This is a genomic window from Pseudomonas sp. KH_024_B2 (genome assembly GCF_057839965.1).
Genome location: NZ_CM174502.1, coordinates 3,555,001 through 3,610,903, shown reverse-complemented (window position 1 = coordinate 3,610,903; position 55,903 = coordinate 3,555,001). Strand labels below are relative to the sequence as shown.

Annotated in this window: 53 protein-coding genes and 5 pseudogenes (1 of these 58 cut by a window edge); 27 read left to right on the top strand and 31 right to left on the bottom strand. The window is 57.0% G+C overall.

Going from position 1 to position 55,903, the window contains the following annotated elements:
• The 3 genes from AC3I0A_RS16735 to AC3I0A_RS16725 all read left to right on the top strand — a co-directional run.
• Window positions 1-895, top strand: the 3' portion of a protein-coding gene (locus AC3I0A_RS16735) for a GlxA family transcriptional regulator (RefSeq protein ID WP_489373211.1). 119 nt of this gene lie to the left of the window's left edge; only the last 895 of its 1,014 coding nucleotides appear in the window; its start codon lies beyond the left edge, outside the window; its stop codon occupies window positions 893-895.
• A gap of 36 nt (window positions 896-931) precedes the next feature.
• The gene (locus tag AC3I0A_RS16730) at window positions 932-1,849 is read left to right on the top strand and encodes a DMT family transporter (protein WP_489373209.1); all 918 of its coding nucleotides are present in this window, start codon (window positions 932-934) and stop codon (window positions 1,847-1,849) included.
• A 94-nt stretch (window positions 1,850-1,943) separates the two neighbouring features.
• Window positions 1,944-2,723, top strand: coding sequence for an SDR family NAD(P)-dependent oxidoreductase (locus AC3I0A_RS16725; RefSeq protein WP_489373207.1), 780 nt, complete (start codon window positions 1,944-1,946; stop codon window positions 2,721-2,723).
• Window positions 2,724-2,833: 110 nt separating this feature from the next.
• Here AC3I0A_RS16725 and AC3I0A_RS16720 read toward each other — a convergent pair whose 3' ends face one another.
• The 3 genes from AC3I0A_RS16720 to AC3I0A_RS16710 form a co-directional block, all read right to left on the bottom strand.
• Window positions 2,834-3,589 carry an SDR family NAD(P)-dependent oxidoreductase gene (locus AC3I0A_RS16720; protein WP_489373205.1) on the bottom strand — a complete coding sequence of 252 codons (756 nt, stop codon included), beginning with the start codon at window positions 3,587-3,589 and terminating at the stop codon, window positions 2,834-2,836.
• Between the two features lie 12 nt (window positions 3,590-3,601).
• Window positions 3,602-4,369 (bottom strand): SDR family NAD(P)-dependent oxidoreductase, encoded by a 768-nt coding sequence (locus tag AC3I0A_RS16715; protein ID WP_019690394.1) that lies wholly within the window; start codon window positions 4,367-4,369, stop codon window positions 3,602-3,604.
• 292 nt (window positions 4,370-4,661) lie between these two features.
• Window positions 4,662-4,859 carry a hypothetical protein gene (locus AC3I0A_RS16710; protein WP_489373203.1) on the bottom strand — a complete coding sequence of 66 codons (198 nt, stop codon included), beginning with the start codon at window positions 4,857-4,859 and terminating at the stop codon, window positions 4,662-4,664.
• Between the two features lie 27 nt (window positions 4,860-4,886).
• Between AC3I0A_RS16710 and AC3I0A_RS16705 the strand changes: the two genes are divergently transcribed.
• The 4 genes from AC3I0A_RS16705 to AC3I0A_RS16690 all read left to right on the top strand — a co-directional run bounded on the left by AC3I0A_RS16705 (window position 4,887) and on the right by AC3I0A_RS16690 (window position 8,809).
• The gene (locus AC3I0A_RS16705) at window positions 4,887-6,005 is read left to right on the top strand and encodes an alcohol dehydrogenase family protein (protein ID WP_489373202.1); all 1,119 of its coding nucleotides are present in this window, start codon (window positions 4,887-4,889) and stop codon (window positions 6,003-6,005) included.
• A complete protein-coding gene (locus AC3I0A_RS16700; RefSeq protein WP_489373200.1) occupies window positions 5,992-7,113 on the top strand; it encodes a mandelate racemase/muconate lactonizing enzyme family protein in 1,122 nt (373 codons plus the stop codon). Before AC3I0A_RS16705 ends, AC3I0A_RS16700 begins: the two co-directional genes overlap by 14 nt.
• A gap of 222 nt (window positions 7,114-7,335) precedes the next feature.
• A complete protein-coding gene (locus tag AC3I0A_RS16695) occupies window positions 7,336-8,043 on the top strand; it encodes a TetR/AcrR family transcriptional regulator (RefSeq protein WP_160386905.1) in 708 nt (235 codons plus the stop codon).
• Window positions 8,033-8,809: a pyrroline-5-carboxylate reductase family protein gene (locus tag AC3I0A_RS16690; protein WP_489373198.1), complete on the top strand. Its 777-nt coding sequence runs from the start codon at window positions 8,033-8,035 to the stop codon at window positions 8,807-8,809. The genes AC3I0A_RS16695 and AC3I0A_RS16690 overlap by 11 nt, the downstream gene beginning before the upstream one ends.
• A 70-nt stretch (window positions 8,810-8,879) precedes the next feature.
• Here the strand turns inward: AC3I0A_RS16690 and AC3I0A_RS16685 are convergent, their stop codons facing one another.
• From AC3I0A_RS16685 to AC3I0A_RS16675, 3 genes are all read right to left on the bottom strand, one after another.
• Complete coding sequence (locus AC3I0A_RS16685) at window positions 8,880-9,263, bottom strand: VOC family protein (protein ID WP_489373196.1); 384 nt, start codon at window positions 9,261-9,263, stop codon at window positions 8,880-8,882.
• Window positions 9,264-9,326: 63 nt separating this feature from the next.
• Window positions 9,327-10,451, bottom strand: coding sequence for an S-(hydroxymethyl)glutathione dehydrogenase/class III alcohol dehydrogenase (locus AC3I0A_RS16680; protein WP_489378524.1), 1,125 nt, complete (start codon window positions 10,449-10,451; stop codon window positions 9,327-9,329).
• A gap of 55 nt (window positions 10,452-10,506) precedes the next feature.
• Entirely contained in the window at window positions 10,507-12,543 is a 2,037-nt protein-coding gene (locus AC3I0A_RS16675; protein WP_489373195.1) for an oxidoreductase, read from the bottom strand.
• A gap of 361 nt (window positions 12,544-12,904) precedes the next feature.
• Here AC3I0A_RS16675 and AC3I0A_RS16670 point away from each other — a divergent pair, with 361 nt between their 5' ends.
• The 4 genes and pseudogenes from AC3I0A_RS16670 to AC3I0A_RS16655 all read left to right on the top strand — a co-directional run bounded on the left by AC3I0A_RS16670 (window position 12,905) and on the right by AC3I0A_RS16655 (window position 17,206).
• Window positions 12,905-13,894: an isopenicillin N synthase family dioxygenase gene (locus AC3I0A_RS16670; RefSeq protein ID WP_489373193.1), complete on the top strand. Its 990-nt coding sequence runs from the start codon at window positions 12,905-12,907 to the stop codon at window positions 13,892-13,894.
• 370 nt (window positions 13,895-14,264) lie between these two features.
• A complete protein-coding gene (locus tag AC3I0A_RS16665; RefSeq protein WP_489373191.1) occupies window positions 14,265-15,206 on the top strand; it encodes an ornithine cyclodeaminase family protein in 942 nt (313 codons plus the stop codon).
• A gap of 417 nt (window positions 15,207-15,623) precedes the next feature.
• A pseudogene (locus AC3I0A_RS16660) lies at window positions 15,624-15,905 on the top strand (cupin domain-containing protein); the annotation flags it as partial.
• A 116-nt stretch (window positions 15,906-16,021) separates the two neighbouring features.
• Window positions 16,022-17,206, top strand: a complete 1,185-nt coding sequence (locus AC3I0A_RS16655) for a patatin-like phospholipase family protein (RefSeq protein ID WP_489373189.1) — start codon at window positions 16,022-16,024, stop codon at window positions 17,204-17,206.
• A 103-nt stretch (window positions 17,207-17,309) separates the two neighbouring features.
• Here AC3I0A_RS16655 and AC3I0A_RS16650 read toward each other — a convergent pair whose 3' ends face one another.
• Entirely contained in the window at window positions 17,310-17,915 is a 606-nt protein-coding gene (locus tag AC3I0A_RS16650; protein WP_489373187.1) for a DJ-1/PfpI family protein, read from the bottom strand.
• A 64-nt stretch (window positions 17,916-17,979) separates the two neighbouring features.
• On the bottom strand, window positions 17,980-19,506 hold the full coding sequence (gene pdxR, locus AC3I0A_RS16645) for a MocR-like pyridoxine biosynthesis transcription factor PdxR (protein ID WP_489373185.1): 1,527 nt from the start codon (window positions 19,504-19,506) through the stop codon (window positions 17,980-17,982).
• A gap of 169 nt (window positions 19,507-19,675) precedes the next feature.
• On the opposite strand from pdxR, the gene AC3I0A_RS16640 reads away from it, so the two are divergent.
• Entirely contained in the window at window positions 19,676-20,311 is a 636-nt protein-coding gene (locus AC3I0A_RS16640; protein ID WP_489373183.1) for an FMN-binding negative transcriptional regulator, read from the top strand.
• Window positions 20,312-20,359: 48 nt separating this feature from the next.
• Complete coding sequence (locus AC3I0A_RS16635; RefSeq protein ID WP_489378523.1) at window positions 20,360-20,608, top strand: Lrp/AsnC ligand binding domain-containing protein; 249 nt, start codon at window positions 20,360-20,362, stop codon at window positions 20,606-20,608.
• Between the two features lie 35 nt (window positions 20,609-20,643).
• On the opposite strand, the gene AC3I0A_RS16630 is transcribed toward AC3I0A_RS16635, so the two are convergent.
• Both AC3I0A_RS16630 and AC3I0A_RS16625 read right to left on the bottom strand, forming a co-directional pair.
• A complete protein-coding gene (locus AC3I0A_RS16630; RefSeq protein WP_489373181.1) occupies window positions 20,644-21,045 on the bottom strand; it encodes a nuclear transport factor 2 family protein in 402 nt (133 codons plus the stop codon).
• A gap of 234 nt (window positions 21,046-21,279) precedes the next feature.
• Window positions 21,280-22,380, bottom strand: a complete 1,101-nt coding sequence (locus AC3I0A_RS16625; protein WP_489373179.1) for an alkene reductase — start codon at window positions 22,378-22,380, stop codon at window positions 21,280-21,282.
• A gap of 147 nt (window positions 22,381-22,527) precedes the next feature.
• Between AC3I0A_RS16625 and AC3I0A_RS16620 the strand changes: the two genes are divergently transcribed.
• The gene (locus tag AC3I0A_RS16620) at window positions 22,528-23,412 is read left to right on the top strand and encodes a LysR family transcriptional regulator (protein WP_489373177.1); all 885 of its coding nucleotides are present in this window, start codon (window positions 22,528-22,530) and stop codon (window positions 23,410-23,412) included.
• Between the two features lie 4 nt (window positions 23,413-23,416).
• Here AC3I0A_RS16620 and AC3I0A_RS16615 read toward each other — a convergent pair whose 3' ends face one another.
• Window positions 23,417-23,542, bottom strand: coding sequence for a hypothetical protein (locus tag AC3I0A_RS16615; RefSeq protein WP_489373176.1), 126 nt, complete (start codon window positions 23,540-23,542; stop codon window positions 23,417-23,419).
• Window positions 23,539-24,570, bottom strand: a complete 1,032-nt coding sequence (gene ahr / locus AC3I0A_RS16610; RefSeq protein ID WP_489373174.1) for an NADPH-dependent aldehyde reductase Ahr — start codon at window positions 24,568-24,570, stop codon at window positions 23,539-23,541. Before ahr ends, AC3I0A_RS16615 begins: the two co-directional genes overlap by 4 nt.
• Window positions 24,571-25,191: 621 nt before the next feature.
• On the opposite strand from ahr, the gene AC3I0A_RS16605 reads away from it, so the two are divergent.
• The 4 genes and pseudogenes from AC3I0A_RS16605 to AC3I0A_RS16590 all read left to right on the top strand — a co-directional run bounded on the left by AC3I0A_RS16605 (window position 25,192) and on the right by AC3I0A_RS16590 (window position 28,418).
• Window positions 25,192-25,806 carry a YitT family protein gene (locus AC3I0A_RS16605; RefSeq protein WP_489373173.1) on the top strand — a complete coding sequence of 205 codons (615 nt, stop codon included), beginning with the start codon at window positions 25,192-25,194 and terminating at the stop codon, window positions 25,804-25,806.
• Between the two features lie 147 nt (window positions 25,807-25,953).
• Window positions 25,954-26,153, top strand: a pseudogene (locus tag AC3I0A_RS16600) (hypothetical protein); the annotation flags it as partial.
• An 80-nt stretch (window positions 26,154-26,233) separates the two neighbouring features.
• Window positions 26,234-27,247 carry a GlxA family transcriptional regulator gene (locus AC3I0A_RS16595; protein WP_489373171.1) on the top strand — a complete coding sequence of 338 codons (1,014 nt, stop codon included), beginning with the start codon at window positions 26,234-26,236 and terminating at the stop codon, window positions 27,245-27,247.
• A 130-nt stretch (window positions 27,248-27,377) separates the two neighbouring features.
• Window positions 27,378-28,418 carry a GGDEF domain-containing protein gene (locus AC3I0A_RS16590; protein WP_489373170.1) on the top strand — a complete coding sequence of 347 codons (1,041 nt, stop codon included), beginning with the start codon at window positions 27,378-27,380 and terminating at the stop codon, window positions 28,416-28,418.
• 100 nt (window positions 28,419-28,518) lie between these two features.
• On the opposite strand, the gene AC3I0A_RS16585 is transcribed toward AC3I0A_RS16590, so the two are convergent.
• From AC3I0A_RS16585 to AC3I0A_RS16575, 3 genes and pseudogenes are all read right to left on the bottom strand, one after another.
• Window positions 28,519-29,004, bottom strand: a complete 486-nt coding sequence (locus tag AC3I0A_RS16585; protein ID WP_489373168.1) for a MaoC family dehydratase — start codon at window positions 29,002-29,004, stop codon at window positions 28,519-28,521.
• Window positions 29,005-29,034: 30 nt separating this feature from the next.
• Window positions 29,035-29,568: pseudogene (locus tag AC3I0A_RS16580) on the bottom strand (3-methyl-2-oxobutanoate hydroxymethyltransferase); the annotation flags it as partial.
• A gap of 114 nt (window positions 29,569-29,682) precedes the next feature.
• Window positions 29,683-30,300, bottom strand: a complete 618-nt coding sequence (locus AC3I0A_RS16575) for a LysE family translocator (RefSeq protein ID WP_489373166.1) — start codon at window positions 30,298-30,300, stop codon at window positions 29,683-29,685.
• A 147-nt stretch (window positions 30,301-30,447) separates the two neighbouring features.
• Here AC3I0A_RS16575 and AC3I0A_RS16570 point away from each other — a divergent pair, with 147 nt between their 5' ends.
• Window positions 30,448-30,900: an Lrp/AsnC family transcriptional regulator gene (locus AC3I0A_RS16570; protein WP_489378522.1), complete on the top strand. Its 453-nt coding sequence runs from the start codon at window positions 30,448-30,450 to the stop codon at window positions 30,898-30,900.
• Between the two features lie 145 nt (window positions 30,901-31,045).
• Here the strand turns inward: AC3I0A_RS16570 and AC3I0A_RS16565 are convergent, their stop codons facing one another.
• The 7 genes from AC3I0A_RS16565 to AC3I0A_RS16535 all read right to left on the bottom strand — a co-directional run bounded on the left by AC3I0A_RS16565 (window position 31,046) and on the right by AC3I0A_RS16535 (window position 38,991).
• Complete coding sequence (locus AC3I0A_RS16565; protein WP_489373165.1) at window positions 31,046-32,263, bottom strand: DUF3422 domain-containing protein; 1,218 nt, start codon at window positions 32,261-32,263, stop codon at window positions 31,046-31,048.
• 94 nt (window positions 32,264-32,357) lie between these two features.
• A complete protein-coding gene (locus AC3I0A_RS16560; protein ID WP_489373163.1) occupies window positions 32,358-33,107 on the bottom strand; it encodes an SDR family NAD(P)-dependent oxidoreductase in 750 nt (249 codons plus the stop codon).
• A 2-nt stretch (window positions 33,108-33,109) separates the two neighbouring features.
• Window positions 33,110-33,925, bottom strand: a complete 816-nt coding sequence (locus AC3I0A_RS16555) for an ABC transporter permease (RefSeq protein ID WP_489373161.1) — start codon at window positions 33,923-33,925, stop codon at window positions 33,110-33,112.
• 14 nt (window positions 33,926-33,939) lie between these two features.
• Window positions 33,940-35,211 (bottom strand): ABC transporter permease, encoded by a 1,272-nt coding sequence (locus AC3I0A_RS16550; RefSeq protein ID WP_489373160.1) that lies wholly within the window; start codon window positions 35,209-35,211, stop codon window positions 33,940-33,942.
• 79 nt (window positions 35,212-35,290) lie between these two features.
• On the bottom strand, window positions 35,291-36,331 hold the full coding sequence (locus AC3I0A_RS16545) for an ABC transporter substrate-binding protein (protein WP_489373158.1): 1,041 nt from the start codon (window positions 36,329-36,331) through the stop codon (window positions 35,291-35,293).
• Between the two features lie 168 nt (window positions 36,332-36,499).
• A complete protein-coding gene (locus tag AC3I0A_RS16540) occupies window positions 36,500-37,606 on the bottom strand; it encodes an ABC transporter ATP-binding protein (protein WP_489373157.1) in 1,107 nt (368 codons plus the stop codon).
• Window positions 37,603-38,991 carry an aminotransferase gene (locus AC3I0A_RS16535; protein ID WP_489373156.1) on the bottom strand — a complete coding sequence of 463 codons (1,389 nt, stop codon included), beginning with the start codon at window positions 38,989-38,991 and terminating at the stop codon, window positions 37,603-37,605. The genes AC3I0A_RS16540 and AC3I0A_RS16535 overlap by 4 nt, the downstream gene beginning before the upstream one ends.
• Window positions 38,992-39,196: 205 nt before the next feature.
• Between AC3I0A_RS16535 and AC3I0A_RS16530 the strand changes: the two genes are divergently transcribed.
• The 4 genes from AC3I0A_RS16530 (at window position 39,197) to AC3I0A_RS16515 (ending at window position 43,140) form a co-directional block, all read left to right on the top strand.
• Window positions 39,197-40,087, top strand: coding sequence for a transketolase (locus tag AC3I0A_RS16530; RefSeq protein WP_489373154.1), 891 nt, complete (start codon window positions 39,197-39,199; stop codon window positions 40,085-40,087).
• Window positions 40,084-41,082, top strand: coding sequence for a transketolase family protein (locus AC3I0A_RS16525; protein WP_489373153.1), 999 nt, complete (start codon window positions 40,084-40,086; stop codon window positions 41,080-41,082). The genes AC3I0A_RS16530 and AC3I0A_RS16525 overlap by 4 nt, the downstream gene beginning before the upstream one ends.
• Window positions 41,072-42,364 carry an aspartate aminotransferase family protein gene (locus AC3I0A_RS16520; protein WP_489373152.1) on the top strand — a complete coding sequence of 431 codons (1,293 nt, stop codon included), beginning with the start codon at window positions 41,072-41,074 and terminating at the stop codon, window positions 42,362-42,364. Before AC3I0A_RS16525 ends, AC3I0A_RS16520 begins: the two co-directional genes overlap by 11 nt.
• A gap of 107 nt (window positions 42,365-42,471) precedes the next feature.
• On the top strand, window positions 42,472-43,140 hold the full coding sequence (locus AC3I0A_RS16515; protein WP_489373150.1) for a GntR family transcriptional regulator: 669 nt from the start codon (window positions 42,472-42,474) through the stop codon (window positions 43,138-43,140).
• Between the two features lie 345 nt (window positions 43,141-43,485).
• On the opposite strand, the pseudogene AC3I0A_RS16510 reads toward AC3I0A_RS16515, so the two are convergent.
• Window positions 43,486-43,671 (bottom strand): annotated as a pseudogene (locus tag AC3I0A_RS16510) (MMPL family transporter); the annotation flags it as partial.
• Window positions 43,672-43,698: 27 nt separating this feature from the next.
• Here AC3I0A_RS16510 and AC3I0A_RS16505 point away from each other — a divergent pair.
• Window positions 43,699-43,986: a hypothetical protein gene (locus AC3I0A_RS16505; RefSeq protein ID WP_489373149.1), complete on the top strand. Its 288-nt coding sequence runs from the start codon at window positions 43,699-43,701 to the stop codon at window positions 43,984-43,986.
• Between the two features lie 389 nt (window positions 43,987-44,375).
• Window positions 44,376-46,463 (top strand): TonB-dependent siderophore receptor, encoded by a 2,088-nt coding sequence (locus tag AC3I0A_RS16500; RefSeq protein ID WP_489378521.1) that lies wholly within the window; start codon window positions 44,376-44,378, stop codon window positions 46,461-46,463.
• Between the two features lie 118 nt (window positions 46,464-46,581).
• Here AC3I0A_RS16500 and AC3I0A_RS16495 read toward each other — a convergent pair whose 3' ends face one another.
• Window positions 46,582-47,493 (bottom strand): LysR family transcriptional regulator, encoded by a 912-nt coding sequence (locus tag AC3I0A_RS16495; protein WP_489373148.1) that lies wholly within the window; start codon window positions 47,491-47,493, stop codon window positions 46,582-46,584.
• Between the two features lie 137 nt (window positions 47,494-47,630).
• Here AC3I0A_RS16495 and AC3I0A_RS16490 point away from each other — a divergent pair, with 137 nt between their 5' ends.
• Window positions 47,631-48,686, top strand: coding sequence for a tartrate dehydrogenase (locus AC3I0A_RS16490; protein WP_489373146.1), 1,056 nt, complete (start codon window positions 47,631-47,633; stop codon window positions 48,684-48,686).
• Window positions 48,687-48,773: 87 nt separating this feature from the next.
• Entirely contained in the window at window positions 48,774-50,129 is a 1,356-nt protein-coding gene (locus AC3I0A_RS16485; protein WP_489373144.1) for a dicarboxylate/amino acid:cation symporter, read from the top strand.
• A gap of 161 nt (window positions 50,130-50,290) precedes the next feature.
• On the opposite strand, the gene AC3I0A_RS16480 is transcribed toward AC3I0A_RS16485, so the two are convergent.
• From AC3I0A_RS16480 to AC3I0A_RS16450, 7 genes and pseudogenes are all read right to left on the bottom strand, one after another.
• Window positions 50,291-51,550, bottom strand: coding sequence for a D-amino acid dehydrogenase (locus tag AC3I0A_RS16480; RefSeq protein ID WP_489373142.1), 1,260 nt, complete (start codon window positions 51,548-51,550; stop codon window positions 50,291-50,293).
• 176 nt (window positions 51,551-51,726) lie between these two features.
• Window positions 51,727-52,506: an ABC transporter substrate-binding protein gene (locus AC3I0A_RS16475; RefSeq protein WP_489373141.1), complete on the bottom strand. Its 780-nt coding sequence runs from the start codon at window positions 52,504-52,506 to the stop codon at window positions 51,727-51,729.
• Window positions 52,507-53,129: 623 nt separating this feature from the next.
• The gene (locus AC3I0A_RS16470; protein ID WP_489373139.1) at window positions 53,130-54,095 is read right to left on the bottom strand and encodes a ribose-phosphate diphosphokinase; all 966 of its coding nucleotides are present in this window, start codon (window positions 54,093-54,095) and stop codon (window positions 53,130-53,132) included.
• 126 nt (window positions 54,096-54,221) lie between these two features.
• On the bottom strand, window positions 54,222-54,647 hold the full coding sequence (locus AC3I0A_RS16465; protein WP_489373137.1) for a potassium channel family protein: 426 nt from the start codon (window positions 54,645-54,647) through the stop codon (window positions 54,222-54,224).
• 35 nt (window positions 54,648-54,682) lie between these two features.
• Window positions 54,683-55,039 carry a type II toxin-antitoxin system RelE/ParE family toxin gene (locus AC3I0A_RS16460; RefSeq protein ID WP_489373135.1) on the bottom strand — a complete coding sequence of 119 codons (357 nt, stop codon included), beginning with the start codon at window positions 55,037-55,039 and terminating at the stop codon, window positions 54,683-54,685.
• A gap of 2 nt (window positions 55,040-55,041) precedes the next feature.
• Window positions 55,042-55,332 (bottom strand): type II toxin-antitoxin system ParD family antitoxin, encoded by a 291-nt coding sequence (locus tag AC3I0A_RS16455; protein ID WP_489373134.1) that lies wholly within the window; start codon window positions 55,330-55,332, stop codon window positions 55,042-55,044.
• Window positions 55,333-55,429: 97 nt separating this feature from the next.
• A pseudogene (locus tag AC3I0A_RS16450) lies at window positions 55,430-55,549 on the bottom strand (AraC family transcriptional regulator); the annotation flags it as partial.
• Between the last annotated feature and the right edge of the window lie 354 nt (window positions 55,550-55,903).

Sequence of the window (55,903 nt, the reverse complement as noted above, 5' to 3'; positions counted from 1 at the left end):
CTCGTTGCCTGCATTTACGCAAGCGCTCGATACGATTGTCACTGCCAACCTGTTGCGTCCCTCGTTGTTCTCTTCACGAACCTTTGGGTTGCAGGGTGGAGAGGTCACCAGCGACCTCGGCCTGGTGATTCGACCGGATGCGCGTTTGGAGGTCGCAGCGCTCAAAGACCTTAATTTGTTGGTCATATGCGGCGGCTACCGCACGGAACTCAAAGTCAATCACGAGCTGATTAGCATCCTCAAAACAGCATCGGAACTTGGTATCACACTGGCCGGGCTGTGGAATGGGGCGTGGTTTTTGGGCGTATCAGGTTTGCTTGAAGGGTATCGTTGTGCGATTCATCCCGAGCACCGACCCGCGCTCGCAGAAATTTCAAAAGTCACGCATGTCACCAGTGAAGCATTTGTCATGGATCGAGACAGGCTTACGGCTTCGAGTCCGGCGGGTGCTTTTCACATGGCCCTCGAGTGGATCAAGGGGCTGCACGGCAAGGCGCTTGTCGAGGGCATCGAAGACATTCTTTCTTTCGAAGAGTCGCGGTATCGGCGTATCAAACCGACGCAGAACATCTCGTTGAGCGCCCCCCTTAAAGAGGTGGTCAAACTGATGGATGCCAACCTTGAAGAGCCGCTGCAAATGGACCAACTAGCGGTCTATGCCGGACGTTCCCGTCGACAAATAGAGCGCTTGTTCAAAGAACAACTGGGTACCACACCACAGCGGTATTACCTGGAATTACGCATTACCGAAGCACGGCGATTGCTTCAACACACAGAGCTGTCTCAGGTTGATGTGCTGGTCGCATGCGGCTTTGTTTCGCCGAGCCATTTCAGCAAATGCTACAGCTCGTATTTTGGTTACCGGCCTTCGAGAGAAACGCGGTTGGTGAAGTAAAAAACGGGCTGTCGCAGAAATTTTAAGGAGGAGGGCATGACCGAGTTGCGATTGAAGAGCGACCGAACAAAAAATACTGCGCCCACCGTTGTTGCTAGTCCTGGGGTCGCAAGGCCCCAACTCGGGATTTTTTTATGCCTGCTTTCAATGCTTATCTTTGCGAGCCAGGACGGCATAACCAAGGTGCTTGTCAAAGACTTCCCGGTTGCCCAACTGGTCATGGTGCGTTATTGGGTGTTTGTCGTTTTTGCCCTCGGATATGCCGCCTACCAGGGGCAGGTCAAGGAATCGTTTCGGAGTAAGCACCCTTGGCTGCAAATCATTCGAGCGCTGTTAGCCGTGGGTGAAACCCTACTGTTTGCGGTGGGGCTACGATATTTGGGTCTGGCCGAAATGCACGCGCTCTATGCCGTATTTCCGCTGATGACACTGGCCTTGGCGGGGACAGTGCTTGGGGAGTTCATAGGCCTGCGGCGCTGGGTTGCTGCGGCCATAGGGTTCACCGGCACACTGATCATTCTCCGACCAGGCGCGAGCGTCTTTGAACTCGCGGCGCTGATCCCCCTGCTGGCTGCTTTGGCGTTCGCGGTGTTCAACGTACTGACGCGCCGGATTAGCCAGCACGACTCCTTTGCGACGAACATGCTCTTTATGGCAACTGTGGGTGCCCTGACGGTCACATTTGCGGGGCTACCCGCATGGGTTACTCCGACTCCCGTCCAGGGCCTCTTGATGGGGATCCTGTCATTGACGGGAGTAATCGCTCAGATTCTCCTCATTCAAGCACTGAAATACGCAACCGCATCTACCCTGCAGCCTTTCAACTATGCGCTTCTGGTGTTCGCCACTTTGATTGGTGTAATCGTTTTTGCCGAGCACCCGGATACCTGGGTGGTTGTCGGCGCAGCGTTGGTGATTATCGGTGGGCTGTATGCGATCAAAGCGAAGGCGTGAACATGCAGTACCACGCTGAATGGCTCAGCTGATTTCTCTCTCCTAGACTGCCATCAGTTCAGGGACTAATCCCCGACGACAGGAGCAAAAGGCGATGGTTGCGGACTGGAGTGGTCAGGTAGCGCTTGTCAGTGGCGCCGGTAGTGAACGTGGAATTGGCTTTGCGATTGCGAAGCGTCTGGGCAGCTTGGGCGTGCGGTTGATCGTCACTGGCAGCAGCGCTCGCATTCATGATCGAGTGGAGGAGTTGCGTGCCACAGGGTTTGAAGTACAAGGGCGTGCGGCTGACCTGAGCGAAGAGGATCAAGTCCTTGAGTTGACCACCTGGGCCGAATCGGTATGGGGGCGAATTGATATTCTTGTGAACAATGCCGGCATGGCCGCACAGGGGCATCCGGAGCCTTTTGCCGATCTGGCGGACATGAGTGTCGATAGCTGGAATCTTTCGATTGCTCGAAATCTGACTACTGCCTTTCTATTGACCCGTGGAATTTTGCCGGGGATGCGTAACAGACGCTACGGCCGTATCGTCAATGTCAGCTCCACGACTGGCACTCGGGCAGGTAATCCAGGAGAGGCGGCTTATGCTGCGGCCAAAGCCGCAATGGTGGGTATGAACATGAGCCTGGCCCTTGAGGTCGCGCGCTTTGGAATCACTGTGAACTCGGTCGCACCGGGCTGGATCGCCACAGGATCAAGCACCCCAGAGGAAGTGAATGCAGCGAAGTATGTCCCGGTTGGCAGAGCTGGGCGCCCGGAAGAAGTGGCTGCTGCCGTTACGTTTCTGGCCTCACCTGAGTCCAGTTACATTACCGGTGAGTTGCTGGTGGTCGATGGTGGCAATTGCCTGATAGAGAACAAAGCGCCCAAGTAATAAATGCGTCGCCCGCTGCAAAATTTTGCAGCGAGCCAGAGTCTGGCTTCGCGCAACCTGCGACGGAGGTGGATAGGTGACTCCCTCCGTCGCAAGTGGGGCTGATTCGATCAAAACGGCAGTGGCAGTTTCGCCGTGCGCCCCCCATCCACCACCAGTACTTGCCCGGTGATAAAGGCCGATGATTCCGAGGCCAGGAAAACGACTGTCCCGCCAACATCCGTCGGCAATCCGGTACGTCCGACCGGGTGAAGGCGCAGGAGTGCCTGGCGTGCCGCACGGGGATCAGCTTGAGTGGCGAGGTACGCATCGCTCAACTCGGAATTGATCCACCCTGGAGCAATGGCATTGCAGCGGATGCCGTCCCGGCCGAGATCGATTGCCAAGGCTCGGGTCAGCCCATGGATGCCTGCCTTGGAGGCACAGTACGCGGCATGTTCAGGGTTGGCGCCTATCCCTTCGATCGAGCCGATGTTGATGATGCTGCCACCGCCTCGCTGACGCATCTGAGGCACCAACGCCTTGCACAAGAACGCTGGCGCCCGCAGATTGACAGCCATCATGCGATCCCAGTCCTGTTCGGTCATATCATCAATGGATTTCTCGAACATGAACCCGGCGTTGTTAACCAATACATCGATTCCGCCAAGCTGCTCCTGGGCGAAATGTGCAATCAAATTGGGTGACTCCATCGAAGCGAGATCAGCCTCGACGAAATAGACCTGAGGGTGATTTTGCAAATCGGCGTCCAGTGCCTGGCGCTGAGCGATCAACACAGAAGCTCCCGCCTCAAGCAATTGTTCGGTGATGCCTCGGCCAATCCCTCTGCCGCCCCCGGTTACCACTACATTTTTACCTTTGAGCATCGCTACCTCTCCTTAGCCGGATACCGGCTTGGCGCCTGTGACTTCTACCGTTTCACCGGCGATGTACCTGGCCTCGTCGGACGCCAGAAATGCGATGACATCCGCAATGTCTTCAGGCTCGGCGATACGGCCTAATGGCACGCTCTTGTTCAACTCTTGCACGGCCTTGTCCGGATCCAGGCCGCGACGTTCAAAGCCGCTGCGTATCATCGGGGTATTGATTTCGTGCGGGCACACGGCGTTGACACGGATGCCCAAGGGGGCGCAATCGCGGCCCAGATTCTTGGTTAAAGCCGCGACAGCCCCTTTGCTTGTGCAATACGCCACGTGGGCGGGGCCTGGATAAATTCCCCAGACAGATGATGTGTTGACGATTGCGGCGCCCGGGCGATTTTTCATGTGCGGTATCGCGGCACGGCAGATGAAGAACACCGCATTCAGGTTTACGCCCATGGCGTCGAACCACATGTCGTCAGTGGTTTCCTCAATCGTGCCGCGGGGAATGATGCCCGCATTGTTCAATACGATGTCGATCCCCGAAAAAATATCGACGGCAGTTTGGACAATCGCTTCGCAATATTCTTTACGGCGTAAATCGCCTGCCACGTAGTGCACTTCGGCGCCTAAGTCACGGACTTTGGCGGAAATAGATTTGCAACCGGCTTCGTCAAGATCAGACAAAACAAGCTTTGCACCTTCTCGGGCGAACAATAACGCTAACGCCTGTCCGACACCGCCGGCAGCGCCGGTAATGACCACCACTTTATTATTGAATTTCATCGGGCAACCTACCTGGTAAGTTTTTGGCGGAGCCATTATTTAATTTCAATGGATCGCAGCGTCCAGCAACTTTTTTACAGGGCCAAAGATAACCTGACGTTATCCAAATTGTCTGAATCGAGAATTTGAAATCGGGAAGCCGGTTGGCTAGGGGTAAATGTAGTTTCGCTGCCAGCATTGATCATTGTCATAGCGCGCGATCCCACGGAACCTCATCCATTCATAACGTGAAGTCATCATTTATCTATCTAAAATATCATTATGGTCAGGGGGTAACAGCTGCTAAGGTTTTCTATAAGTAGAAAGCTACAAATTTGCATTTTACAAGCCTCATTGTTTTGCTGGTAACACCTAGGGCGTTGATACGCAGCGTTTGAGCGCCTAATGAATAAGAATAAATAACCGCCAGTAAAGTCTTTTTGTTTGCGCGCGCAGCAAACATCTTCTTGGCAAATCCTCCGACTAATAAAAAACCGAAGACAGGTTGCATACCCCCTCAAACGACTAGGAGAGCCGAATGACGTTTACATTACCCAAGACCATGCACGCTGTGCTTCTGAAGGGGCATGGGGGTACTGAGCAGCTTGAATACCATACTGATGTGCCAGTGCCTCGCCCTGGTGCTGGCGAAGTCTTGATAAAAGTTGGCGCTGCTGGAGTCAATAACACCGACATCAACACGCGTATTGGTTGGTACTCCAAACAAATAACCGGCGCCACCAATTCGGGCGGCGCTTCGGGATTCGCTAAGATCGACACTGAGGACGCATCCTGGTCCGGTGTTCCGCTTAAGTTTCCACTGATCCAGGGCGCCGATTGCTGCGGGCGCATTGTTGCAGTTGGCCAAGGGGTGGACGATTCTCGAATCGGACAGCGCGTACTGGTACGCAACATGCTGCGAGCACCGGTTGATAATCGGCCGTTCGAGTGCTGGACTTACGGCTCAGACTGCAATGGTGCTTTTGCGCAATTTACAGTTGCGCCGGCGGCGGACACCTGGCCCGTGAACAGTGACTGGAGCGATATCGAATTAGCTTCTATTCCATGTGCCTATTCAACCGCCGAACTTTTACTCCAGCGTGCAGCCGTCAATGGTGCTGATAAAGTGCTGATTACCGGTGCAAGCGGCGGTGTGGGATCGGCTGCGGTCCAGTTGGCGAAATGCCGCGGCGCCGAGGTGATTGCAATTACCAGCGCAAGCAAGGCGGATCAAATTCTGTCTCTGGGCGCCGATCGCGTTATTCACCGAGACGCAAACCTGGTTGAGGCGCTTGGTGAAAATAGCATCTGCGTGGTGCTGGATCTGGTGGGTGGGAAAGATTGGCCCGCGCTCTTGCAAGTGCTGAAGCATGGTGGTCGCTATGCTGTTTCGGGTGCTATCGCTGGCCCAATCGTCGAGCTGGATCTTAGAACGCTTTACTTGAAGGACCTCACATTTCATGGCTGCACTTTCCAAGAGGATGCAGTTTTCGAGGAGTTGGTCAGTCATATTGAACACGGTCGTATCCGTCCTTTTGTCAGCAACAGTTATCCACTGTCCGACATTGCCAAGGCACAGAATGATTTCATAGAAAAACGTTATGCGGGAAAACTGGTATTGGTGCCACCACAGGAGAGTGTTTGTGAAGATCATTGAAATTGAAGTTTATCAAGTCGATCTGCCCTATGCTGGCGGTGTTTACAAGCTGTCAGGCGGCCGTACTTACACAAGTTTTGACTCCACGATAGTGTGTATTCGCACAGACACTGGTCTTGAAGGCTGGGGCGAGTCGACACCCTTCGGCCCGAACTACATTGCGGCCCATGCGCTCGGGGTGAGAGCGGGTATCGCCGAAATGGCGGACCTGCTCATCGGCCGGGATCCCCGACAGGTTGATCGAATCAACGATCTCATGGACAGCACCTTGATGGGCCACCTTCATGCGAAAGCTGCGATTGATGTGGCCTGCTGGGACATCCTGGGCAAAGCGGTCGGGATGCCGGTGTGTGAACTGCTGGGGGGCAGTACAGGACTGTCCATGCCGATCATCGACTCGACCTATGCCGGCGACCCCGATGACATGCGTCGTCGAGTTGCTCAGACTCGAAAGCAAGGATACCTGGGGCATTCGGTGAAGGTCGGCGCGACACCGGAGGAGGGTGGGCCCGCGCTGGATGCCGCGCGCATTGAGGCATCACTTGCAGATGCCCGGCCCGAGGAATACTTCATCGTTGATTGCAACGGTGGCCTGACGGTAGAGCATGCATTGCGCATGCTGAAGCTGCTGCCATCCGGGCTGGATTTCGTCCTTGAGGCACCATGCGCCACCTGGGCTGAGCACATGTCCCTGCGCCAGCGAACCAATGTGCCGCTGATCATGGACGAGCTGGCGACGGACGAAGCTTCTGTGATGCAACTGATCAGCGAGAAGGCTGCGGACGGTATTGGTCTGAAAGTTTCCAAGCATGGCGGCCTGACCAGAGCCCGACGTCTGCGCGACATGTGCATGACCTCCGGCTTGACGATGAGCGTCCAGGAGACCGCTGGCTCACAGGTAGCGTTCGCTGCGCTGACTCACCTCGGGCAATCTATCCCGCACCGAAATCTGCGCTGCGTGCTTGATACGCGCGATATGTATCCACCGATCACGGCGCACGTCGACATTCCCGTCGTGGATGGCCGTATCCGTGCCCCGCAGACCCCAGGATTGGGTCTCACGATCAATCGGGACGTCGTCGGAGAACCCGTAGCGGTATATCGCTGAGTTGAACTCCAGCAGCGCGGCGCATGAAGTACTTTGTGCGCCGCGTTTTTTTGTGTGGAATCTGCTTTTTTGACTAGCGAATTGATTCGAGTCCACTGCTGGTGTGCACACTTGAGTTGGCGAGCGAACGTCTCGAAAATGTACGCTCGTGTACATGCCGTGTACGCCACAGATCCTGGGGTGTACAGTGACGAAGAATTTTCAAAGAAAGGTGCAACCCGAATGTCGCAGACAGGAAGGGCGAAAACCAAAGCGCAGGACGCAGGCTGGCGCGGCTCCGTCGATGGTTGGCTGGACGCCGCCTACGATGCTCTTAAAGAGTCGGGTGTGGATGCTGTGCGGGTGATGCCGCTGGCCAAACGCTTGAACTTGTCTCGTACCAGCTTCTACTGGTTCTATGAAGATCGGGAACAGCTGCTCGCGGCACTCCTGGCTCGATGGCGGGACAAGAACACCGGCGGAATGGTCAGCCAATGTGAGAGTTACGCAGAAAGTATTTCCGAAGCGATTCTCAACGTCTTCGAGTGTTGGGTGAACCCTGAGCTGTTCGATTCGCAATTCGAATTTGCCGTGCGCAGTTGGGCGCTGCAATCGGACGAGGTCACTGCTGAAATCGCTCTGGCCGATGAGGCGCGGATGAATGCCTTGGCCGCTATGTTCCGACGGTTTGGCTACGACGGCGAGGGGGCCGATGTTCGGGCCAGGACGATCTACCTCACGCAGATCGGCTACATCTCCATGAAAACCAATGAAGATATCGTCGTTCGATTTCGACGGATTCCTCAGTACGTGAGCGTGTTTACCGGCAAAGTACCGAAGCGGCGCGAGCTAGACCGCTTTTATGGAAAGTTCGGCTACGCAGAAAAAGAGCCCGGCGTTTTCGTTCCCTTGGTCGAAACATTCGAGGAGTCCCCTGCCGATGGAGAATAGAACCCTGGGCATCATCGGAGGCACCGGCTGGCTAGGGCGTGCAATCGCCGAGGCGCTCCTTGATAGCGGTTTCATCAAGCCTGACCATTTGTTGATCTCGAACCGCTCCGGCGTCAGTACCTTCGAGTCAGGCGTGAGACTGCTGGCCGACAACCAGCGGTTGGTGGACCTCAGCGATATTGTCGTGCTGTCCATCCGGCCGGAGCAGTTTCGTGAACTGCAGATCAACGCCCGCGACAAACTGGTGATTTCCCTGATGGCCGGCGTTCCGGCGGCATCCATCAGCGCGGCCACCGGTGCGGATGTAGTGGTGCGGGCCATGCCGAATGCGGCCGTGGAAATCAGGCAGTCGTTCACGCCTTGGTACAGTGTCGGAAACCTTGTTGAACGCGACCGCCAGTGGGTGCAGCGACTGTTCGAGTGCGTAGGTTCGGCGGACGAAGTGCCTGATGAAGACTCTATTGATTACCTCAGCGCGTTGTCCGGGACTGGGCCGGCCTTCCCGGCAATGCTGCAAATGGCACTGACTAATCAGGCGGTGGCTGCGGGAATTCCCCTTGCCATCGCGCAGCGCGCTGCACAAGGCGTAGTGGTGGGGGGCGGCCAGATGCTTGCCAGCCGCGATCCGCAGCAAATGATTGAGTCGTTGATGGCTTACCGTGGCGTGACGGCAGCAGCGCTGCAGTCGATGGCTGATCAGAACATCGAGTCCATTGTGGGGCGGGCAGTGAAGGCAGGCGCTGAGGTTGCGCGGCGGGGAATGTAGCTAGGGCTGGGGATATACAGTGAAGGCCCGCTGAAGGGCCTTCACTGCAGAAGGCGTCAGACGGTTGCGATTATTCGGCCTTGAAGCAATAGACAGCCAGTTTGTTGCCATCAAGGTCCCGAGCGTAAGCGGCATAGGCATTTTCAACCCAGTTACGCGAACCTGGTTGGCCTTCACAGATGCCACCGGCGGCGAGTGCGGTTTCGTGGAATGCATGTACCGCAGCGCGATTTGGCGCTTCGAAGCTGACAGTCACGCCATTGCCAACGTTGGCAGGATTGCCATTGGCGGGTTTGAGCACGAAGAACGACGGTTTATCCACGCCCCAGATGGAGCCGGATTCATCGAGGTCGGCAACACGGTTGAGACCAATTTCTTTGAGAACGCCATCATAGAAGGTCCGTGCTTTGGCAAGGTCATTGGTACCGACAGTGACATGGGTAAAAACAGACATTTTGATTTCCTTTGGGTTGTGATGCGGGTGTGAGCGCAGGCCGATATCACGGCAGTGCCTTGGTCAGAAATGAATGACGGTGCGAATGCTTTGCCCGGCATGCATCAATTCGAAAGCCTTGTTGATGTCCGAAAGGCCAAGGTTATGAGTGATGAAGGTTTCCAGCGGAATTTCGCCGACGCTCGCTTTCTCGACGTAGCTGGGAAGCTCCGTGCGACCCTTGACCCCGCCAAACGCGCTGCCGCGCCAGACGCGCCCGGTCACCAGTTGGAAAGGGCGGGTGCTGATTTCCTGGCCCGCACCGGCGACACCGATGATGATCGATTCTCCCCAGCCCTTGTGGCAGCATTCCAGAGCAGCTCGCATCAATTTGACGTTGCCGACGCATTCAAACGAATAGTCCACACCACCGTCGGTGAGCTCGACAATCACGTCCTGGATGGGCTTGTCATAGTCCTTGGGATTTATGAAGTCGGTCGCGCCGAGCGATAGGGCAACGTCCCGCTTGGCCGGGTTGATATCAATGGCGATGATTCGCCCGGCGTTGGCCATTTTCGCGCCGATAATGGCCGCAAGCCCGATCCCGCCGAGCCCGAATATTGCAACGCTTGCCCCGGCCTCAACCTTGGCGGTATTGAGTACCGCACCAATACCTGTGGTCACACCACAGCCCAGCAGGCACACCTGCTCTAACGGCGCATCCTTGGGGATTTTCGCCAAGGATATCTCCGGCAGTACCGTGTACTCGGAAAAGGTTGAACAGCCCATGTAGTGGAACACCGGTTGACCCTGAAAGGAGAAACGCGATGTTCCGTCAGGCATCAGGCCTTTGCCCTGTGTCGCTCTGACTGCCTGGCACAGGTTGGTCTTGCCCGATAGACAGAATTTGCATTGCCGGCACTCAGCCGTGTACAGCGGAATCACATGGTCGCCGATCGACAACGATGTCACGCCTTCGCCGATCGACTCGACGATCCCGCCGCCCTCATGGCCCAGCACGGCGGGAAAGATCCCCTCGGGATCATCGCCCGACAGGGTAAAAGCATCCGTGTGGCAGACACCGGTTGCCACGATTCGTACCCGTACTTCACCAGCCTTGGGCGGTGCGACATCGATGTCCACCAGCTGTAACGGCTGTCCTGGGCCGAAAGCGACTGCCGCCTTCGATTTAATGGTCACTGCTGACATGGTTTCCCTCTTGTTCATGGCGAGCCTCCGTTCCACCAAGAAGGGAGGCTCGGATTCAGATTTCTTTCACCAGGCGCAATGCGTCGTAGATGGCCGCATGGGTATTGCGAGCAGACACTGCGTCGCCGATCCGGAACAGCTGGAAGCGTCCTTCGGGGTTGGTGACGATGTTCTGTGCCGTGCCGGCGATTAGGTCATGCTGTTCTACCGCGCCGCCATTGGTGGAGAGAGGACGCAGGTCGAAGTACAAGTCGTCCAGGGGAAGGGTGCCGTGGTTGACGACCACCTGATCGACCACGCGCTGCTTGTGAACCTGTCCGTAATCGCTGCCAAAGGTTGCAACGAGCCCGCCATCACATTTTTCCACTGTGTCGACCCGATAGGTCACGGTGAAGGTGACATCCAGATCCTGCAGGCTGCGCATGTAGGGCACAAGGTTCATGGCCATGACTTCAGGTGCAAACGAGCGATCAGGGGTGACGATTTCGACTCTCGCACCGCTTTGCGCGATGACCTCGGCAGCCTGCAGGGCAGCATGATCCCCCGCATCGTCGAAGATCAGTACGTTGCGACCGGGCTTGATGTCGCCGGAAATGATGTCCCAGGTTGAAACCACGAGTTCGTTGCCCACGCGGAGCACCTCGGTATCCGGCAGGCCGCCGGTCGCAACGATAACCACGTCTGGCTCGAAGGCTTGCACAGTGTCGGCTTCGGCCCAGGTATTGAAGTGAAACTTCACCCCCAGCCGTTCGCATTGCGCCATTCGCCAATCTATGATGCTGATCATCTCGCGACGACGCTCGCTCAGCGCAGTCAGGCGAATCTGCCCGCCAGGTTGGTCAGCCACCTCAAGCACCGTTACATCATGGCCGCGCTCACCGGCTACCCGCGCCGCTTCCAGCCCAGCAGGGCCGGTACCGACCACCAACACCTTGCGCTTGACGGCGGCTTTGGGAATGTCATGAGGCATGGTGGTTTCCCGCCCCGTCGCTGCGTTGTGGATGCAGTAGGCCGCGCCACCCTGGTAGATGCGATCCAGGCAATAGTTGGCGCCCACGCACGGGCGAATGTCTTCTTCGCGCTTCTCGATGATTTTGCGCACGATGTGCGGATCGGTCATGTGCGCACGGGTCATACCCACCATGTCCACTTTGCCCGAGGCGATCGCGTAGCGCGCGGTGGCCACGTCGGGAATCTTCGCCGCGTGGAAGGTCGGGAAGCCTGTTGCCGAACGGATCTCGCCGGCGAAGTCGAGGTGGGGTGAGTTGCGCATACCCTGAATCGGGATGACATCGGTCAGGCCGGCGTCCGTATCGATGTGGCCGCGTACCACGTTCAGAAAATCGACCAGCCCGCTGTCCTTGAGCATGTGGGAAATCTGCATGCCCTCGCTGGCATTGAAGCCCCCGGGTAATTCTTCGTCACCGGTGTAGCGAACCCCGAGCAGAAAATCTTCGCCGACCCGCTGGCGGATGCCACGCAGGATGTCGAAGGTAAAGCGCATACGGTTTTCCAGCGAGCCGCCGTAAGGGCCGTCGAGGTCATTGGTCAACGGTGACCAGAACTGGTCCATCAAATGCCCGTAAGCCTGAAGCTCCAGACCATCGAGACCTGCCGCCTTCATGCGTTCCGCGGCGTCTACATAGTCCTTGATGATCCGCTCAATGTCCCATTCCTCCATTTTCTTCGGGAAGGAGCGGTGCGACGCTTCGCGGCGGTGTGAAGGTGACACCACTGGTAACCAATCGGCCTTGTCCCAGCGGGTACGGCGGCCCAGGTGAGTCAACTGGATCATCACCGCCGCACCGTGTTCGTGGCATTCATCGGTCAGGTCCTTCAACCATCCGACCACTTCATCCTTGTAGGCGAGCACATTGTTGAATACCGGCGGGCTGTCTCGGGATACGGCAGCGGAACCGGCAGTCATGGTCAGGGCGACACCGGCCTTTGCGCGCTCCACGTGGTAGGCGCGATAGAGATCCTTGGGCATGCCGTCCACAGGGTAGGCCGGTTCATGGGAGGTGGTCATGATCCGGTTTCTGAGGGTCAGATTCTTGATTTTATAGGGTTGCAGCAAGGGATCGCTGGACATCGTGGTGCGCTCCAAAGTGGGCTTCATCGGGCTCGGTGACTTAAAACTAGGATAAATGTACACCTGTGTCAATTATTGATGACACAAGTGTACATTTTGCTTGCGTGCCAAAAAATCCAGGATTAACATCCGTCAAAACCAAGACTGATTTGGCTCGTACTCACCTGGCTTCCATCGCATTGAGCGGTCAGTGGCCGCAGCGTGATGAAAGTGCGCGCAGCTGCAAACCGCATTCGTTGAGGTGGACGTGAAAGTGGGTGTTATAGGCGACGGTTCAGATGTGATTCAGTGAGATTGAAGAGGGCACAGTGGTGCTTTCTTAATCTTCTGCCTTGTTGATATTTCGAAAAGGAGAGCATAGGTGACAGAGTTATTTGATATTCGCTTGGCTAGCAAACAAACAGCTTTCACTGAAATTCCAGTCATAGATATATCGTCGCTCATAAACGGCGAAAATCCGCTGAAGGTGGCAAGCCAAATAGGTGATGCATGCGAAAAGGTTGGGTTTTTTTATATAAAGAACCATGGCATTGACCAGCAGCTAATAGATGAGATGTATGCGCTTACCAAAAACTTTTTCAAGCTTCCTTATGAGGAGAAGAACAAGCTTAATGTCGTGAATTCCGGGCTCACGCTACGTGGTTATATACCGATGTACGCGGAAAACGTCGATCCTGCTAATACCCGCGATTTCAAAGAGTGTTTTGATTGCGGAGCTCATTATGATGAGGTCTCTCCATTTTTTGGTCCTAATCAAATGCCGTCTGTACTGCCGCAATTTGAGAAGGTTGCCGAAGCTTATCATTCCTCTGTGTTGGCGCTCGCGCGAATGCTTATTGGCGGGATCGCGCTGAGTTTGGGTTTACCACAAGATTACTTTGAGCATCTTCAGCGCAAGCCCATCACTATTCAGCGAATTTTGCGTTACCCGCCCCAGATCGGAAGGGTTTCCCAAGAGGAGATTGGTATTGGGGCGCACACGGACTACGGTTTCTTGACTGTCCTATCTCAAGACGCAGTTGGCGGTTTGCAAGTCAGGAACCGTGCAGGGGAGTGGGTTACTGCCCCACCAGTTGAGGGCACTTTTATCGTCAATATTGGTGATTTAGTTCAAACCCTCACCAACGATCGCTACACCTCGACAATGCATCGTGTCATAAATACTAGCGGTCTAGAGCGTTATTCAATACCTTTCTTTATTGATTTGGATTTCGATGCGGTCGTTGAGCCTGTGCCAACCTGCGTGAGTGAGGCGTTACCCGCGAAGTATGAAGCCTACACATGTGGTAAACATAAATTTAAGCGATTCGTTGATAGCTATGCGCATCTGCAAGAAATCGAGAAGGTCTGATCGCTCTTAAGGCTACGCAAATGCCTGATTTGAGTATTTTCGTATTATCGTTGCGGTTATAAAACTCAGCAACGGTAACGAGCACAAATCCGCGTAGGCCGATCTGCGAGGCATTATGTGGTGGAAAGGCTGTGGTTTTTTACTTGTGGTTGTCAACGCAACCATAAGTGAAATTTTTAGGTTGCGTACTTCTTGCAGGGGAGTTGGCTTGCAGCCTCACATGAATACTGATTGATGAGGACAGCTCGCTTTGATGGCTGACGGAAGCATCATCCAATGACGTGACAGACCAAGAAACGATCTGAACCTGAACACCTCTGACAGGACCTGCGGCAGCGGCCTTGCCTTATCCATGCTTGGGAAACACACAATGCAAATGATCAGCGCGCAACAGATTCAATCGGTACTGGATTGGGAAGGCGTACTACAGGCGTTGCACGAGGCCCATCTCGGCGCACGCTCGTTGGGCGATAGCTACTTCATCGGCGACGCCGACTACGGGTTGTTTAGCCGCGGCGTGATTCTGCCGGGGTCTGGCGCTGGCCTGAAGCTCGCCTCGATCTATCCCGCCAACGCGAAGGCCACGCCGCCACTGCCCACCGAACATGCTGCGTTCATGGTGATCGACCAGACCACCAAAGCCATCGCAGCCGTGCTCGACGGCCCGGCCATCACCAGCATCAAGACTGCCGCCGATTCGGTCCTGGCCGCACGCCGGCTGAGCCGCGAGGACAGCGAAGTGCTGCTGGTGCTCGGCGCAGGGCCGGTCGCTCGGTCGCTGACAGACGCCTACCTGCACATCCGTCCATCGATTCGCCAGGTCATGCTGTGGAATCGTTCGCCGGAGAAATTGCAGGAAGCCTGCACTGACTTGCAGCGCCGGGGCCTTGAGGCGACCATCGTGCAGGATCTGAACGAGGCGGTAACCCGGGCCGATATCATCAGCTCGGCTACCAGCTCTTCTGCTCCGCTGATCCTCGGGCGCCACGTGCGGCCGGGTACTCACGTCGACTTGGTCGGCGGTTTCCGTCCGGACATGCAGGAGGCGGACAACGTGTTACTGGGCAAGGCGCGGATCTTTGTCGATGACCGCCAGTCAGCGGCAGTGGCGGGGGATATCTTGATTCCGCTGGAAGCGGGAGCGATCAGTGATGCGCAAATCGAGGGGGATCTCTTCGATCTGTGTCAATTGCTGGCCTTTGAGCGGGGTGAGGACGAGATCACCGTGTACAAGAATGCGGGTGGTGCGCACCTGGACCTGATTGTCAGCTTGTTTGTGATACGGCGTTTGGATGAGCTTAAGCTGGATTGATGGCGGCTGTCCCGGTACCACTGAAGCCAATCGCCACCAGAAATGGCTAGGAGCAGAGCCCAGTCGACTGCCTTGGAATTTCTCCTTTGCTTCTCTTGAAACATCCAAAAAACAAGTCCAGGATTAAGTCTTTTCCTGCTTCGTGAGAAAAATAAATCCCTTAGATTTCAATGGGTCGGACGCCAGATGCGAGTCTCGTTTCCCGCTCCAAATATTGCGCTGCAGAGTTCCACTGAATTCTGTAAGCGATTGAAATCAGGACCTTCGGGTCCTTTTTTCGTTCCGGCGGGAAATACTGAAATCCAGCACTATCCGGTGCGTTTAAGTCCAGGATTGAGTCCAGGATTTTGACGCCTACTGAATCGGTTTGTTGCTGGAGCAGTTTACGTAGCGCGATGAGCATCTGGCCCTGACTCTGCGCGATCCATGTGGCATACGCATCCACTGGGACAAACCCTCGTAGTTACCACAGGTGCGGGTTGGGTTCAGCAAGTTGGCGGTGAGAAGCAGCTGATCAAGCCGGGTGATGTGATCTGGACACCTCCCGGTGTCAAACATTGGCACGGAGCTACAAATACGACCGGCAATCCCGCCCACGGCGTCCGGCGGTTTACGGTACTCGCCACACAGGCCACCAGGGGTGGGCAACGAGTTTGTTTATCGCGTAAAGGAGCGCAAGATGAGCAACTGGACGTTTGAATAACGTGTCGCAGTCGGCTTGCGTGTAGCCATCTCGGGCACTATGGGTAAGGACATTTCACCGAATACTACGATGAGCGCGTTCGCTGTCGACCGCAGGGGCCGGGGGAGGCGTTTTGAAACCATTCCTGCTCAGACCTGGTACCTCAACGCTGAACATGTTGCTTCAAGGGTGCCTGCAACGCCGTGACGCTGTGCCGCCAACTTTAACGGAAAAAGCGCTCATCCCTGGCATTCCAAGTGCTCGCTACTGGCTAGACCAGGATCTGACTTCGTTCATTCAGGATGTAAGTCAGGCCAACAAAAGAGAGGGCGAGGCTCTCGCCAGAGCCGGGAAGCCGAACAACATCCTGCCGCTGGCAGATATGCTGGCAGTTTCGGGTGGCGGCGACGCAGGCACATTTGCGGCGGGACTCATTGTGGGATGGACCCTGCATGGGACTCGCCCTGTGTTCAAGGTCGTCACGGGCATTAGCGCTGGCGCCCTGGTCGCCCCGTTCGCTTACCTGGGGCCTCAGTACGACGGCGTAATTCTGGGCATCTCCAACGCAATCGGTCCAAAAGACTTTTTCCATTCGCGAAATGTCCTGACCCGTCTTGCCAGCGACGGTATAGCGGACAGCAAGCCACTGGCGCGGCTCATTGCAAAGTACGTCACTACCGAGGTGCTTGCGGCGATCGCGTCGGAATACGCAACAGGACGACTCCTGATGATCGGCACCACCGACCTTGATTCAGGGCGGCCAGTCACTTGGAACATGGGCGCGATTGCCGCAAGCGAAGTACCGGGAGCGCTCCACCTCTTTCGCAACATCATGATCGCGTCGATGAGTATTCCCGGCGCAGTCTCACCCGTCATGATCGATGTGGACGTTGACGGCAAACAGTTTCAGGAAATGCATGTGGACGGAGGCGTAATCACTCAGGTGTTCCTTTACCCGCCTGGCACTGTGATGGCGCTGAGCAGAGTCCCCGGAGCAACTATGCGACGCGAACGTCGTTTCTTTGTCATTCGCAATGGGAAACTCGAGCCGCAGTGGTCTGGCACGAAGCGCCGTACGTTGAGCATTGGCGGTCGAGCCATCAGTGCATTGATTCAAACTCAGGGGATCAGCGACCTTGATCGAATTTACCGTATCGCTCAGCAGGATGGGGCGGACTTCAATCTTGCGTACATCGGCTCTGACTTTTACTTTCCTCGCAATCAGAAATTCGATGGCGAGTACATGAAGCGTTTGTTCGATTACGCCTTTCAACTCAGCGCGAAGGGCTATCCGTGGCATAAATCACCGTCGAGCTAGAAGTCGTGAAATGTTCAGGTCGGTGAGTTACTGGCGTGTAGCGCCTTGGAATACCCGAATGCTCATCTTTGTTCCTTTCTGGAAAACTGTTTTAAACGGCGATTTATTCTGCGGGCAGGTACGGCGTGATATTGCGCATGGCGCGCTGAACGTACTCTTCCTTCTCGCCTACAGGCGCGACGTAGTGCATTGCGCTCTCTGCTGCTTCGATGCCTTCCAGGCGAGCGATAATCCAGGTGGCCAGGTATTGAGAAGCAAGGCACCCACCCGCAGTGGCAACGTTACCTCTGGCGAAAAATGCCTGGTTGAGAACATCGACCCCTGCTTCTTGAACCCAGGGCTTCGTCGTCAGATCGGTGCATGCAGGAATGTCCTTGAGCAATCCCAGCTTGGCTAACACCAAGGTTCCCGAACACTGAGCGGCGAGCAATTGCCTCGATGGATCAAGCTGCAGCTGTGCCATAAGGGCAGGGTCGGCCACTACCTCTCGTGTCTGCATACCGCTGCCTACGATGACCGCGTCAGCTTCGCTGGCCTCTTGAAGTGTTGCCTGTGATTCGATGACCACCCCGTTCATGGAGCGAACCTTGGCTGTCGGACTGGCGATTGATACACGCCAACCGGGCTTCTTGATTCGATTCAAAATGCCCAGTGCAATGAGGGAGTCGAGTTCGTTGTAGCCTTCGAAAGTCAGAATTGCGATATGCATGCTGTCTTCTTCCTGTGCAAATTTCGGTTGCGTAGATACATGCTATGAATGAGAGCCAGCACAATCAAATTATTGTAATGGATACATTCTTTCCAGCAGGGTTCTGCGCAGCTAACGTGATGACGTGCGCAAGGCGTCTGGTGGCGGACTCAATCTCTTCGGCACTGAAACCACCCAAGCCCAAAATCAATCCAGAACGGCCATTGCCACCTGAATACATTGGGGACACTGCACGCACCGATACGTGAACTTCGGAGGCCTTTGAGGCAACCCACCTGTCGTCGATACAATCCGCCAGCCAGAGCACCAGATGCATGCCCTGGTCACTGGGTTCCAGCCATGCAAGGTTGCGGGGCACCAACCTGTTTACCGCTTCGATTATTTGCCTGTGGATGTCCGCATACACTCCGCGAATTCGCCGAATGTGTCGATCCAGATGCCCCTCTGCGATAAACGCTGCGAGTACATGCTGATCGGCGTTGGCAGGATGCCGGTCGATCAGGACTCTTGCACCGCAAAAGGCTTGCACCAGGTAAGGCGGAACAATTGCATATCCGAGCCGTAAAGACGGGAACAATATTTTGCTGAATGTCCCCAGATAGATAACGCGGTCGGGGTCCAGTCCTTGCAAGGAGGGAAAAGGGTGGCCGGCGTAACGCAGTTCACCATCATAATCATCCTCGACAATCCAGGCATTGGAAGCCCTGGCCCACGACAACAGGGCGTCGCGTCTGGCCATGCTCATCGGCATGCCGAGCGGGTATTGATGTGACGAGGTAACGAAGGCCGCCCGTGCCTGGGGGCATTGCTCTATTGCGCTTTCAACGTTCAAACCCTCGGAATCAACAGGGACGCGGATCATCTGACTGGTATGGCCTGCGCTTTCCAGAATCCCGGTGATACCCCGGTAAGCCGGATCTTCCACCCACGCAAAATCCCCAACATCGAGAAGCACCTGGCAGGCGAGGTATAGGCCTTGTTGCGTGCCGGACGTGATGATGACCTGGCTCGCTTCACATCGGACAGACCGTGACTTGCGCACGTAATCCGCTACCGCTTCGCGTAACTCAAGAGCGCCCTGTGGATCGCCGTACCCCGATGGAGCTCCGGGCCCACGCGCCCTTATGCGATTACCAAGGCGACGCCAGATATCGTCAGGAGCCACTTTTCCAATCGGCACGGAGACTGAGAACGGAATCTGAGGAGCTGCTCCAAACTGCCGGGCCACCTGAGCGAACCTCTCGATTCGCGCAGAGGGAGTCCACGACCTTGTTTCAGTTGGCCTGCCTTCTTCCTGCTGGCTGGTTGGCGACGCATCTACCAAAGAGCGGGCAACCCGCGTGCCCGCTCTGCCTTGGGATTCCAGGAAGCCCTCTGCGATCAACTGCTCAAATGCCTCGATAACGGTGCCTCGGGCAATCATCAGCGATTTGGCGAGAATGCGCGTCGATGGCAGCAGCTCGCCTGGCTTGACGTCGCCCCTGCGGATCGCAGACCGAAGCGCTTGAGCGAGCTGTCGTCCTAATTGACCTGCACTGCGATCCAGCGTGCCTAGCGATGGAATTTCAACGACGTTGGCTTTTCGTGCCATCAATTCTGGCTCAGTAATAATGTTTGATATTGGCTCTATACCATAGGCCAGTTAGCCAGCACAATTTATATGAAGGCCACACCACCACTGCCGAGACGTTCGGAAAAAGGCGAGTGTTTCCTTACCTGTCCCGCGATGTCCCCACCCTTGAACGATTGACGGAGTTGATATGTACGTACCTGCCCACTTCGATGAGCCTCGCACCGAAGCCCTTCATGAACTGATGGTTCAGAACCCGCTTGGCATTCTTTTTACGAACGGCGAAAGCGGACTGGATGCTAACCACATCCCTTTCGAGTTGAAGGCCTCGCAGGGGCAGTTTGGCGTTCTCCATGCTCACGTAGCGCGAGCTAATCCGGTCTGGCAGGACGTCAAGGATGGGGACGAAGTGCTTGTGGTTTTTCGTGGCGCTGAAGCCTACATCTCGCCCACCTGGTATCCGGGCAAGCACGAAACCCACAAACAGGTTCCGACATGGAACTATAAGGTGGTGCACGCGCATGGGAGGATCACGATTCGGGATGACGAGCGCTACGTTCGTGGGTTGGTGGCCCTCCTGACCCGAACCCAAGAGTCGTCCCGGTCCGAGCCATGGAAAATGACGGATGCCCCGAAGGACTACATCGCCGCGATGCTTAAAGCGATCGTTGGGGTAGAAATCGAGATCACTCGATTGGTCGGTAAATTCAAGTTGGGTCAGAACAAGGAAGCGAGAGACATCCGCGGTGCCGGTCAGGCGTTGAAAGACAACGGAAAAGTAGCGTTAGGGGAGGCAATGCTCGCTGGCGTCGATGCCAAATCCTGAGGTACTCGTGATAATTACGAATTCTCTGGTATAGGTGGAACGTAATCGCTGCGGCTCAAGTCTCACGGCGAGCAGGATGCCGAAGCCTTCGAACGCTTCGTCGCAGACCAGGAGAACATTCTCGAGTGCTATACCGTATCGGGCGAATGGGATTACCTGCTTCGGATCGTCGCGGCTGATATTCGAGACTACGAGCAGTTCTTGATGCACACCCTGTTGCGGCATTCAGCTGTCGCGAATGCCAGTTCACAGTTCGCGCTGTCGCGGGTGAAGTACACCACTAGCGTGCCGGTCTGAAGCCGCAAAGACGACCGAGTGGTTGTTCGGGGGCGTCAGCCCGGGAAGTGATCGCCGAACATGGGATGGCCGCCGGCGGAGCTTTCGCGCGTCGCCTCGTCCTGGATGACGTCCCAATGTTCGACCATCACGCCGTCCTCGAGGCGCAGGATGTCGACCACGACCCAGTTCGCCGGCTGGCCGAGGCCAGAGAACCGGCCGTGCAGCATGACGAAATCGCCTTGCGCCACAGCGAGCTGGCATTCGTAACGCAGGTCGGCCGACCCCGCGGCGACCAGACCGAACAGGCCCTCGCGACCTGGGGGCACATGAGCACTATGTTGGATATAGGAGGGCGACCAGAAGTGTTCGGCCGCAGCCAAATCCTTGCGATTGAATAGGGTTTCGAAGCCTTCGAGAACGATTGCCTTGTTCTCGGCTGGTGTGCGTGTGGTCATAGTCCTGGTCCTATCAGCAATGTGAGGGGCAGGCGAGCGCTGGGGCCGCCCGATGTTGCCAGTTCTGAGCGTCCAGCGCGCTGCCCGGATGAACAGATCGACCGATGCGTCGTGCTGGGTGGTGGCGTTAAATTGGCAGCGATGGTGGGATCAGAGTAGCCACTCTGGAAATGAAACAGGTGTCCAGGGGCAGCTGGGGCACCTATGGCCCCCAGTTGCCGGCGGTGCCGCGTATCAGGCAACTTCGGTGTAGAAGGAATAATCCGTGTAGCCCACCTCCGTGCCGCCGAAGAACGACTCGCGGTCGTACGGGTTCAGCGGCCAGCCGTTGCGCAGGCGCTCTGGCAAGTCAGGGTTGGCGATGAAGTGGCGGCCAAAAGCGACCAGGTCTGCATCGCCGGCCTCAAGGATCGCCTTGGCCGATTCACCGGAGAAGCCGCCCGCTGCGATAAGGGTGCCCTTGTAGTGCTGGCGGATGAGTTGGGACGCCACCGGATTCTGGTCCCGGCTCTCGTCCTCGGCGACACCTAAAATGCGCGGTTCGATCAGATGCAGATAGGCGAGGTCCAGCTTGTTCAGCTCGCGCGCGACATAGGTGAACAAGCCAACGGGGTCGCTGTCGGACATATCGCCGAAATTGCCGCTCGGCCCCAGACGCACCGCCACCCGATTGCTGCCCCAGACGGAGATCACAGCCTCTACCGCTTCCAGCAGGAACCGGCTGCGGTTCTCGAACGAGCCACCGTAGATATCCGTACGTTTGTTGCTGCCGTCCTGCAGGAACTGATCGAACAGGTAGCCGTTGGCCGAGTGCAACTCCACGCCGTCGAAGCCGGCAGCGATACCGCGCTCGGCCGCGGCGCGGAAGCTTTCTACCAGCCCGCGGATTTCTGCGATGGTCAGTTCGCGCGGCGGGCTGCCGGGGGTCCAGCCGGTCTCGGTGAAGGCGAGGCCGCCGTGGTCCACGACGGAAGGGGCTACCGGCTGGGCGCCGTCCGGCTGCAGCAGGCTATTGGACTGGCGCCCTGCATGGTAGAGCTGCAGGAAGATTTTGCCGCCCTTGGCATGGACGGCGTCGGTCACAAGCTTCCAGCCAGCGATCTGGCTGTCGTCATATAGACCGGGAGCACCGAGGTAGCCATTGCCATTGGGTGCAGCGATAGTGGCTTCGCCGATCAGCAGGCCACCGGCGGTGGTACGCTGGGCGTAGTACTCGGCCATCAACTGGCCAGGGATGGCGCCCGGTTCGGCACGCATCCGGGTAAGTGGCGCTAGGACGACGCGATGGGTAATTTGGTATGGGCCTACTTGGATGCTCGTATGCAGTTTGGACATGACATCGATACCTGGCAGTGGTGGGATGGGCGCAATGTAGGCGTAAAATTTGTGAAGAAAAATATCCCGCGATGCCGAACATTTCGGATAGTTTTTCCGTAATCCCGCCTTGTTGGTGGGGTACTGCTGGAGCAAGCAGGAAAAGTGATGGAAAGCCTGAGTGGCATTTCAATGTTCGTGCAAGTTGCCGAAACGCGCAGCTTTACCGAGGCCGGCCGGCAGATGGGGGTGTCGTCCTCGACCGTGGGCAAAACCATCGCTCGGATGGAGGAACGCTTGCATGTACGGCTGTTTCATCGCAGTACACGCAGTATCACGCTGACTGCCGAGGGGACCCTGTTCCTTGAGCGATGCCGCCGCATCCTCAGCGAGGTCACCGCTGCCGAGTCCGAGCTGTCAGGCCTGGCTGGCAGTCCACGTGGGCGGCTTCGCGTGGGCACACCTCTACTGGGCGACCTGATGATGCCGGCCTTTGACGGCTTCATGGAGCGGTATCCGGAAGTCGAACTGGATATTGATTTTTGCGACCGCATGGTCGATGTGATCGAGGAGGGGTTCGACGCGGTGATTCGGACCGGCGAGCAAACCGATTCGCGCTTGGCCGCGCGCCGCTTGGGTTCCTGCGCACATGTGCTGGTGGCGTCGCCCACGTATCTCAAGCGGCATGGTGTACCCACTTATCCGCGTGAACTGGAACGCCATTTATGCCTGCAGCACAAATTCCCCGCAACGGGAAAGCTGGAGCGTTGGCCGCTGCGGCTCGAAGCCTCCGAGGCTGAATTGGTGCTGCCCGCCACGATGACGTCGAATACGATCGAGCCTCTTGCCTATGCCGCAATCCAGGGCAGGGGCATTGCCTTTCTGCCTACCTTCCTGGTGCGCGAAGCGCTGGAAGGCGGCCAGCTGGTCACAGTGCTGGACGACAACATGGACCGCCAGGTCGTCTTCTGGATGCTGTGGCCAGCCAGCCGCTATGCCTCGCCCAAGCTGCGCGTTTTCATTGACTACATGAGTGCGCACTTGCGCATCTGATTTCTCACGCCTGCAACCTGAGGCGCACGCCTTCGTGGTTGGAGAGCTCGATGGCGTCGATCAAATCGTGCATGCGCAAGGCGTCTGCGAAGGTGGGCGCCAGGTGTGTGCCGACGCGCCAGTCGGTCATTTGCTGGCGTCCAGCACGACGCGGTAGCGCGCCTTGCCACTGCGTAGGTGATCGATGGCGTCGTTGACCCGGCTCATGGGAAAGTGCTCGACCTGCGGCAGGATCTGATGACGTGCGCAGAATTCCAGCATGGTCGCCGTGGTACTGGGTGAGCCGACCGGCGAGGCGGACAAGGTCTTTTGTTGGGGAAGCAGATCGAACACGTGCACTGGAATAGCGCCGGGCACTACGCCAACAAAATGCAGGCGACCCTTGCCGCGCAGGGTTCCGAGCATGGCCGGCCAGTCGAGGTCGGCGTTGGCGGTGACCAGGAGAAAATCCAGGGTGCCGGCAATGGACTTCAGCGCGTTACTGTCGGTAGAGGCGACTACTTTGTGTGCGCCCAGGTGCCTGGCTTCGTCCTGCTTGCTCAACGACGAGGTAAAGGCCGTGACTTCGCAGCCCCAGGCGTTGAGGAAGCGTAGTGCCAGATGACCGAGGCCGCCGATTCCCACCACACCGACCCGGTCAGTGGGCTTGACGTCGAATTCCACAAGTGGGCTGAACACCGTCGAGCCGGCGCAAAACAGTGGTCCGGCCATGGCCGGGTCGAGTCCGTCCGGTATCGGAAGAGCCCAGGCCCAGTGCGAACGCAGGCGGTCGGCGAAGCCTCCGTTGCTGCCGATGATGGTGGGTTGGACTGTGCTGCATAGCTGGTGGGAGCCTTCGATACACGAGGAGCAATGCATGCAGCTGCCCTTGTACCAACCAATGCCCACCCGTTGTCCCGTTTCGAGACCGCGTACCTGTGCGCCCACTCGCACGATACTGCCGACCACCTCGTGGCCGGGGATAAAGGGGTAGTGGCTCAGGCCCCATTCGTTATCGATCATCGACTGGTCAGAGTGGCAAACGCCGCAATACTCCACTGCGACTTCTACCTCCTCTTCCCCCAATGGACCGGGATCGTAGCTATAACGCTCCAGTGGAGCGCCGGCCGCCGTTGCGGCCCAGCCGGTGAAGGTCGTGAGTTCGGTGCTATCGCTCATTGGATACCTCCGGATCAGGAGACAGGGGCTTTGGCAGTTCAGGTGCCGCGGCGGAGCCAGGAAGTGTAGCGCGTCGCTTGCCGTCGTCTCTGGTGCCGATATCTTGGTCACCATCGTCATCCGCGATGGCAAGCTCGTCAATGCCTGATGTACGACTCCTTTTTCCCCTCCTGATATCGGTCGCACATAACCATTCGTTCGCCGATCGCCTTCATCGGTGCCTGCATCCGCCATTCCTCGCACCTTGTTTCAGTGTCGATCACAAAAAGTGCGGGCAACACGGGTCAAATGTGGGAGCGAGCTTGCTCGCGATGGGGCCATCACATTCGACATTGATGCTGACTGCAGATCGCTATCGCGAGCAAGCTCGCTCCCACAAGAGCCCTTAGGGCCAGCCTCTGCAGCTATTCAAAGAAGTCGAGGGACACGCCGGTTGGTCTGGCCATTCATCCAGACCGGCCAAAGGGTATTTACTACCCTATCCGGGTTTCATTAACCCAAGGTGGCGAGGTTCAAATGACCCGAATAATTCCAGGTCCTTGATAAATGGCCGGTTAAAGGTTGGCATGATTAATGGATTGCATAAGGTCTAACGCTCCATCAGCAAAACGAGCATTCTGTATGGCCGAAGTCACTCCAGTTTCCCGCGTGCAACACACGCTGCTAGAAGATGTTTTGGCCGTGCTCGTCGGCACGTTGATGGTCTCGTTCGGCATCATGCTGCTACGCCAGGCGGGTGCGCTGACAGGTGGTACGGCGGGGGTGGCTTTCCTGATCCATTACGCCTCGGATGTTTCATTCGGTATAGCGTTTTTCCTCATCAATCTGCCTTTCTATTACCTCGCCATCCGGCGCATGGGCTGGGTGTTCACCCTCAAGACTTTTTGTGCCGTCGCATTGGTTTCGCTGTTCACTGACCTGCATTTGCGATTTATCCATATCGATCAGCTCCAGCCAATCTACGCTACCTTGGTCGGCAGCCTGATCATGGGGCTGGGCTTCATTGTGCTGTTCAGACACAAGGCGAGCCTGGGAGGGGTCAACATCCTCGCACTCTACCTGCAGGACCGATTTGGCATACGTGCCGGCAAACTGCAATTGATCGTGGACGTTTTTGTCATGTTCGCTTCGCTGTACGTAGTGAGTGTGCCGGCGCTCATCATTTCAGTAGCGGGAGCGGTGGTGTTGAACCTGATCATTGCGATGAATCATCGGCCTAACCGCTACGCAGCGTGAGCTTCGGCATCAGGACCTTCGGGTCCTTTTTTCGTTCCGGCAGGAACCACCCCCTCACGTATTTGTTGCAACCCGCCGTTGGCCGAACGACAGTGCGAGTCATTATCAGTCGTGAATTATTCCATTGTCATGCCCGCCAACGACTTGTATCAATACGACGGTGTGCCGCTGGACATGGGCAGCAGCTATGTCCAGGCCGACAGTTTCAGCAGCGACATGGCGTATTACGACCGGGTCGAAGTCTGCGCGGCGCGGCGGGGATGATGAAGGGCTCGGGCGGCACCTCGGGCGGGGTGAACTTCGTTCGTAAACGCAGCCAGGCCACGGCCCAGATGGCGCTAGGGCTTTTAGAGCTTCTGCAGTTAGCATTACGCTTTATCAGCGCACCAAACGACAGGTTGGTTAACGTAACCGAGTGGGTCAAACATTGATCGAACGACGTCAATTCAGCGGAGGCATGAAGGGGAAAAACCTCCGCTATCTAAATGAAAACCCAGCCGAGCCTGCTCGAATGACCCGGACCGGCTTTTTGCTGCTCGAGCATTTCTCGCTGCCTGCGTTCACGCAAGCGCTGGATACGATTGTCACCGCGAATCTTCTACGACCCGGGTTGTTCTCTTCCCGCACGTTCGGCTTGAATGACGGGGAGGTCGTCAGCGATCTGGGCCTGGTCATTCGGCCGGATGCACGTATCGATGCTTCAGCCATTTACAACCTGGATCTGCTGGTCATTTGCGGCGGCTACAGGACAGAACTGAAGGCGACCGATGAGTTGATCAGCCTGTTGAGAGCGGCGGCAGACCTGGGTGTCAGTCTGGCCGGGTTGTGGAATGGCGCATGGTTCCTGGGCAGCGCAGGTTTGCTCGATGGATATCGTTGCGCCATTCACCCCGAACATCGCCCCGCACTCGCGGAAATCTCCAAGGCGACGCATGTCACCAGTGAGCCCTATGTCATTGATCGAGACCGGCTCACCGCTTCCAGTCCCTCGGGGGCCTTCCATATGGCGTTGGACTGGATCAAGGGATTGCACGATAAAGCACTTGTAGAGGGTATCGAGGACATTCTGGCTTTCGAGGAGTCTCGTTATCGGCGCATCAAACCGGCTGAAAATATCTGTGTGAGCGCGCCGTTACGCGAGGTGGTCAAGCTGATGGATGCCAACCTCGAAGAGCCTCTGGAGCTGGAGCAGTTGGCGGTCTACGCAGGCCGTTCCCGTCGACAACTCGAACGTTTGTTCAAGGAGCAACTGGGAACGACGCCGCAACGGTATTACATGGAATTGCGTATCACCGAGGCGCGTCGACTCCTGCAACACACAGAGCTATCCCAGGTCGACGTGCTGGTTGCCTGTGGTTTTGTTTCGCCCAGTCATTTCAGCAAGTGCTATAGCTCGTATTTCGGCTACAGACCTTCCAAGGAAACGCGACTCGTCAAGTAAAAGCATTTTTTCGAGTCTGCGCGCCCTCGTAATTTTTGCAGGTTCAAGCCGCCACCATGTCGTTTGTCAGATGCATGGTTAAGCGCCTCTTGCTGTATATTCGCCAACAATAAACAACGGCAGTGACGTTATGAGCCAATCAGAGAAGCGGGCGAGTGCCCTGGCACTATATCCAGAGGACACCCGCGAGGCGGCGGCCCTGCTCAAGCAAGCTATTCCTCTGATGGTGCGTCACAACATCCCGCCCAACCCGGTGCACTACGCCCTCTGGTACACCTACAGCAAAGGCCTGGAACCAGAGCTCAATCGCCACCTGGACAGGGTTGTCAAAGACTTCGACAGTTTCCCCCCGGAATCCGCGGCGAAGCTTTTTCGCGACTACATCATTCGCGACGAATTGGAGGACGCCCGCGCCGGGCAGCAACAAGCGATCAATCTGGTTGACGACATGGAGCGTGACGTCTCGCGTAGCGTGAAGGGTAGTCTCAACTTTCAGGCCAGCCTTGGGCACTGCCTGAAAATGCTCGATGAACCGGTCAGCGAAGGGTTGCCCACCATACTGAGCGAGCTGCAACAGAGCACCCAGCTCATGCAGGATCAGCAAGAGCTTTTCCTCTCCCAGCTGCACGCTGCTCAAAATGAGATTAAAAGCCTGCGAGACAAGCTTGAACGCACCCAGCTGGCTGCGACGCTGGACGGTCTGACTCAGGTGCTCAACCGAAACACCTTCACGCGCTTGCTGGAGCAAGCACTGGGCAATGCCTCCCCGCGCGTGGCACTGGTCATGCTGGATATCGATCACTTCAAGCAATTCAATGACCAGTACGGTCACCCGTTAGGGGACCGCGTCCTCCAGCATGTCGGTCAGGTACTGCGTAACTCGCTGCCACCTCACGCCTTGGCGGCACGCTATGGCGGCGAAGAGTTCTGCGTCATCCTGCAAGAGTGCACCGATCTCGACAGTGCCCATGCCTTCGCCGAGCAACTGCGTCTGAAAATCCAGTCGCTACGGATCAAGGCACGTAGCACCGACAAGGTGCTCGACACAATCACTGCGTCCTTTGGTGTCGCCCTCGCCAAAACGGGTGACAACCTGGAGAGCCTCCTGACTCGCGCCGATGACGCGCTTTACCAAGCCAAGCGCAATGGGCGCAACCAGGTACACCGGTAAGGCTCTTTGGGGCGCCAGGATGCAGGGTGCTCAGACCTGTCCGGTAGTTTTCTTGCCGCTTGCGATAATGCACATGACTGCTTCCATCAATTCCAGGCTATCAACTGGCGGATCCGGCAGCACCGTTGGTGGGATCTCCGTCAGAAAGCATCTGTTTGAGGCATTCACGTTCTTCAGTTCCGGGTAGCACTCCAGTCGTAGTCGCCTCCAGCACTGTGATTCCCTCTGCGTTGAGTATCCTGACTTCGGCTTTTGCGTGACCGCGTTCATCGATGTCAGCGATGAGCCAGTGGCAGGTGATCTGTTCTCCCGCATAAACCGGTCGTTTGAACGCGAAACTCATCCCTGTTGCCAGCCAACCGATTTGCCCGCCAATTTCGGTGACGAGGCTTGCTGTCAGAAGGCCATGGGCGATGGGCGCCTTGAACTTTCGTATCTCGGCGTAGCGTGCATCGCAGTGAACCGGATTGTAGTCTCGAGAAATCTGCGCGAATTGACGAATATCGTCATCTGAAAAGCAGCGGACTATCGTGAACCGGTCTCCGACCTGGAGACCTTCGGCAGCACGATCTCTTGGGCTCTTCATAAAGACTCCTTGGGCGGTGAGGGTGGGAGGTTAAAAAGTATGTTCGTGGCCCGGAAATGTTCCTGCACCCACCTCAAGTGCAAAGTCCCTTGCTGCTGTCTGAAGTACCGAACGAAGGTCGGCGTATTGCTTGACGAATCGCGGCATACGACCTGTGCGCAGTCCGGCCATGTCCTGCCAGACCAGCACCTGGGCATCGCATTGGCTACCCGCGCCAATTCCGACGGTAGGAATTGAAACGGCTTCAGTGATCGCTCGACCCACATCTCCTGGCACCATCTCAATCAAAACAGCGAATGCGCCCGCTGCTTCAAACGCTTTGGCACTGTCTATCAGGCGCTGCGCATCTTCGCCCCGACCCTGGACGCGATAGCCACCCAGTTGATGTTCCATCTGTGGTGTGAAACCGATGTGCGCCATGACGGGTATGCCAGAGCGGACGAGCTTCTCGACCTGAGGCAGCATTTCGATTCCACCCTCCAGTTTGACCGCATGCGCACCGGCTTCTTTCATGAACCGGACGGCTGTGTGGAAGCATTGCTCCGCCGAGGCCTGGTAAGAGCCCGGCCCTCTTTTTTCATTTGTTTCAGATGCGGGATCCGGACTCGTGGCGCCTGTTGGGCGTTGTCATACGGTGAGGGCTGATCGCTCATGGTGTTGTCTCGCTGAAATAATGGATTAACCCAGCATCTGCTCGGTGAGCAGTACGACCGCGATGATGATCATGGCCGCTCCGGAGAAACGACTGACAAAGTGAGCAGCGGCGGGACGTGCCTGCAGTACGACCTGTGAGCCAAATCCGACCAGCAGATAGATAACGCCACAACTGACGGTGTGGATGAGCCCCAGCGCAATCATCTGCATCGGCACAGGCCAGGCAGCGGCAGCGTCGGTAAATTGAGGCAATAGCGCCAGGAACAGCAGGAACACTTTCGGATTCAGCCCGCTCACGCAAAGCCCCTTGATCGCCCAGCGCTTCCAGGAGCCCGACGCCTGAATGTCATCAGCGTGCGGCGTAGCGGGGCGGGCAAGCATGTTGATGCCCAACCACAGCAGATAACCCGCCCCGACAACGGTAAGTACCGACAAGGCAACGGGGTGGTTGGCAACCAGCGTGCCGACACCACCGGCAACAATCACGGTTGCTATCAAATGACCGGACAACAGCCCGCCCACGGCGGGTATGACGACCCGGCCCCGCAAACCCGCTGAAATCGCGTAGGCCCAATCTGCGCCTGGCGTGATGACGAACAGAATCGACACCGCCCAGAAGGCAACGAAAACGCTCAAGGTCATGGCGCTAGCCACTTCTGCTGCTGACACACCGCGCTCTGCATCGTCCCGCTCCGACAAATATTGGATTGAGGAAGAATAATGAAATCTTGTTAGAATTTACTTTCAAAGATATTCATGAAAACGCTGCAGGATGGGAGATTCTTCCAAATGGACAGGATTGATCGAAAGATTCTTTCTGAGCTTCAAAAGGACGGTCGCCTTTCGGTCACCGACCTCGCCGAGCGTGTGGGACTGAGCCTTTCCCCTTGCCATCGACGAGTACGGGCACTGGAAGAGTCGGGTGTGTTGCTCGGCTATAGAGCACAGCTGGACCCGGGCGCATTGGGCCTTAACTTTTCCGCCATGGTGTTTGCCACGCTTCGTGAGGGAGACAGGCAAGCTGTCGAGGCTTTCGAGACGGCGCTCGTTGACATTGCGCAAGTGGTCGATGCCCAGAGGTTATTCGGGGAGCCGGACTACCTGCTGCACGTCATCACTGAGGATTTGCCGGCCTTCCAACGGCTCTACGATGAGAGCCTTTCGACCTTGCCCAACGTTCAACGGTTGACCTCGACCCTCGTTATGAAACGGGTCATTCAGGATAGGCCTCTACCTTTGTGATGGCGGTGGTAAGCCCTGCGGTTTCGTCTTTCAAGCACAGAATTTTACAGCATGTTTCGAAAGCTTACTCATATGACGCCTAATGAGTATCGACGAGAAGAGGAGCAGTGCACGGGAGGCGACAGCAACTGATGAGTCATCCGTATCAGTGCCCTTTGACCTTCTTGATGCGCAGCACAATCAGCGCAAGAATGCCGATCGCGATGGGCGTCATGGCCAACATGGCCTCCCGTGGGGCCACCTCGGCGCCGAGCAGGTGCAACCCTGAGTAGCCAAGCTTGAGCAGGTTCAGCAGGTAGTAGGTGATGGCGATAATCGAGAAACCTTCCACGGCGCGCTGGATCTTGATCTGGGTATCGGCGCGGGTGTTCAGGCTTTTGAGGATTTCCGAGTTCTGTTCTTCCATTTCGACCTGCACCCGCGCCTGTAGTAGGTCGCCCAGGTTGGCCACGCTTTTGGCCAGATGTTCCAGGCGTTGCTCGGTGGCGGCACAGTACCTGACGGTAGGCTTGAAGCGCCTTTCGATGAAGATGCCGAGGCGCTGGCAATCCCCCACGTGACTTTCCCGCAGTTCTCCAAGACGCTCGAATACCAGCTGGGCGTAGGCCTGGGTGGCACTGAAACGGTGGCGGGTTTTCGCAGTGCTACTGACTATCTGCGCCGACAGGCTGGAAATGTCGGCCAGCAGGACTTTGGCATTTTCGGTGTCGGCACCGGCATTACGCTCGGAGAGGGTGACCAAGGTCCTGTCGAAGACATTGAGTTGGGTGCTCAAGGTCTTGGCAGTGGTCAATGACATCGAGGCCATCATTCGGTAGGTCTCGATTTCCAGCAGGCGGCGGATCATCCGTCCCTGGCGGTAAGCGTTCAGGCGCCGGTTGATGAACAAGAAACGGTTGCTGCCGTCCTCGCCGAGGCGAAAGTCACTCCAGACCACGGCGTCACCTCCTCCCACGCAAGAGCCGCAAGGGTCCTTGAAGCCATAGCTCGCAAGGTCCAGTGCCTCTTCACCACGCACTACAATCTGTACCGAGTTGATCATCTGCTGCAAATGCGCTTCAACCCCTTGCGCCAGCGACTCGGGCAACGATGTCCAGGACAGGTCATGGCTGGACGAAGTGACCACCAGGGTCAGGGTGAAGAACTCGGCGTGACGTTCCCACTTCAGTGGGTGGCCGTCGAGGTGAGTGATGCCCTGGGCCGCATTCGGGTCAAAGGGGGCAGGGCAGCAGTTCTGCAGCAGCGCGTTGCACTCGGCGTCCCCACCGAGGAAGGCCAGATGAAACACATGGGCCGGCTCGTTGAAATACAGAGACGGGCGCGCGTGTAATTCGTTGTGCAGGGTTTGTCTTTGCGGATGCATGCTGTTCCGGCCATTGATCGACTGCTGTTATTGATGGGACAGGCCGACGAACTCACGAGTCACAAGGTTCCGAATTCGTCACGGCCGACAGGGTTTAGAGTCCCAAGGGCTGGATTTTTGGTGTGAGCAGGCCGGCTGTTTCACCTCCATCTATCGTCAGAGAAGTGCCGTTGATATAGCTGGAAGCCGGGGAGAGGAGCCAGCAAATGGCTGCTGCAACTTCTTCGGGGCGGGCCAGCCGGCCGGCTGGTATACGAGACGTCAGAGCGGCGGTCTTCTTGGCGTCTGCAATGACCCCACTCATCATTCGCGTGGCAATCTGACCGGGGCAGACAGCATTGAAACGTACCGTCGCGCCGTATTCGAGGGCTAGTGCCTGGGTTAATCCGAGCAGTGCGGCCTTGCTTGCACAGTAGGTCGCCAGGCCTTGTTCCCCGGTCTTGCCGGCAATCGATGAGACGTTGACGACTGCACCGTGACCCGACTGTAAACCGGGCAGCGCGTGCTTGATGAAGAAGAATGCGGAACGAGTATTGACCTCGAACATGCTGTCCCATTCCAGCTGGGTGGTTTCATGAAAAACCTTGCGACCGGCCGTGCCAGCATTGTTGACCAAACCTTTGAGCGAGCCATTGCCCAACTCCAGCGCTTTGGCGACCACCCTTTGGCAGTCCGCCTCGCTGCGTACGTCGCCCGCGACGAACGTACTCGATGGCAAGCGTTTTTCCAGCGCCAGTCCGGCTTCGCTATCACGTCCGCTAAAGACCACGTTAAACCCTTGATTGGCCAGAGACTCGACGGTTGCCGCGCCAATACCGTGGGTGCCGCCAGTGACGATATACATGTTCAGGATTCCCGATGAGTGTTGCGCTGGGAGCGCAGGGTCAGAAAGGTAGTGGTCAGCAGGCCGGCGATACCCACCAGCAGCAAAAATGTCGACATGGCTACGATGGAGGGGTCGATGGTGTCGCGGATGCCGTCGAACATCTGTCGGGGTAACGTGCGCTGGCTTGGGCCGCCGATAAACAGCACTACGACGATTTCATCGAACGAGGTCATAAAGGCAAACAACGCGCCCGACACAACGCCCGGGGTGATGATCGGCAGGGCTATGCCCAGAAACGCCCGCGTCGGCGAGGCGCCAGACATCGCCGCAGCTTTGAGCAACGTCATGTCGAACCCTTGCAGACTGGCGGCAACACTGATCAGCACGAAAGGCGTGGCCAATACCGTGTGCGCCAATATCAGGCCGGTCATGGTGCCGGTCAGGCCCAGTTGGCCGAACAGGAAGTACATGCCCAGCCCGGAAATGACCGGTGGGAAAATCATCGGTGAAATCAGCAGGCCAAGGATGCTGCTGGCTGCTGGCAAGTTGCGCCGGGCGAATGCCAGTGCCGCCAGGGTGCCAAGCAAGGTGGCGAGCAAGGTCGAGGCAATGCCGACTATCAGGCTGTTGCCAAGCGCCTGCATCCAGGGGCCGCTGGTGAATACCCGTTCATACCATTGCAGGGAAAACCCCGGTAGCGGATAGGAGAGAAAGGAGCCGCTGCTAAAGGAAATCGGCACCACGGCCAGCAATGGCGCGATCATGAACACGCTCATGGCCAGGCCGAACAGCACGTGGGCCTTGCGTGCGATTGACGCAAAAAAGAAATGATTCATGGGTCAAGGCTCCTTCAGCGCAGGCCGGCAATTTGGCGAATCCCCACCAGCCGGGCAGCCAGCAGGTAGATGACCATGACACAGACAATCAATACCAGACCCAACGCCGAGGCCATGCCCCAGTTGACGGTGGTGTTGGTGTAGAAGGCGATGAAGTAGCCGAGCATTTGCTCGCGGGCGCTGCCCACCAGTGTGGGTGTCACGTAGTAGCCCGCGGCGACGATAAAGGTCAGCAGGGTGCCAGAGCCGATCCCGGTCAAGGTCATGGGCAAATAGACATGAATGAAACCGCGCAACGGATGCGCGCCCAGCGATGCCGACGCGCGCATGAAGTGCGGTGGGATACTTTTCATGACGTTGTACAACGGCAACACGCTGAACGGCAGCAGGATATGGACCATGACGATGTACACGCCAAACAGATTGAAAATCATCGGCAACGGTTGATCGATCAGGCCCAGGCGCAATAGCAAGGTATTGACGATGCCTTTTTCCTGCAACACCACGATCCACGCCGTGGTCCTGGCCAGTAGCGAGGTCCAGAACGGCAGCATCACGGCCAGAAACAGCAACACCTGCATCGGTCGTGAGGCTTTGACCATCAACGCTGCAAAGGGAAAACCCAACAGCAGGCACAGCAAGGAAACGATCAGCGCGATTTTCAATGTCTTCAATGTCAGGTCGATATACACCCGTTGGCTCTCGGGGACGGCTTCGACGCCGTGATCGGTTTGTTTCAGGTCCATTGCCGCCAAAAGGTAGTAAGGGCTGTAGGCCGGAGAGGCGCGACGAAAGTCAGCCCATAGCTGCGGCGATACCCAGCGTGGGTCGATGGCGGCCAGACGCTGCTGGGCAGTGTTTGCATTGGCGTCGTCACTGGCGGGTTTTTTGTAATGCCGCGCAGTACTCATGATCAAAAAGCGATAACCGCTGTTTTCATAGTTCAGGCGCCGGGCGGCTTCGCCGATTACGGCGATGTTCGACGCTTGGATGAAGTCCTGCTCAAGGGCGTCGAACACCCGCGCGGCCGGGAGCGATTCGGCGGCTGGCGTTTCGCCTTCGGCCAGAGCCGCGATGGTTTGCGGGAAAGCTTGCAGCAATTCGGGATTACTGACGGCGCGGTAGAACATCATGCCGATCGGCAACGCGAAAAATACCATGGTGTAGGCCAATAACGGCAGCAACAGCAACAACGAAAACAGACGCTTGCGGCGACTGGAGCGATGATGGGCGCTGGCCAGCGAAACAACTTCATTGGTCAATGTGTCAATCGAGGAAGCGGACATAGTCAAACCCACCTTGGTGAAGCGATGCTGAACGGCGCCATCGCCTTGGGCAACGATGGCGCAGTCGTCGGGCCTGGGTTTATTGAGCGACCCAGCGGGTGAAGCGGTTCATCAGGTCTTCCTCGTAGTTGACCCAGAACGGCGTATCCAGCAGCAAGGCGTCCTTCATGTTGGCCGGGGCGTTGGGCAGGGCGTTGACGGTCTTGGTATCCAGCGCAGCACTGGCTTTGGTATTGACGATGCCGTATGGAATCGCGTGAGCGAAGTCGCCCTGCGCTTTGCTGCTGAGGATGAAATCCAGCAGCTTGTAACTGGTGTCTTTATTGGGTGTGTTCTTGATGATGGTCCAGTAATCCATGCTGTACAGCTGTTGCTGCCAGATCAGCGGGAAGTTGTTGCCTTGCTGATTGGCAATGGCAATGCGCCCGTTGTAAGCGGCAGTTACCGCAATGTTGCCGGCCGCAAGCCACTCCAGCGGTTGAGCGCCGGTTTCCCACCATTGGATGTAGGGCTTGATCTCGTCCATCTTGGCGAAGGCGCGGTCCTGCCCTTGTTTGGTCATTAGCACTTTATAGACGTCGACCGGGGCCACACCGTCGGCCATCAGCGCAATTTCCAGGGTCATGCGCGGCTGTTTGCGCAGGCCACGTTTGCCTGGCCACTTCTTCACATCCCAGAAGTCGGCCCAGCTTTTCGGGCCGTCGGCGCCGAATTTTTTCTGATCGTAAGTCATCACTTCGGACCAGATAAATGCCCCGACACCACAGGTGGAGAACGCTTCGGGATTGACCTCGGCGGCGTTCTTCAACTGCGTGTGGTCGAGTTCTTCAAGCAGACCCTGTTCGCAGGCCAGCTCCATTTCGTTCTGGTCCATTTGCACCAGATCCCAGGTTGGATTGCCGGACTCGACCATGGCTTTCTGTTTTGCCAGGCCACCACCGTAGGTGTCCTGAACCACCGGCTTGCCGCTCTGGGTGGCGAAGGGTTTGAAGTAGGCCTTGTCAAAGGCTTCCTGGGTCGCGCCGCCGAAACCGACTACGGTCAGGTCGCGGGCCTGGGCGAGGGTGCCGGCCAGACTCAGGGCGAGCGCGATGGCGAGCTGTGTTGAAGGTGAGGACATGATGCGTTTCTCCTGCTGAAGGAATAGCGAGTTGGGTCTACGAGATTCGGCGGGGCAGGGAAATGTTCAGGTCGAGTGATCGAAGCTTGGCATGGTGATGACCTTCTTATTGTTGTGGGTGTGTGGTGATTTTTTTACGGGGTTGCGGGTGAATGCATCGGGCGGCATTTATCCAACGGCGAAGATGCGTGCATCTTCCGGGTTCCAGGTAAAGCCGATCGGTTGGCCGTTGCTCAGCGCTTTGACTGCCTCGTCGTTGGCGGTCTTGACTATCAGCGTGTCGCCGTTGCCCAGCTTCAGGTGGATGCGCAAGTGATCGCCCAGATAAACGCGATCGGCGAGCGTCGCCTGATAGCTGGTCTGATCAATTGGGCAAAGACGGATTTTTTCCGGGCGGATCAGCAGTTCGACCTGTTGCGATGGTGTTTTCGTCGAACCCACGCCAATACCGCGAGCGCTGAAGCCGGCGTCCAGAGCCACTTCCAGCTGCCGCTCAGGGCTGCCATTGAGGCGCCCGCGCAAGACATTGTTTTCGCCGATAAAGGTCGCGACATAGGCGTTTTCCGGGCGTTCGTACAGTGAAATCGGGTCGCCGATCTGGGCGATATCGCCCTGGTGGAATACTGCAACACGGTCGGACATGGTCAGCGCTTCACCCTGATCATGGGTGACGTAAACCACTGTCACACCAAGGCTGCGATGTAGCTGTTTGATCTCGTACTGCATGTGTTCACGCAGGTTCTTGTCCAGAGCGCCGAGAGGTTCGTCCATCAGGATCACATCCGGTTCGAAAACCATGGCCCGGGCCAGCGCAACCCTTTGCTGCTGTCCTCCTGACAACTCTGTTGGGCGACGTTGCTGCATGTCATGCAACTGCACCATGTCGATGGCGCGCTTGACCTTCTTCTCGACAGTGCTGCGATTGAGACCGCGCATCTTCAATGGATAGGCCAGGTTCTCCGCTACGCTCATGTGGGGGAACAGGGCGTAGTTCTGGAATACCATGCCCATGCCTCGCCGGTGTGCCGGGACATTCTGGATCGGTTTGCCCCCCATGCGGATCTCACCGCGAGTTGGCGTTTCGAAACCGGCGAGCATCATCAGCGTGGTGGTCTTGCCCGATCCCGAGGCTCCGAGCAATGTCAGAAACTCCCCCCGGGCGATGGACAGATTCAGGTCCTTGATGATCAGCGTTTTACCGTCGTAACTCTTTTGAACGTGACTGAGCTCAATCAGGGAGGGAGGCGTGTCGAGGGAGCGCACGGCACTGTTCATGGGCGTTGTCCGTTGGCGTGGTAGACGTCATTCAGGGCGGCAGTCAGGCGCGCAACCATTTCGTGGATCTGTGCGGGCTCGATGATGAAGGGCGGGGCGAGGGCGATGGAGTCGCCCATGTTGCGCACGATCAAGCCGTGTTTGCGGGTTGCCAGCTCGACTTGTGCACCGATGGCCAGGCTCGCCGGGAATGATGCGCGAGACGTTTTGTCGGCTACCAACTCCAGTCCCGCGATCAGGCCGATACCGCGTATTTCACCGATCAGCGGATGGTCAAGCAGCGGTGCGAGTGCTTCGTGCAACACCTTGCCCAGTTCCTGGATGTGAATTGGCAAGTCCATTTCCTGGTAGATGTCCAATGTCTCCAGGGCGACGGCGGCGGCTACCGGGTGACCCGAATAAGTGAAGCCATGGCCGAAGCCGTTCAGTTGCTGGCTCTGCTCCTCAAGCACGTCATAGACCGCGCCACTCACTACCGCACAGGAAATGGGCTGATACCCCGCTGACAGGCTTTTGGCGCAGGCCATCATGTCGGGCTTGAAGCCCAGGGTCTGATGTCCGAACCAGCGACCGGTGCGGCCAAAGCCGCAAATGATTTCGTCGGCGAGCATCAGGATGTCGTGACGAGCAAGCAGCGCCTGCACGGCGGCAAAGTAGCCGGATGGTGGCACGATAACTCCGCCGGCCCCCATGATGGGCTCACTGATAAAGGCGGCGATGTTTTGCGCACCTTCAGCGTCGATTCTCTGTTGCAGTTCGGCGATCAAGCGGTCACGAAACGCATCCTCGGATTCGCCCGGCAGGCCATTTCGGTAATGGTGCGGGCACTCGATGTGAATCACTCCATCCAGTGGCAGGCCAAAAGCCCCATGCATATTCGGTAAGCCAGACAGCGTGGCACCCATGACCGTCGAGCCATGAAAGCCTTTTTGGTGAGCGATGACTTTGCGTTTTTGCGGATTGCCCCGTGCGCGGTGATAAGCCCAGGCCATCTTGATCATCGAGTCATTTGCTTCAGAGCCGGAGCAGGCAAAAAACACCTTGGCATTGGGTAGCGGGGCGAGCTCGGCGATGCGTTCGGCCAAACGTGCCGTTACCGCTGAAACCCGATGGTTGAAGGTGTGGTAGTAGGGCAGAACCTCAAACTGCTGCTGTGCGGCTTTGGCTAACCGTCGATTGGAAAACCCCAGGCTTGCGCACCACAAACCCGACATACCTTCGATGTATGTCTGCCCCTTCTCATCAATGACATGAATGCCGTCCCCCCGCTCAATAACCAGCGGACCTTGCTGCTGATGGCGGCGCAGATTGGTCTGCGAATGGAGGTGAAAGTACTGGTCTATCTGGGCTGTAGCGCTAATTTCAGGGATGTTCAACTGGGACACGACGGTCACCTCCTAAATTCAAATCTTCGCATAACTTATATGATGTACGTTGTATTCGTCGAAAATCAACAACCCTTTTCGGGCCTTTCCCGTTGCCAAAAAAAATACCGCCAATGGCTTGTTGGTGCAACATATATCTTATAAGTTGTAAGAAGGAGGCCGTGAAGACGGCTAAGCCCACAACAAATATTCAGGAACTGCAGCCATGTCGATTGCCAATCCCGCTCCAGCCCGTGAGGCCTCGCCGCCCGATCCAAGCCCTGATCACATCGCCCACCTAAAGGAGCGTGCCCTGTTCGTACGCCTGGAAACGGTACGTCTTATTTCCATCGCCAAGGTCGGCCACTACACCTCGGTTTTTTCCTGTGCGGAGATTTTCTCGGCGCTGTATTACGACGCCATGCGCCTGCGTCACGGCGAACCGAAGTGGGAAGGGCGTGACCGTTTTCTGATGGGCAAAGGACATGCTGCGGTCGGTCTTTATCCGATTCTGGTGGACTGGGGGTTCTTCGATAAATCCGTACTCGATGGCTATACCCGTCTCGGCAATCCGCTGGGTGATCACCCGGACATGCGCAAAGTTGCCGGGGTGGATTTCAGTTCCGGCTCCATCGGTCACGCGTTGTCGGGTGGTTTTGGCATGGCGATGGGCGCGCGTTTGCAGAACAAGGCGTTCGACGTTTACGTACTGCTTGGCGATGGTGAGATGCATGAAGGTCAGGTATGGGAAGCCGCGATGGCTGCCGCGCACTACAAAACCTCAAACCTGATCGCCATTGTCGATCGCAATGGCTATCAACTTGACGGCAAGGTCGACGACATCATTGGCATCGAGCCGTTGGGTGATAAATGGCGAGCTTTCGGCTGGGAGGTGCATGAAGTCGATGGGCACGACGTTGCTGCCGTGGCTCGTCTCTTGCGGCGATTGAAAGCCGATACCGAGCGCAAAAAGCCGGTCTGTGTGATCGCCCTGACCGTCAAGGGCAAGGGGGTCGAGTACATGGAAACCGAGCCCGGTTGGCACCTTGGCTGGTTGGCCGAAGAAGATGAAAAACTCGCCATCGAAGAAATCAAAGCCCAAGGAGGTGTGCAATGAGCGCGCCCGTCAGTCCCGATACCTGGCAATACCGACAAATCAACGCTCGCGCTCCTGGCCTGAGTTATCTCTCCAACGGCCTGATCGACCTGGTTGCCGATGGCCACAAGATCTGCGTTGGCACTGCTGATCTGCAGTACTCCAACGGTCTTGGTCGATTCGCTGAAAAGCATCCTGAGTTGTTCATTCAGTTCGGGATTTCCGAGCAGAACATGGTGACCGCTGCCGCGGGTATAGCCACCACCGGCAGCATGCCATTCGTAGCAACTTTCGCTTCTTTTCTGGCCTTGCTCTGTTGCGAGCAGATTCGTATGGATATCGCGTACTCAGCCTTGCCTGTCCGTTTGATCGGGCACCACGCCGGCATCAGCCTGGGCTTTTATGGCACTTCGCACCACGCTACCGAAGACCTGGCCATTACCCGCAGCATTGCCGACCTCACTGTGGTCGCGCCCGCTGACGGTCCGCAATTGGCGGCAGCGATTCGCGCTTCGATCCATCACCCGCAGCCGATCTATTTTCGGATCGGTCGGGGGCAGGAACCCAATGTTTACCCGGACGACATGCTGTTCGAGTTCGGCAAAGCCATCGTTCACGCGCAAGGTCGCGATCTGACGCTGATCGCCACTGGCAGTATGGTCCATCCAACCCTCGCAGCCGCCCAAGCTCTGCGTGCCAGCGGGCTTTCGGTTGGCGTGATCGATATGCACACGATCAAACCGCTGGATCGCGAGGCGGTACTGACGGCCGCGCGTCAGACCAGACTCTTGATCACTGTCGAGGAGCATAACGTGCTCGGCGGGCTCGGAGGTGCCGTCGCGGAAGTGTTGGCTGACGTCGGCCAAGGCACGCGTCTGCTGCGGCACGGCATTCAAGATGAATACAGCCTGATCGCGCCGCCGACTCACCTTTATCGGCACTATCGACTGGATGCCGCAGGTATCGAAGCCGTGGCCCGCGAAGCGTTGGCGCAAGGAGCTCAACATGTCGGTTGATCTCAACCAGGCGCTTTATGACCGTGCTCAGCGGGTATTACCCGGGGGGCATCTGAGCCCCAGTCGAAAACTAGGCCAGCCTTATGCTTTTGTCCGTGCCCAAGGTCCGTACCTTTATGACGCCAATGGCCAGCGATACACCGACTATCACTGTGGTTTCGGTGCCCACGTTCTGGGTCATGGCATAGAGTCCATTCGCAATCGAGTCTTCGAAGTCAGCGAAAGCGTCGATCTGATCGGAGCAGGCATCATTGACCTGGAGGTGGAGGCGGCCGAAGCGCTTGTCAGGCTTATTCCCTGTGCCGAGCAGATCGCCTTTTGCAGCAGTGGTTCCGAGGCGACCTATCACGCACTGCGTTTGGCGCGGGCAGCGACCGGTGCACAGCGGATCATCAAGTTTCAAGGGGGCTATCACGGGTGGCATGACTACGTGGCGATGAATGGCCAGAGTGCCCGGGACAAGATGGATGGCTACGATCCAATGTCCGACGGCATCTTGTTCGATGCTGCGCGTTATACAACGATCCTGCCGTATAACGATGTTGAAGCCGTGGAGAACTACCTCAAGGCTAATCCGGGGCAGGTAGCCGCAATCATCGTTGAGCCGATCGCCCATAACATGGGCGCGGTGGCTGCGACGCTGGAGTTTTTGCAAGCACTGCGACGCTTGAGCACCGAGCACGGCGTGATCCTGATTTTCGATGAGGTCATCACCGGGTTCCGCCATGCTTTGGGTGGTTACCAGTCATTGGTGGGTATCACCCCGGACCTGGCCACGTTCGGCAAGGCGGCCTCATCGGGTTATCCGGTGGGTTTTGTGGCGGGCCGTCGGAATCTCCTCGAGCGTTTCGGACAGGGTGGTGAACGGGGTGTGTTCATGGGCGGCACTTTCAATGGCACACCCTCAACCCTGGCCGCGGTATTGGCTACGATAGATGCGCTCTCGCAAGAGGGCGTCTATGAACGGTTGTTTGCCCTCGGCGAGTATATGCGTGGACAACTCGACGGCATTGTCGAGCGTCTCGGCATCCCGGCGCAGAGTGCCGGTTTTGGTTCAGTATGGTTGCTGTACTTTTTTAGTGGGCCTTACAGCCAGTATCGCGATCTGTTACGCAATGATGACGCTCTGGACATGGCCCTGCGCAGACGACTTATCGAGCAACGGCAAATTTTCCAACCGCTACAACTTAAACGTTTGTACCTGTCGGCCAGTCATACGCGGGACATCCTTGACGAAACACTAGGGCTGATCGAAGACAACTTGCGTCTGCTTCGTCGCTGAAAATCGCCGTCGACCGGAGCCGTCGACGGCTACTTCACTCATGGATAATAGGTTATATGTTATAAGTGGGGTCGAAAGATCGTCAGTTATTAACCTAGGGAGTCATCGTGCAAATTCAACCATTGGAACAAGGTAACTTATCAGCCCGAGCCTATTATTCGATTCGTGAAGGCTTGATTGCCGGCAACTTCAAGCCGGGAGAGCGGCTAGTGATGCAGGATCTGGCTGAACGCTTGGGTACCAGCGTCACTCCGGTGCGAGAAGCTTGCTTACGGCTGGTTAGCGAGCGCGGCCTGGAACTGCGCTCAGGACGCTTTGCCACTGTGCCGGCGCTGACGCTCAGCCGTTATCTGGAAGTTCGCACCATCCGTATTGCCCTGGAAGGTTTAGCGGCGGAATTGGCGACTCGTCATGTTACCGAGGCTGACTTGGCGAAGCTTGAAATGCTGCACGCGAAATTCGAAGAGGCTGATCACCTTAACGATGGTGTCGGTGCAATGCATTACAACCGCGAGTTCCACTTTACCCTTTATAGACTGTCCGGCATGGAGATGCTCACGGCGCAGATCGAAGGTTTGTGGGTGTCCATGGGGCCAATATTGAATCTGTTTTACAGCAAAGGGCACAACACTTACGTCGGCGCCAGTGAGCATTTAACCCTTATTAAAGCATTACACGACAAGAAACCTGCCAAGGCCCGCAAGGCAATCGCTGACGATATTCTCAGGGCGGGCGACAGCATTATGAGCTTTATAGACGATAGCAAAAAAAGCTGACGCGAGGCACCACATGCAGCTCAAAGCCCCCCGGTTGTTCTGCCAGCAAGCCTGTATCGACGGTGCTGGGTCGATGAAAGCCTCTGAGTTCCCCCCGGGAAGCAGGTTGCGGCAAGTCATCGCCGCAACCGCAGACATAAGGCTAATCCGCTAACGATGCTTGCTTATCGAGATGGCTCCTGTTGGCCTGCTGCCCTCTCCGGCGTTTCTTCACCGGCTGGCCACTAGCCCGGCGATAACACCCAGCGCCGATGCCGTGGCCAGCTCGACAAAGGTGTCGAGCGCCGGGGGCAGGTGCGAGGCGAAGTAGCAGACCAGGCCGAGGAAGGAAGCCAACACATTATTGATCACTTTGCCGGTGGACAGCAGCGCGGTGTAGTAGGCGTTGGACAAGGTTGCGCCTTGCCTCAGGTTGGCCAGAGTGATGCTGAGAATGTACAGCGAGTAGTCCACGCCAATCCCCACGCCCAAGGCGATCACCGGCAGGGTCGCGACCTTGAGGCCGATGTCCAGGCCGACCATCAGGGCTTGACCAACTGGGTCAAGTGGTTCCCCCATTTGCCGTTGCCGAAACTGCCGGCGATCTTCGGCCTGGACCCCACCGGGGTGACCTTTACCGCCTCGCCGGCCTTTACCGGTGGCGCGCGGGCTCATCAACAATTGAATGAAACCCTGTGGGCCATCCAGGCGCAGCTGGTGGTCTATCCGCAGATCGTGATTGGCAGCGTGGCCGGCAAGATCCAGGACGGGCGCCTGGTGGACGAAGCCGTTGAAAAATTCTTGATGGGGGGAGTTGAGAAGCTGATTCAGATAGTCCTGACTAATTCCAGTAGTCAGGTACGTTGAACCGGATTCCCATTCGGGACGGAATTTCAGTGGTTCCCACAGGAACGAAAAAAGCTCCGCAGGTCCCAAGATGAACACTGCACCTGTGGCGAGGGAGCTTGCTCCCGCTCGGCCGCGCAGCGGTCGTAAACCGGCGCATGCGTTCTACCAGAAGCAGCGCGGTGACTGGTTTCAGGACCGCTTCGCAGTCCAGCGGGAGCAAGCTCCCTCGCCACAATTGATAGTCCTGCCATAGATTTATGTTAACTGACCGGCATTACCCGAGCGCTAATAGCCGCGAGGCTATTTACTGGAAATACATCGCACATTACAATGAGAATCATTAACATAAACTCATCGAGCGCGAAGTCTTGAGCCATCCCCACCCCTTTGCCCGCCGCAAAGCCTTCATGAAGCACGCGTTGCCAACACTCTCCTGCGTTATGTTTGCCAGTCCTCTGTGGGCACAGGAACTCATCGAACTGCCGACCACTGATATTCAGGCGAGCCGCACCAGCCAAGACACGAGCTACACCACCTCCCAAGCCAGCACGGCGAGTAAAAGTGACGTGCCGATCAAGGAAGAGGCGCAATCGGTCAACGTGGTAACCCAACAAACCCTGGCCGACTATCAGGTGCGTTCGCTGGACGACGCCATGAAGTTCGTCAGCGGCGTCAGCCAGAGCAATACTCTGGGCAACTCTCGGGACTCGCTGGTCAAGCGTGGTTTCGGCACCAACGATGACGGCTCGATCCTGCGCGATGGCGTGCGTTCCAATCTGGGGCACAACTTCAGCGCCACGACGGATCGTATCGAAGTGCTCAAAGGGCCTGCTTCGATGCTGTACGGCGCGCTGGAGCCCGGCGGATTGATCAACGTGATCAGCAAGAAACCTGAATACACCCAGAGCACGACCCTGAGCGGCTCGGCCTACAGTGAAGGCGGCGGCACCATGGCCGTTGACACCACCGGGCCGCTGGGGGACACGGGCCTGGCCTATCGCCTGATTGCCGAACGCGGCCATGAAGATTACTGGCGCAACTACGGCGTGAATGAGAGCACCCTGGTCGCGCCATCGCTGACCTGGACCGGCGACCGCGCCAGCCTGACCCTGAGCTACGAATACACCGATTATTCCAGCCCCTTCGACCGCGGCACCGTGTTCACCAACGGTCATCCGGCGGACATCGACTACGACAAGCGCCTCGACGAGCGCTGGGCAAAAAGCGTCGGTATCCGTGAAGTGGCCACCGCGCGTTTCGAGTATCAGCTGAGTGACGATTGGAAAACCCGCGTTACCTACGGCTGGAACAACGACCGCTACAGCCTCTCGATTGCCCAGCCGAATTCGTTGACCGGCAACAATCTGCGACGTGCTGCCAACGGCGCTCATTATGACGATGAGACCCGCTACGCCAGCTGGGATTTCATCGGCCGGCAGGAACTGTTCGGCCAGCGCCATGACTTGCTGATCGGTGCGGACACCGAAGCGTCCGACCAATTCCGCGGCAAAACCTACCGTAATGCCGCACGGTCCGGCTTCGACATCACGTCGCCGGTTTATGGTCGTCTGGCCGAGCCAAGCCTCGTCAGCGCCGCCCAAAGCAACCTGAGCAACCAGCTGACCTCCAGCTCCCTGTACTTCAAGGATAACTGGCACCTCGATGACCGCTGGATCCTGGTCTTCGGTGGTCGCCAGCAGCATTACGATCAGTACAGCGATCAGGGCCTGGGCAGCCGCTACACCGTCAACCGCGACGATAACGGCGATGCTTTCGTGCCGTTCCTGGGCCTGGTCTACAAAGCCACCGATACCCTGTCGCTGTACGGCAACTACAGCCGTTCGTTCAAGCCCAATACCGAAGTCGACGATGCCGGCCACACCTTCGATCCGGAGGAGGGCCGCAGCTACGAGGTCGGCGCCAAGTACGACCCGCTGCCGGGGCTGAACATCAACCTCGCGCTGTTCGACATCGTCAAGAAAAACGTCGTGACCACCCAGACGGTCAATGGCGTCAGCCTCTCGGAGGCAGCGGGCAAGGTCGGTTCACAGGGCCTGGAGCTGGACATCACCGGGCGTGTGGCCGAGCGCTGGGACCTGATTGGCACCTACGCTTACACCCACACGGAAATCCTCGACGATCCGGATGACGAAGGTCATCGCCTTGCCGATGCGCCGAAGCACACCGCGAGCCTGTACCTGACGCATCACCTGAACGTCCCTGCGGAGTTCGGGGCCTGGCATACCGGCGCCGGCGCGCGTTACATCGGCGAGCGCGCCGCCAACAACGCCAACGATTTCTGGCTGAGCAGTTATACCGTGGCCGATGCCTTCGTGCGCTGGGAGTCGCCGGTGTTCGGGTACAAAACCTCGCTGCAGTTCAACGTCGACAACCTGTTCGACAAACAGTACTACCCGTCCTCCACCGGCAGCCAACTGGCAGTCAATGTCGGCGAGCCGCGCACGGCAAAACTCAGCGCCAGTGTGATGTTCTGACCCTTGTGCATTGATGCGCTGCCCCGTTTCGCTGGTGTTTGTACCGGGCGGAACGGGGCGGCGGTCATCCTCAACCTCGACGACGTTTCAGGCAGGATGGTAAGAGGCAGTCGAGGGACTATTGCGGCTCATCCAGGTTATCGATGTGCTTGAAGCGCTCGACCAGGAAATCAATCAGGCTGCGCACTCGCGCTGACAGGTGCAACTGTTGCGGGTAAACCGCATAGACATCCGCGCGGGTCGGGGTCTGATCCTCCAGCACCAGGCGCAGGCGACCACTGCGCACGTAACGGGCGATATCCCATTCCGCCCGAAGCAGAATTCCATAGCCTTCCAGCGCCCAATTCAGGGCCACTTCACCGTCGTTGCAGCCTAACGCTCCGCGCACTTTGATGTTTTGCGTGCGTCCACCGTTGGTAAAACTCCATACGCCATAGGGCGTTTCGTTTTGACGCAGGAAGATGCAGTTATGTTGCTGTAGATCCGCCAGGCGTTGCGGCACGCCATGCTTTTCCAGGTACAGCGGCGAGGCGCATAGCAGGCGGCGATTGGACGCGATCTTGCGTGCATGGAAGGCAGCGTCAGGCAGCGTGCCGAAACGAATGCCCAGATCAAACCCATGGGTCGCCAGATCCAGCGGGTGATCGCTGATTTCCAGCTGTATTTCCACCTCCGGGTATTGCGCGAAGAACGCGCCCAATGCAGGGCCGATGTAACGACGACCGAACCCCAGCGATGCATTGACGCGAATCAAGCCTTTAGGGGTCGCCCGACTACTGCTGATCAACTGCTCGACTTCATCGATCTGCGTCAGGATGCGCGCGGCATGGGAGAAATACAGTTCGCCTTCCGAGGTCAGGCTCATCGACCGCGTGGTGCGATTGACCAGGCGGATGCCAAGTCGAGCTTCCAGCGCGGTCAAACGTTTGCTGACTGCCGGCGGTGTGACACCCAGCTCCCGAGCAGTCGCTGCGAGGCTGCCCTTATTGGCCAGCAGGTAGAAAAAAGACAAATCCAGGGTCTGGCTCATTCGTAACTCAAAGTTATTTATGTAGTGATTTGGAGTAACTCACAGCTCTTTATTCACTACATATACTCCGCTCACACCCTGATTGAACACCCCCGTTCGACAGGCACAACAAGAACGTAACGAGAGTGGAGTTGATGATGAGCCCATACAAAATTGCTGCGGTTCCAGGTGATGGCATCGGTGTTGAAGTGATCGCCGCTGGCGTCGAGGTGCTGCAAGCCCTGTCGAAAAAATCCGGCTTCGAACTGGATTTCAAACACTTCGACTGGAACTCCGATAACTACCTGAAAAACGGCTACTACATCCCTGAGGGTGGTCTGGAAGAACTGAAGACCTTCGACGCCATCTTCTTTGGTGCTGTCGGTGCGCTCAACGTTCCCGATCACATTTCGCTGTGGGGTCTTCGCCTGCCCATCTGCCAGGGCTTCGACCAGTACGCCAACGTGCGTCCGGCTCGTGTACTGCCTGGGGTAAAAAGCCCTCTGCTCAATGGTGATCAGATCGACTGGGTGGTGGTGCGTGAAAACTCCGAGGGCGAATACTCCGGCAACGGCGGTCGCGTTCACCGGGGCCTGCCTGAAGAAGTCGCCACCGAAGTGTCGGTGTTCACGCGTGCCGGGGTAGAGCGTATTCACCGTTTCGCCTTCGAACTGGCGCAGAGCCGTCCTCGCAAACACCTGACCATGGTCACCAAATCCAACGCTCAGCGTCACGGCATGGTGTTGTGGGACGAGATTTTCTACGAAGTCGCCAAAGACTTTCCGGACGTCAGGATCGACAAGGAACTGGTCGACGCCGTGACCACGCGCATGGTGCTCAAACCGTCGACGCTGGACGTTATCGTCGCCACCAACCTGCACGCCGACATCCTGTCCGATCTGGCCGCCGCGTTGTCCGGCAGTCTGGGCATCGCGCCGACGGCCAACCTGAATCCCTCGCGCAAGTTCCCCTCGATGTTCGAACCGATCCACGGCTCGGCCTTCGACATCACCGGCAAAGGCGTCGCCAACCCGATCGCGACGTTCTGGACGGCGGCGATGATGCTCGAACATCTGGGCGAAGCGGCCGCGGCGAAACACCTGATGTCGGCCATCGAGGCGGTGACCGAGAGCGGTCTGCATACTCCGGATCTGGGCGGCACGGCCACCACCCGGCAGATCACCGATGCGGTGATCGAGTTGATCAATCGCTGATTCAAGCTGCGGCACAACGCCAAGGGGCCGATCACCGATCCGACCCCTTGGCATTTCCTGACAACAATAAAAAATCAGGGCCCTGTCATGAAAAGAATAGTTGGCAAACTCTACGTACAAGTGCTCATCGCCGTGATCCTCGGCGCCGTCGTCGGGGTGCTCATTCCCGAAACCGGAACGGCGCTCAAACCCTTGGGCGACGCGTTCATCAAACTGATCAAAATGCTCCTCGCTCCGGTAATCTTCCTGACGGTAGTGACGGGCATTGCACGCATGGAGAACATGAAAGAGCTGGGTCGAGTCGGCTTTCGTGCGCTGATCTATTTCGAAGTGGTCTCCACGTTGGCGCTGGTCGTCGGCCTGGTCGTCGTCGATGTGTTCAAGCCCGGTGCAGGCATGAACATCGATGTTGCCACGCTGGATACTTCCAGCCTGGCCACCTACACCACCGCAGTGAAGCATGCGTCGTTCATGGACTTTGTGATGAACATCATCCCCGACACCATCGTGGATGCCTTCGCCAAGGGCAACGTCCTGCAAATCTTGCTGTTCTCCATTCTGCTGGGCGTTGCTCTGGCGCATGCGGGGCCGCGCGGGAAAGCGTTCGTCGACACGCTGGATAGCCTGATGCAGGGGATGTTCCGCATCGTCAACATGGTCATGCGTCTGGCCCCCATCGGTGCATTCGGCGCAATCGCGTTCACCATCGGCAAATACGGCTTTGGCTCGCTGTTCTCGCTTGGTAAGCTGATGGCCTGCGTCTACCTGACCTGCGCCGTGTTCGTGATCTTTGTGCTGGGGCCGATCTGCCGCTACAGCGGTTTCAGCCTGTGGAAGTTTTTGAAGTTCATCAAGGAAGAACTGTTCACCGTACTGGGCACCAGTTCTTCGGAATCGGTGTTGCCGCAGATGATTTCCAGGATGGAAAAGGCCGGTGTTTCCAAACCCGTTGCGGGGATGATCATTCCCTCCGGTTTGACGTTCAACCCGGATGGGCAGGCGATCTACTACACCATCGCCGCCATCTTCATCGCCCAGGCAACGAACACCCCGCTGACCCTGACTGATCAGTTGATCGTACTGGCGGTGTTGATGTTCACATCCAAGGGCTCTGCGGGCGTCACCGGTTCGGGATTCATCATTCTTGCAGCGACGTTATCTTCCCTTGGCACCATACCGGTGGCGGGCATGGTGTTACTGCTGGGTGTCGACCGGTTCATGTCGGAAGCGCGGGCGATCACCAACACCATCGGCAACGGTGTCGGCACCATGGCCATTGCCAAATGGGTCGGAGCGCTGGACACAGTGAAAATGCACAAGGCGCTGAATGGCGATGTTGAAGAGGAGAAGCCCGAGACGGTGCGGGCAGGGGATATTTGCGCTCCTTCATCGGTGGCGGCCAGTTCCTTGCTGCCAAGCCTTGAAAAAGCCTCTCAGGGGTAAGGTGTACGGCGCGTTCACGAGGGCGGAAAAATGCCGAACCTGGCGGACACCCGTGCTGAAATGACTGTGGTTCGCGAGGAGATTTTCGATACAGCGAACCCGTGAGGCGATGGCCTCACGGGCTGGTGGGTAAGTTGTTTCTGAAACAGCACACTCTGAAGTCAGGAACCATAGCGAGCCAATATCAGCCCATCGGTCTCGATCTCCGGCTTTTGCCCGCAGATCCAATCGGCCACCAGCTTGCCGGTACCGAGCGACATGGTCCAACCAAGTGTCCCATGACCGGTATTGAGCCAAAGGTTCGGAAAGCGAGTAGGGCCGACCACTGGCGTACCGTCGGGGGTCATCGGTCGCAAGCCGGTCCAGGACTCCACCTTGCTGTAATCGCCACCGTCCGGGAACAGGTCTTGCACCGACTTGCGAATGATCGCCAAACGACCAGGCCGCAAGGTTTGGTTGTACCCCGACAGCTCCGCCGTACCGGCCGCGCGAATGCGCTCGCCCATACGGGTGATACCGGTTCGGTAGCGGCCATCCAGCAGGGTCGACTGCGGGGCCTTGGCGTCATCGATCACCGGGACCGTCACCGAATACCCCTTGACCGGATACACCGGCAATTTGATACCCAGCGGGCGGGTCAACAATGGCGTGTAACTGCCCAAGGCAAGGACATACGCATCGCCTGTCACCAGCCCTTGATCCGTCTCGACCCCGGTAATACGGGAACCGTCGCTCAGGACTTGCCGGATGTTCACTCCAAAACGGTAGGTGACCCCAAGGGTCTTCGACAGCTCGGCCAGTTCCCGGGTGAACTTGAAACAGTCTCCGGTTTCATCCAGCGGCAAATGCATGCCGCCTAACAATGGCGTATCGGAATATTGCAATCCGGGCTCGATTGCCAGCACCTCTTCGCGATCGAGCATCTGGAACGGTAGATCATACTTCGCCAGCACCGCCGCATCCCGTGCGGCTTTTTCCGCATCCTGTTTCTGCAGGAACGGCATCAGTGTGCCACGCTGACGAGCATCGTAATCGAGGTGGATGCCCTGTTCGCGAAAAGCCACGAATTGCTCACGACTATACATGGCCAGCGAAAGCATTCGAGACTTGTTGAGTTCATAAGCCTCTTGTGTGCAGTTTTTCAATAATTGCCAAAGCCACCGCCATTGATGCAGATCCATCTGCGGATACACCCTGAGTGGCCCCTGAGGATCCGCCAACCATTTGAGGACCTGACCCGGAACACTGGGGTCGGCCCACGGCCCGGAAAACGTCGGGGAAATTTCACCCGCATTGCCAAAACTGGTCTCCATCCCGGCCCCCGCCTGCCGATCGAGAACGGTGACCGACACTCCCTGTCGCGCAAGATAATAAGCAGTGGAAGTCCCCACCACGCCGCTTCCTAACACAATGACATGCATAGCTGTCTTCCCGGAGCCGAATCAGTTGTTCTTGAAGTGCAGTTGAATAGAGTTCTGTCCCAATGCCAGGAACACAATCCTTGATAGAGCTTTTGGCAGTAAAATATGACGCACTAAACAGCGCTACATATAGTTGACCCTAGGTCAAATCCATGTAGCGCCGAAATCAGTTCTGGTTAACTGGCAGAAATATCCATATCGAAGTATTTTTTGACCAGCGTGTCATATGTACCATCTGCCTTGAGTTGCTTGAATGCCTTGTTTAGCGCCTCACGCAGATCATTATCTTCATTGCGAACGGCTATACCGGTACCCACTCCAAGCGTCGCCTCGTCATTGAGTGCAGCGCCGGCAAAAGAAAAGCCTTTGCCTTGCGACCGTTTGAGGAAACCTTCACTTGCAGCCGGACCATCTACCAGGCTAGCGTCCAGACGACCATAGACCAGGTCCGCATAGACCTGTTCCTGAGACTGATAGGTCACGACTTTTATATCGTTCGATGCAAGATGCTTGTTGGCATAGGACTCTTCGGTAGTTCCCTGCTGAACGCCAACTCGTTTCCCTTTCAAAGAGACAGTTGTTGGTAGCAGCCCGCTGCCGGTCTTGGCGATCATCATTGTGGGTACGTGATAAAGCGGCTCAGTGAAGGACACCATCTCCTTACGCTTCTCGGTGATATTCATCGCGGAATTGATGGCGTCGAACTTCTTCGCTACCAACCCGGGAATCATTCCGTCGAAGTCATTTTCAACCCAGATGCACTTGGCTTTCAGCCGTGCGCACAACGCGTTGCCAAGTTCAATGTCAAAACCCTTTAAATCACCATTTGAAGCACGAAACTCAAACGGCGCATAACCAGGAGCGACACCAAAGCGGATGCTTTCCCAATCTTTGGCCTGGGCCGTTACCGAGATTAATCCCGCTACAAACAATGCGACAACGTGAGGTGCTTTCATCATATTTCTCCATTGTGTGCGCCTATACGATCAATGACCGCGGCGCTAAACAGGACCTGTACGCAACTCAAGCGGCGTGACTTTTCGGCAGATAGATAAAATCGATCCCCCGCGCACATTCGGCTGAGTACGCTTGAGGCATAACTAGTTATCGAGCGACAGTCATCTTCAGATGACCAATCCAGCGTGGACGTTTTAGTATCTGTAGTCAACGACAGAGCCAGCTGTTACATGGCCATTAACAGCTGTTAAATAACCGTTAACAGCATGTGTTGGCTGTCTGGGCGGGCCGTTACGACACTTGGGTATTCCCATCTGTGGACATTATGGCTATCCATTTCAAGCGTAGAACAATAGAAAATGCTGGCGTGGTGGATACCGCATCAACTCTCTGCCCCTGTTAAAAAGTGCGGTTCGGCATGCCCTTTTTCCCGCGCCGCTGGCGAATTGCTACTTTGTGGGTTCAAGGAATCGCGCAGCGCTTGGGTAGCTGCCTTGTCAGCGCCGAATCGGCTGTGAAGGCTTAAACCGCAGTCTGCCCAACCCATGACGGGCGCAACGGCATGGCGTGCCAGCGGATTGTCGTCGTCATTTCATGGACGGGGTATCTCGGAGGGGTTGGGTCAGCCCTCTGACCACGCTCCATTTTCAGCCAAGAGCGTGGCAACCAACTCCGTGCTGTCGAGGATGTGCAAGCGCTGCGTCACCTGGTCGGGTGGCAGGCGAAACGGTGGCACGCTGTCACAGATGACGATCTGCTCAAACAGCGTGCTGTCGAGCAGATCACTGCCACCGGTGAACAAGCCATGGGTGGCTGCGGCGAGCAAGCGGACGGCACCGGCCTTCTGGCAGGCACGGCCAGCATGCATCAGCGTACTACCGGTGCTGATCAGGTCGTCAAAAATGATCGCGGTCTTGCCCAAGATGTCGCCCACCAGCAGCGTGCCGGTGAGCGTGGCTTGATCTCGGTGCTTTTCCATCAGCGCACCGCCGACCGGGCGGCCCAATCGCCGCTCCAGGGCCTGGCGAAATTGTTCGGCGCGCTTGGCACCTCCAGTGTCGGGGGAAACGGCAACCACCGCGGTATCACCGACCAGACCGGCGAAATACTCGGCGAACAATTCCGTGCACTGCACATTCCATGTGGGAATGCGAAAGGCGTTGTCGAACGCCGACGGGTTGTGGACCTCCAGTGCGACCAGACGATCTACGCCACACGCTTCGAGCATGGCCGCCAGGTAACGAGTGATTGTTGGATCCTGATGTTGGGTGCGGCGATCCTTGCGCCCGTAGCAGAGGTAGGGAGTCACCACCTGGACCTGGTGAGCACCGGCATCCTTGAGGGCGCCGCAGAAGAAGAGCAGGCGGCACAGTTTATCGTTCGCGCTCTGTCGGTCATCGCCATACAGAGTATGAAACACTATCACCTCGCGGCCGTTGACCGGCTCCAGCGGTCGGCATTTATGCTCGCCATCCTCATAGTCGCGTTCTTCGTGAAGGGCCAGTTGACAGCCAAGCCGTTGCGCCACGCGGGTCGCGTAGTGCTCACTGCCTTGCAGAGCGAACAGAAGAGGGCGTTGGGTGAGCATGCTCTGGCTCCTCGGAGGCTGTCATGGAGAGCGCCTCACTTTTCGATTTTACGACAGGAAGGAGCGCGGTCAACGGGTTGCACCATGACGCAGGACCTCGATACAAAACGTCCGCCAGTAAACGGATCATTTGATTTTCCAGTACTTCTGCATTTCGACGAATAGAAATGACGCGGTCCAGGAGATGAGCACCAGACCTGTCAGCGCCTGCAGTCCGGTCAGGTACTTGAGGTTGCCAATGGGCGAGATATCGCCAAAACCGATGGTGGTATAGGTGGTGAAGGAAAAGTACACGCAGTCCATGAATGAGCCATCGAAGTTGCCCTGCAAACTGCCCCAACTGCCAGAACGGGCCATCAGGTAATAGGCAAGCGCGAAACACCAGACTTCGACTGCATGGGCCACCAGTGCCCCGAATACCCCTACAACCATTCTGAAGCGGCTCCAGGCTTTCAGCTTGGGCAGCCATTCATTCAGGCGCATCAAGCATTCGTAATGAATGATCACCACGACCACAACCACCAGCGTGTTGATTAACGTAATCGAAAGCATGGGGAGCCATTTAACCCTTTGGGCGATTTTTGAGATCAGTCTTTAGGCAAGTGCAGCTGGACCTCCATGGCGTCATGAAGGAGTCTGACGACCTCGATCACTTCGTCGTTTGCCACACGATAGAAAACGATATGACGCGGGCTTTTGACCGTTCCATTGATTTGTTTTGCCCGCTGACGTGAGTAGGTGAGGTGGTAGCTGCGAAGCCCCGGCGCAATCTCATCGCGGTAGTGGCTTCCAATGCGGTGTGGCATGCCGGCGATATCTTGCAATGCGGTGAGGATCAATGCCTGGTATCGCTGCCGTGCTTGATCGCCGAATTGCGTTTGGGAGAGTCTGAGTATGTCGATAATGTCGGCGCGCGCAGCATTGGAAATACGATACTGCGGCATGCTCAGTGTCTCTCCCTCGCCGGGATGGTTGCTTCCAGGCTCAACCCCTCGAGGTATTGCTCCAGATCACCTTCATTTAGCTGAGCGAATCGCCCGTGCTCAAAATCCATGATGCCGATCGAGGTCGCCTGACGAAGTGCTTCAATTTTCGCAGCCTCTTCGGCTACGCGCTGCTCCAATAGACGCAAACCTTCTCGCATCACTTCGCTTGCATTCTGATAACGGCCGGACTGAACCAGGTCATTGATAACCTGTTCCTGGTGAGGGGTGAGAACAACGTTTCGAGTCGCCATGGTTTGCTCCGGATCAGGACAAACAGTCATTTTCGATCATTGGCATATTATGCCATTGCACTTGCGAAAGCATAACGTTGGGTTTGTATTTGATTGCTCAGCGGCGCTTGCCGAATACCGATTTGGGTGGCTTGCCGAAAAACCGGGTAAAAGCCACGCAGAAATTGTTGGGGAACTTATAACCCACCTGATAGGCCGCTTGGGCCACCAGCTTTCCCTTTGCCGGCGCTGTCTGGCTGTACCTCAAAACCCTTGCTGCTGGACCAGGGCATGGCGGCGCAGCAAGTGGCCTTGATTGCCGGCGTGTTGTGGGGCCCTGGCCAGCCTACTGGGTGGCCGCCGGATTCAGCGCTTGGGGCCGGGGCGGGCAATTCCGCTGTTCCAGGGGCGGGACTTCCTTCGGATCTGCGCGGAAGGGTGCCTACTACGAGGTTACGGAGGAGGGCGCTGCATTGTTTGTGCGCTTCTATATATAGCAGGGCTTCAGCGGTTTTAGACTATTGTTGATAGATAATCTGAATCAGTGCTTGACGGCAGATTCTGGAAGTCTATAATTCGCCCCACTTCCGGT

What these genes read in the sequence shown, in the direction of transcription:
- AC3I0A_RS16705 (WP_489373202.1), top strand. Translation starts at nt 4,887, where the DNA reads ATGACGTTTACATTACCCAAGACCATGCACGCTGTGCTTCTGAAGGGG.
- AC3I0A_RS16590 (WP_489373170.1), top strand. Translation starts at nt 27,378, where the DNA reads ATGAGCCAATCAGAGAAGCGGGCGAGTGCCCTGGCACTATATCCAGAG.
- AC3I0A_RS16620 (WP_489373177.1), top strand. Translation starts at nt 22,528, where the DNA reads ATGGAAAGCCTGAGTGGCATTTCAATGTTCGTGCAAGTTGCCGAAACG.
- AC3I0A_RS16475 (WP_489373141.1), bottom strand. Translation starts at nt 52,506, where the DNA reads ATGAAAGCACCTCACGTTGTCGCATTGTTTGTAGCGGGATTAATCTCG.
- AC3I0A_RS16490 (WP_489373146.1), top strand. Translation starts at nt 47,631, where the DNA reads ATGAGCCCATACAAAATTGCTGCGGTTCCAGGTGATGGCATCGGTGTT.
- AC3I0A_RS16465 (WP_489373137.1), bottom strand. Translation starts at nt 54,647, where the DNA reads ATGCTTTCGATTACGTTAATCAACACGCTGGTGGTTGTGGTCGTGGTG.
- AC3I0A_RS16605 (WP_489373173.1), top strand. Translation starts at nt 25,192, where the DNA reads ATGGCCGAAGTCACTCCAGTTTCCCGCGTGCAACACACGCTGCTAGAA.
- AC3I0A_RS16565 (WP_489373165.1), bottom strand. Translation starts at nt 32,263, where the DNA reads ATGCATCCGCAAAGACAAACCCTGCACAACGAATTACACGCGCGCCCG.
- AC3I0A_RS16470 (WP_489373139.1), bottom strand. Translation starts at nt 54,095, where the DNA reads ATGCTCACCCAACGCCCTCTTCTGTTCGCTCTGCAAGGCAGTGAGCAC.
- AC3I0A_RS16495 (WP_489373148.1), bottom strand. Translation starts at nt 47,493, where the DNA reads ATGAGCCAGACCCTGGATTTGTCTTTTTTCTACCTGCTGGCCAATAAG.
- AC3I0A_RS16500 (WP_489378521.1), top strand. Translation starts at nt 44,376, where the DNA reads ATGAAGCACGCGTTGCCAACACTCTCCTGCGTTATGTTTGCCAGTCCT.
- AC3I0A_RS16695 (WP_160386905.1), top strand. Translation starts at nt 7,336, where the DNA reads ATGTCGCAGACAGGAAGGGCGAAAACCAAAGCGCAGGACGCAGGCTGG.
- AC3I0A_RS16720 (WP_489373205.1), bottom strand. Translation starts at nt 3,589, where the DNA reads ATGCTCAAAGGTAAAAATGTAGTGGTAACCGGGGGCGGCAGAGGGATT.
- AC3I0A_RS16455 (WP_489373134.1), bottom strand. Translation starts at nt 55,332, where the DNA reads ATGGCGACTCGAAACGTTGTTCTCACCCCTCACCAGGAACAGGTTATC.
- AC3I0A_RS16525 (WP_489373153.1), top strand. Translation starts at nt 40,084, where the DNA reads ATGAGCGCGCCCGTCAGTCCCGATACCTGGCAATACCGACAAATCAAC.
- AC3I0A_RS16555 (WP_489373161.1), bottom strand. Translation starts at nt 33,925, where the DNA reads ATGAATCATTTCTTTTTTGCGTCAATCGCACGCAAGGCCCACGTGCTG.
- AC3I0A_RS16625 (WP_489373179.1), bottom strand. Translation starts at nt 22,380, where the DNA reads ATGTCCAAACTGCATACGAGCATCCAAGTAGGCCCATACCAAATTACC.
- AC3I0A_RS16485 (WP_489373144.1), top strand. Translation starts at nt 48,774, where the DNA reads ATGAAAAGAATAGTTGGCAAACTCTACGTACAAGTGCTCATCGCCGTG.
- AC3I0A_RS16630 (WP_489373181.1), bottom strand. Translation starts at nt 21,045, where the DNA reads ATGACCACACGCACACCAGCCGAGAACAAGGCAATCGTTCTCGAAGGC.
- AC3I0A_RS16615 (WP_489373176.1), bottom strand. Translation starts at nt 23,542, where the DNA reads ATGACCGACTGGCGCGTCGGCACACACCTGGCGCCCACCTTCGCAGAC.
- AC3I0A_RS16460 (WP_489373135.1), bottom strand. Translation starts at nt 55,039, where the DNA reads ATGCCGCAGTATCGTATTTCCAATGCTGCGCGCGCCGACATTATCGAC.
- AC3I0A_RS16540 (WP_489373157.1), bottom strand. Translation starts at nt 37,606, where the DNA reads ATGAACAGTGCCGTGCGCTCCCTCGACACGCCTCCCTCCCTGATTGAG.
- AC3I0A_RS16730 (WP_489373209.1), top strand. Translation starts at nt 932, where the DNA reads ATGACCGAGTTGCGATTGAAGAGCGACCGAACAAAAAATACTGCGCCC.
- AC3I0A_RS16675 (WP_489373195.1), bottom strand. Translation starts at nt 12,543, where the DNA reads ATGTCCAGCGATCCCTTGCTGCAACCCTATAAAATCAAGAATCTGACC.
- AC3I0A_RS16560 (WP_489373163.1), bottom strand. Translation starts at nt 33,107, where the DNA reads ATGTATATCGTCACTGGCGGCACCCACGGTATTGGCGCGGCAACCGTC.
- ahr (WP_489373174.1), bottom strand. Translation starts at nt 24,570, where the DNA reads ATGAGCGATAGCACCGAACTCACGACCTTCACCGGCTGGGCCGCAACG.
- AC3I0A_RS16545 (WP_489373158.1), bottom strand. Translation starts at nt 36,331, where the DNA reads ATGTCCTCACCTTCAACACAGCTCGCCATCGCGCTCGCCCTGAGTCTG.
- AC3I0A_RS16715 (WP_019690394.1), bottom strand. Translation starts at nt 4,369, where the DNA reads ATGAAATTCAATAATAAAGTGGTGGTCATTACCGGCGCTGCCGGCGGT.
- AC3I0A_RS16685 (WP_489373196.1), bottom strand. Translation starts at nt 9,263, where the DNA reads ATGTCTGTTTTTACCCATGTCACTGTCGGTACCAATGACCTTGCCAAA.
- AC3I0A_RS16665 (WP_489373191.1), top strand. Translation starts at nt 14,265, where the DNA reads ATGCAAATGATCAGCGCGCAACAGATTCAATCGGTACTGGATTGGGAA.
- AC3I0A_RS16680 (WP_489378524.1), bottom strand. Translation starts at nt 10,451, where the DNA reads ATGTCAGCAGTGACCATTAAATCGAAGGCGGCAGTCGCTTTCGGCCCA.
- AC3I0A_RS16520 (WP_489373152.1), top strand. Translation starts at nt 41,072, where the DNA reads ATGTCGGTTGATCTCAACCAGGCGCTTTATGACCGTGCTCAGCGGGTA.
- AC3I0A_RS16575 (WP_489373166.1), bottom strand. Translation starts at nt 30,300, where the DNA reads ATGACCTTGAGCGTTTTCGTTGCCTTCTGGGCGGTGTCGATTCTGTTC.
- AC3I0A_RS16585 (WP_489373168.1), bottom strand. Translation starts at nt 29,004, where the DNA reads ATGAAGAGCCCAAGAGATCGTGCTGCCGAAGGTCTCCAGGTCGGAGAC.
- AC3I0A_RS16570 (WP_489378522.1), top strand. Translation starts at nt 30,448, where the DNA reads ATGGACAGGATTGATCGAAAGATTCTTTCTGAGCTTCAAAAGGACGGT.
- AC3I0A_RS16530 (WP_489373154.1), top strand. Translation starts at nt 39,197, where the DNA reads ATGTCGATTGCCAATCCCGCTCCAGCCCGTGAGGCCTCGCCGCCCGAT.
- AC3I0A_RS16650 (WP_489373187.1), bottom strand. Translation starts at nt 17,915, where the DNA reads ATGCATATCGCAATTCTGACTTTCGAAGGCTACAACGAACTCGACTCC.
- pdxR (WP_489373185.1), bottom strand. Translation starts at nt 19,506, where the DNA reads ATGGCACGAAAAGCCAACGTCGTTGAAATTCCATCGCTAGGCACGCTG.
- AC3I0A_RS16690 (WP_489373198.1), top strand. Translation starts at nt 8,033, where the DNA reads ATGGAGAATAGAACCCTGGGCATCATCGGAGGCACCGGCTGGCTAGGG.
- AC3I0A_RS16550 (WP_489373160.1), bottom strand. Translation starts at nt 35,211, where the DNA reads ATGTCCGCTTCCTCGATTGACACATTGACCAATGAAGTTGTTTCGCTG.
- AC3I0A_RS16710 (WP_489373203.1), bottom strand. Translation starts at nt 4,859, where the DNA reads ATGCAACCTGTCTTCGGTTTTTTATTAGTCGGAGGATTTGCCAAGAAG.
- AC3I0A_RS16640 (WP_489373183.1), top strand. Translation starts at nt 19,676, where the DNA reads ATGTACGTACCTGCCCACTTCGATGAGCCTCGCACCGAAGCCCTTCAT.
- AC3I0A_RS16725 (WP_489373207.1), top strand. Translation starts at nt 1,944, where the DNA reads ATGGTTGCGGACTGGAGTGGTCAGGTAGCGCTTGTCAGTGGCGCCGGT.
- AC3I0A_RS16480 (WP_489373142.1), bottom strand. Translation starts at nt 51,550, where the DNA reads ATGCATGTCATTGTGTTAGGAAGCGGCGTGGTGGGGACTTCCACTGCT.